Here is a 57,671-nt window from a genome sequence, read left to right as displayed (position 1 = left end):
CGATGAAAACGATCCGCATTGTCCCGAAAATCAGGCTGAGTCCGATGGCTGCGATGCCATACATTGCACCGAAGAGAATACCGTTGATTAAAAGTTGCAAAAGAATATCAATAGGCATAATTGTTCCTCACTGGAGAGAACCCATATAAGCTTTATGGATTTCCGGATCGCCCAGAAGTTCCTGTCCCGTTCCTATCATTGTAATCCTTCCTGTCTTAATTACACAGGCATGATCTGCAATTCTCAACGCCTGATGTATGTTCTGCTCGACAAGCAGAATAGTTGCGCCTTGTGCCTTTAAAACCTCAATGATCTCGAACATGCCCTTTAAAACAATCGGCGCTAAGCCCAGGGAAGGTTCGTCGAGCATGAGAAGCTTGGGCTTAGACATAAGCGCCCTTGCTATAGCCACCATTTGCTGTTCGCCTCCGCTCATTTTTCCGGCAAGCTGTTTGGGCCGCTGCCTGATAATGGGGAAAATATCTGCCATCTGTTCCATGGTTTCTTCCATCAGAGGCCGGGCACGCCTGGTGAAGGCTCCCAGTTCCAGGTTTTCCATGAGCGTAAGAGTAGAAAACAATCCCCTGCCTTCAGGAACCAGAGAGATACCGATATCCACCATTTCCATAGGGCTTTTTCCACCGATGCTTGATCCTAAGAACTCAATCTGTCCTGAAGAGGGACGTATCAAACCGGAGAGAGCCCTTAGAATAGTTGATTTTCCGGCGCCGTTGGATCCTATGATAGAGAAAACCTCGCCTTCATGAACCTGAAAGCTAACATCCCACAAAGCCTGGGCATCGCCATAAAAGGTGCTCAGATTAGTTACTTTAAGTAATGGGTTCGCCAAGGTATGCCTCCACCACTTTCTTGTTTGTTGCTATTTCTTTGGATGTGCCTTCTGCGATCTTCTTTCCGTAATCCAGTACAACAATACGGTCACAGAGATTGAAGACCGCGTCCATTTTATGTTCGATCCAGATGATGGATACTCCGCGGGTGTTCCGTATTTTCTGAATGACGTCCATGATCTTTTCCGTTTCAGTGGGATTCAAACCAGCAAGCGGTTCATCCAGGAGAGCAAGGCCTGGTCTCGGCGCGATGGCCCTGGCTATCTCAATGAGTTTGCGGTCCGAGTATGTCAGATGTGCTGTTATGGTATTCTTTACTTCCGATAGGTTGAGGAGTTCCAGACACTCAAGGGCCTCATCCAGCGCCTTTTTCTTACCACTGCTTCTCCCGTATATTGCGCCTACAAGCACGTTTTCTAAAACTGTCATGGTATGGCAGATTCTGACAAGCTGGAATGTCCGGGCAACGCCTCTCCTGCATACCCGGTGGGGTTTAAGACCTAAAAGGCTCTTTCCTTGAAATATGATGGTTCCTCCGTCTGGCTTGTATACGCCGGTAATCACATTAAACATAGTGCTTTTGCCAGCCCCGTTAGGACCGATGAGTCCCAAGATTTCTCCTTCATGCAACTGAAAGGAAACGTCCTGAAGGACCCGGAGACCTCCAAAATGTTTATTCAGGTTTGATACCTCAAGAAGCATGACCCTGTAACCCCCTTATCATACCAATTTGCCTTCAATCATATAACTTCGTTACCTCCTCCTCCCTCTCCACTATTTCTTGGGCTCACGTCGCCCCCTCCACAAGCAAAGCTCGCGGAGCCTCCCCTTCTCGCTCACTGTGTGAGCTAAATGAACCCTCTTACGCCTGCGTCGGCTCGTCGTCGCCCGGGTACCCTCTGGGTGCTATAAATGAATCCGAATTGGTATCAGTCCTTCAAAACACGGGAAGAATGATCCCCATTTTACATTAATATCTTTAATAAAGCGACAGGCCGCCATCATGTACTATCATCTGGCCTGTAATAAAAGCGCTGTCATCAGTTGCGAGAAAGAGCGCAAGTCCTACTAAGTCTTTCGGGACACCAGGTCTTTTGAGACACCGACCCTGTAGTTGCAGTTCATCAAGAGGAGGCAGGGGCAATGCCTTGTTGTGATCGAACTTATCTCCTCCTTCCGAGTGGGTAAAGCCGGGAGCAATTGTATTTACGTTTATATTGAAATCGCCAAGTTCACGTGCCATACATCTGGTCAAGGCCATCACGGCTCCTTTCGATGCGACATAGTGGGGCATACCCGGCACGCCTTCCAGGATGGATGCAGAAGATAAGTTAATAATTTTGCCTCCCTTCTTCTTCATGTAGGGAAAGACCGATTTAATGCAGTGGAACACTCCACTGGTATTGACTTCTACTATATGTTTAAACTCCTCACTGCTCAATTCTGTAAAAGGTTTTAGTACGATATTAGCAAACATTGCTGCGTTATTAATGAGAATATCAATATGCCCGAAACTATCGAAAGCAGCTTTAGCCATGGCCAAGCATTCCTGTTCTTTACTTACATCCGTTTTAACAAAAAGCGCCTCACTTCCAGCTTTCAGCACACTTTTCGCGGTTTTGCTTCCATCTGAAATGTCTGCAATGACGATCTTTGCACCTTCTTTTGCGAAACCGACTGCGAATGCCGCTCCAATTCCCTGGGAAGCCCCTGTTATAATTGCTACTTTACCCTTTAGTCTCATATGTCCTCCTTTTAATATAAAAAGCCTCCTTACGCCCTTCATCAGGCAAAGGAGGCTTCGTTACCTCTTGGTCATTTGGAGAATTTCTCCATTAAAATATTTCTGATTATATATGCAAAATGAAATTCATGTCAAGTTTTTTTGACACCCGGAAAATTAAACTTGACAATTTATATTAAGAAATTGTACTACTATTTTTAAGGTAATGACGCCTCTTTTGCCCGATGAAGGGTAAAAGAGGTTTTTTTGTTTCTTCACTTAAGCGATGAACAAGAGGCATTACGTATCAAAATGTAGACTTACTTATATCGATAGCAGAAGTGCTGTCCTGTTGGAGGTAATGAAGCCTCTTTTGCCTGATGAAGGTCAAGAGAGGCTTTTCTATTTTAATGAGAGGTTTGACAAGCAACGAAGATCAAAACATCAAATGCTCAAGTAAGGGAGGTGCATGGCATAAAAATAAAGCTTAACCAGTGTTAATTCTCAAAAAAATCTATTAAGGAGGAATCGGGATGCCAAGAGAATACAAAATGTATATTAACGGTGAGTGGGTAGATGCCCTTAACGGAGAGGTCTATGATGATCTCAACCCTTACACGGGCGAGGTTTTTGCAAAAGTGCCGGCGGGAAAGAAAGCTGACGCAAAGCGGGCTATTGATGCAGCAGTAGCGGCATTTCCATCATGGTCGCATACGCTTCCGGCTGAACGCCAGGCTTTGTTCCTGAAGGCTGCCGACATTCTCGAAAAGAAACAAATGGAGATTGTTGAGATTCTTGCTGAGGAAACGGGCTGTACATTTGGCTTTGCCATGTTCCAGACCATGTTTACCCCAGGTTTACTACGCGAAGCTGCGGCACAGGCGCACCAGGCAACCGGTGAAATAATCCCTGCTGATCTGCCCGGTGCATTTTATATGGCAATACGCCAACCCGTGGGTGTGGTTGCAGGCATAGGGCCGTGGAATGCGCCGCTGATCCTGTCGCTGCGTTCTATCTGCATGCCTATTGCCTATGGAAACACAGCGGTTCTAAAGCCCTCTACGGAGGCGGCTGCAGCAGGCGGCGTAGTGCTTGCAGAGGTCTTTCATGAAGCAGGTTTTCCAAAAGGTGTTCTGAATCTTGTTACCAATGGACCTGGTGGGAGCAACGAGATAGGAGACGAATTCATCGAACATCCGAAGGTGCGTCGTATCAACCTGACCGGTTCAACTGCAGTGGGACGCCAACTGGCTGAAAAGGCGGGACGCCATTTAAAACGTGTTGCTCTGGAACTGGGTGGACAGAATCCCATGATCATTCTGCGCGATGCTGATATTAATGCTGCTGTGAACGCCGCAGCTTTCGGGGGATTCCTCCATCAGGGACAGATCTGTATGTCAACACGCCGAATCATTGTGGAAAAACCCGTTGCAAAAGAATTTACTGAAAAATTTGTGGCAAAGGTTTCAACTTACAAGGTTGGCAATCCGAAAGAAATGGATACGATCATTGGCCCCCTTATCAACCAGTATCAACTCGATCAGGTCAAAAACAGTGTGGACGCTGCTGTGCGCGATGGCGCCAGGATCCTCTACGGCGGTAAGTCCGAGGGGCCATGTTACTATCCTACAATACTGGTTAATGCTAAACTCAGTACCCCATTTTCCTGTGAAGAGACCTTCGGCCCCGTAGTGTCAGTAATTGAGGTTGAAAATGTTGAGGAGGCAATAGCTGTAGCTAACGATACCATGTACGGACTTTCTGCTGCTGTTTTCACCAATGATTTAGCCAAAGGTCTGGCCATCGCTGAACGTATCGAATCCGGAATGGTTCATATAAACGATCAGACGGTTCATGATGAACCCCAGGTGCCCTTCGGAGGTGTGAAGGATAGCGGTTGGGGACGCTTCGGCGGCAAGGCCGCTCTGGAGGAATTTACCGAACTGCGTTGGATCAGTATGCAGCTCACTCCACGCCAATATCCCTTTTAATGTGTTTGCTGTGACTGGTGCCGTAAAAAGGATATATTCGAGGTTTATTGGTTGGATTGCTCTCCCCGTTCTGTTTATGACCTTTTTTTTGGCTGCCATGCAGGGAAAAAAGATTGCTATCAAAAGGCTATCTCCCTGCATGGCTTTATACCAAATTGGACTGCATGATGATCTGATTATCTATAACGGCACAGCTCAGTCTGTATGATTGGTTGACATATATGAAAATAATAGAGTATGAATTTGTATAAGATTTCCCATCAAGACATAACGGGGCTACAGCCGAAGAATATGGGTGCATATATTGAGACGGGTGTTGGAAAGGCACATACAGGCAAGGATGCTGATATGGGCCGGAAGGCTGCGGTCGAAGCCCTTACACGGCTTAATCGTTTTAAACCTACGTTAACGATAGTCTTTGCCTCCTCAGAACTTAATATTGAAGAGGTTAGCAGAGGGGTTACCGAAATTGTCGGAGATTGTCCAATCATAGGCACGAGCACCGCAGGGGAAATAGCTGATGGATATCTTTCGAGAAGCGTAGTCGTTGCCGTTATCGCCTCGCCGCATTTGCGGATAAGGACAGGTATCGGCAGGCATGTTTCTTTTGATTACAAAAAGGCTGTCAGACAGGCATTGGCCGAAGCAGGGGTTTCAGGATATTTCAGCCCTGACCACCCTTTGCACCAGATGTTGAACATGACAACGTCGAGGGGGGCAGGGGTTTCACCTGTGTTCCTTATTGTTTTCTCTCCGGGTGCAACAAAAAAACAGGCTTCATTTAGTCATGATATACATACAGAGCTCAGGAAAGCCTCGGTGAACCGTATCCCCATATTCGGAGGGAGTTCTTCCGACAATTATCATTTCGAATCAAACTATCAGATTATGAATGATGTGGTTTACAACGATGCTATAGCCCTGGCCTTTATAGAAACAGATATCCTTTTCGGTCTCGGAACAGCACATGGATTTTCCCCTACCACACAACGTGCATTAGTCACAAGGGCATCAGGGCACATTGTTCACGAACTTGACGGGAGACCGGCAGTTGATGTCTGTGCCGATTTACTGGGTATACCTATTGAACATCTGGGCGACGGGGTAATCTGGTTCAGCCAGTTTCCCTTTGGTACCAGCGATTTATACGGCAACTGGCTCCTCAATGTCCCTGAATGTGTGCTGCCTGATGGTTCAATACAATTCGGACCCCTGATGAGGAATGACCAGGTGCTCACATTGATGCGAGCAAATAGAGAAGACATTGTTCGGGCAGGACTCGCTGCCTATAACAAGGCCATCCGCCAGGGAGGGTTAAAAAAGCCGGCTTTTGCAATGATGTTCTCCTGTGCTTTAAGAAAGAGGTTGATGGGGTCTGACGAGTCAAAAGAAATGGACCTTCTTCGCAAAAAAGCCAGGATCCCTTTATGCGGATTTTATACCTTTGGTGAGCAGGGTCTTTCTGATGACGGACTGCCGGTTTTCCAGAACCAATCAGTTTCAACGCTTGTCTTTTCAGATGAGCTGAACCCTGTTACTGCATTGATACACAAAGGAAAACGCATCTATTACGAATTTACGTCACGGTTGAACAAAAAAGAAACCCAGATGAAGGTAATGAGTAAAATCAACCGGATTATTCAGGAAGAAACCGATATGATGCGTCTGATTGCTCGGCTATCAGACAGGCTTAACAACCTTTTCCCCTGGGCAGACTGGAAGTTCTACCTGCCCGCGGATATCCGGCATACCTTTTCGATAGCTACAACTCACGACAATAATGGATTTCCCACTCAAATATACACGAAAAACATACCCTCCGGTTTTATCTTCATCCCTCTTGACAGCCAGAGCAAACGGTTCGGGGTGTTGCTGCTGAAAGGAAAGACCGGTATCGTTTCGCCCGACGAAGAAGATATGACCCTTGCAAAAACCATAGCAAGACTTACCGCCAAGGGCTTGCAAAGAATAGAGGTAGACAAGAGGCTAACGAATAAACTGGTGCAGTTGGAGATTTTAAACCATTTGAGCAATGAAATTTCAAGGTCTATTACAACAAACACAAAATTGAAAAATATTACAAGGCACATCAGGCGTATCCTTAAGCTTTCAACGGTAAGCCTCTGGCTTATAGACCCTGCCGGCAAGTTCCTTGTAAAGGATGCATCCGATGCGGACAGGACATCAAAGGAGATATATGATGAAAACGATGAAGGTCTTGCACGATGGCAGATTGAACATCGCAGACCTGTCTCCATAGCAGATCTACCGAAAGACGACTTTCCGGTGAAGATGTCTGCCCTTTCTGACAGAGGCTTTATTTCCCTGCCCATTTCATACAAGGGACAGATCATGGGTATTCTGAACCTTTTCTGGAAGAAGGATCATGAACTTTTTTTCCAGTATGACCATATACAGGAAAATATGGAGTTTCTTTCAGGCGTTACCAATCAGCTTGCCATTTTTATAGAAAACAGGTATCTTCAGAAGCATACAACATTCTTGAAGGAGATCCATCATCGGGTGAAGAACAACCTTCAGAATGTCGCCAGCATTCTACGGATGCAGATCAGGCGGCTTGATGGAAGCTCTGCAGAGCAGGCATTGAATGACAGTATATCCCGCATAATGAGCATTGCCGTAGTGCATGAAACACTCTGTCAGGGAGAAATCGGCATGGTGGATTTGCGGAAACTCATGGATAATGTAAGCAGACTGTCTCTTGCAGGTCAGTTTGAACCGAAGATGGCAGTTGACATATCGGGGCCATCAATGATGATTCCCTCCAAAGAGGCTACATCACTTGCCCTGATTTTAAACGAACTGATTCAGAACGCTGCCCGTCATGCCTATAAAGGACAGAGCGAAGGAAAACTGTCAATAATCCTTGAAGAGGCGGCAAACAATGTCTCAGTGACTATCAAGGATGAAGGCTCGGGTTTGCCCGAAGGCTTCAACCCTGATAAGGATGGCAATCTGGGACTTACAATTGTGCGCACGTTAGTTAAGGACGACCTGCGAGGCAGGTTTACATTGGGAGGAGAGGGAAGGACAACTGCATGTGTCACATTTCCTTTAATGAAAAATTACTATGATCTGAAGTTATGAGCTTTCGAATATTAATTGCAGATGATGAGCCCCTAATCCGGGTAGACCTGAAAGAGTTGTTGGAGGGGATCGGCCATGAAGTGATTGCCGAGGCAAGGGACGGCAGAGAGGCCCTTGATCTGATAAAGCAGAAAAAGCCTGATGTTGTCATACTGGACATAAAGATGCCCCATATGAGCGGCATAGACCTGGCAAGGAAGATAGCAGACAGCTATCCGGTGATAATACTCACTGCCTATTCCGACCGCCATCTCATCGATCAGGCCCGGGATGCCGGTGTTATGGCATATCTCACAAAGCCCTTCAGGGAGGAAAGTCTTTCCCCTGCACTCGAGTTATCGGTAAGACATTTTCTGGAAAAATCTTCTCTTACAGAACGTATATTACGGCTCAAGGACGAACTTGAAAAGCGCAAGCTGGTAGACAGGGCAAAAGGTCTCCTGATGGATAAGGAACACCTTACAGAGTCACAGGCATACCGTAGGATTCAGAAGATCAGCATGGACAAAAATAAGTCGCTCAAAGAAGTTTCAGAGGCTATTATCACCATGCTTGGATAAAGCACATTGCACCAATTTTCAATCAGGTCATCGCAGGCGAAGCCGACAGTGCATCTTTGAATAGTGGATTGTAAAATCGGATCATGCTTTTCAACATGTAGTCTTTTTGTCAACCCTTGATAAAACTTTAAAAATGTTTATAATAGTAGCAATATACAAATAAACAGGGGGCTTTACATGAACCAGATGAAGACTTTCTTCCTGATGGTTGTTTTAACGATAATTTTTGTTGCCCTGGGAGGCATGATAGGCGGAAGTACCGGCGCTGCTGTCATGTTTCTCATTGCCCTTGTCATGAACTTTGTCAGTTACTGGTTTTGTGACAGGATTGTTCTATCTATGTATAGCGCAAAAGAAGCATCCCAGAGCGAATTTCCACAATTGTACAGCATTGTTAATAATCTCTCCCAAAAGGCGTCTATCCCCATGCCCAGGATTTATATTATCGATAATGAAAGCCCCAACGCCTTTGCAACCGGCAGGGATCCATCGAAAGGTGTGGTGGCCGTCACAAGAGGGATCATGCGGATATTAAGCCGGGACGAGCTTGAAGGTGTTATTGCCCACGAGATGTCCCATATTAAACACAGAGATATACTTATACAGACGGTTGCAGCGACACTGGCAGGCGCAATCACCATGATTGCCAACTGGGCACGCTTTGCAGCCTTTTTCGGCGGAAGCAGCAGTGATGATGAAGGAGGCGGTAATATATTCAGCGTAATCATCTTTTCTATAATCGCTGCCTTTGCCGCCATGCTTATTCAGCTTGCCATTTCAAGGTCAAGGGAATATCTTGCCGATGACGGCGGAGCAAAACTTACAGGGAATCCACTCTTTCTATCAGAAGCTTTGAAGAAGCTCCATACAGGCATAGCACGTAGCCCGATGAACGATGCGAACCCGTCCACTGCTCCGCTTTTTATAATGAACCCCTTTACTGCAAAGGGGGTGCTTTCCCTTTTCAGCACCCATCCTCCAATAGAAGAAAGAATCAAGAGATTGGAGGATTTGGCATATAGAAGATAGTTTCGGTAGCACCTTAAGAACAATATGTGTTCAGGCAATTAAGAGGGTAGAGGACGGCAGTTTCCTTGATGAGACTTTAGACCGTTCATTCTCAAGGTATAAACTTACAGAAGCCCAAAAGGGCCTGATCTACGAAATAGTGTCCGGTGTAGTGAGGTGGAAAGGCTATCTCGACTGGATACTTTCTCAATACGCCAGAAAAACGGTTAAAAATGAGCTAAAACACCTCTTGAGGGTTAGTCTTTATCAGATTTCGTTTATGAAAAAGGGTGCATACCATATTGTAAATGAATCAGTCGAGTATGCAAAGAATGAGCATGGTCCATTTGTTGCTAACTTTGTAAATGCAGTGCTGAGAAACTTTATAAGAGAAACAGATGTTGTTCATCACAGACCTGTCCCTGCCGGCATACATACAATTGAAAATTTGCAAGATTCAATCCCGCTGGAGGCTGGTCGATCCCAAATTTCAAATTTATCAATTATTTATTCTTTTCCTGAATGGCTTATCGGCAGATGGTTAAAAAGATTCGGATATGATGAAACGATAAAGCTCCTTACTAACTTAAACAAGCCACCAGAATTCAGTATCAGGGTAAACCTTAACAAAATTTCGAGAGACGAAGTGATGCACCGCCTTGAAGATAAAGGTATCGGAACAAAGAAGGGGCGTTTTCTGGAATCGGCCCTGTATGTTGAGAGGATAGGCCCGGTATTGAAAGATGAGCTTTTTAAAAAAGGTCTTATCCATGTTCAGGATGAAGCTTCCCAGCTTGCCGGCTTGTCAATCCGGTCCGAAAAGGGTGGTCTCATACTGGATGCATGCGCGGGTCAGGGAACAAAAACGGAACAAATGAAAGAACAGTTTGACGTACAGACAATCATTGCAATGGACAGCGAAATAAAGCGGTTAAAATTCATAGCTCCCACAATAATGCGTGTAATAGGCGATGCTGCCTGTAGTCCTTTCAAAGACGGAGCTTTTGATGCAATCCTCCTTGATGCCCCGTGCTCCTCTTTCGGGATTATCAGAAAACACCCTGAAATAAAATGGCGGAGAGCTGGAAAGGACATTGCCGCATTTGGCGACTATCAGTTCAACCTGTTAAAGTCTTTGTGGACAAAACTGAAACCGGGTGGCCATCTTGTCTACAGTGTCTGTTCTTTTGAGCCCGAAGAGACCGTCTTTGTTGTAGATAGGTTTAAAAAAGAAGAAATGTTTATACTTGAAAATCCTCTACCGTTACTGTTTAATAAAAATATGGAATATTATTTATCTTTACCTCATGAAACTGCTATGGATGGATTTTTTATAGCAAGGCTCAGGAAAATATGAACTGGTTCAGGGCTTTTTTATATTTCTGGGTAGCCATAGCAGTTTTTGTATTATCGGGGTATCTTACTGTGAGTGTTTTACTCAAAGCCGGAGGAACCGTTATATGTCCGGACGTGCGGGGAAAGAATGTTGACGATGCAAAACAATTGGTTCAGAGTAAGGGATTGTCCCTTGCTGTTGTGAAATATGAAAGGAGAAATGATGTTCCCTATAATCATATTACGGTACAAAAGCCCGAGGCAAACATATCTACAAGGAAGGGAAGGATTGTGCTGGTAATTGTGTCTGAAGGACCGGAGCTTATCCGCGTTCCGGTGTTGACAGGGCAAATGGTCGACAATGTGGGAGAAATATTGAAAGGAATAAACTTAAAAATCGAGAAGACAATTTATGTACCCAGCCCAAAGGTCGGCAAAATAATTGCCCAGACACCAAAGGGTGGGGAAGATATGCTTGAAGGAAAAGGGATAACGCTTTTTGTCGGCACAGAACAAAAAATGCTCTATGTAATGCCGGATGTAAAAGCGCTGGATCTGTCCGAGCTTTCAGACGAAATGGATAAAAAAGGTATAAAGTACAAAATAACATACGAGAAAAGCGAATATAACATGCGTTTAAAACCGGCCATAGAAGCATCCATCCCTTTAAGAACTATATTCAAAGCAGATGATGAGATAGAAATAAAAGCAATTCCCGGAGGATAAGATGAATAAAATCCAGATAGCCCCATCAATCCTGTCATGTAATTTTTTAACACTTGAAAAGGAAATAGAATCGGTCGAAAAAGCCGGAGCAGATCTTATACATATAGACGTAATGGATGGCCATTTTGTTCCTAACATAACAATCGGCCCGATATTCGTAGAGGCCATAAGGAAAATTACAAAAAAAACTCTTGATGTTCACTTGATGATCGAGCATCCTGAAAAGTTTATAAATGCCTTTGTTGATGCAGGAGCCGATATTATAACGGTGCATATTGAGACTGACCCTCACATTTTGAAAACGATAGATGTGATTAAATCAAGGGGCGTAAAGGCAGGCATAACGCTGAATCCATCTACACCGCTTGAAATGCTCGATTATGTCCTTCCTGAGGCGGATCTGTTGCTCATTATGACGGTTAACCCAGGATTCAGCGGGCAGTCATACATAACTTCCATGGATAGAAAAATTGTAAAGGCCCGAGAGATGATAAAAAAAACCGGGAAAGCAATCGATCTTCAGGTAGATGGTGGCTTAAAGGCTTCAAATGCGAGAAAGGTTGTTAATGCAGGTGCAAATATATTAGTTATGGGTACAGAGATATTTCACAGCAAAAATTATAAGCAAAAAATAGATGAAATCAGGAAAAACGTCGAAGAGGTGAAGCCTGGATCTAAAAAAACAAAAAATATATAAAAAGGTTTTTGAGATTGCCTGCAGAACCCTTTTGAACTCAAATTGCGAAGCCCGATTTATCAATGCCGGAGTTACCTATGAGAGCATACAGGATCAATATAGCGTTGATGTACCGTATTTTGATGAGATGATTACGCTGGAGATACCTGAATTTTTGTTCAAAAGTTCAAAAGGTTCAAATGTTACCCTTGTTACAAAGATCATTATTCTTCACTACATTAATGCTGCCGGCGGTTCCTTACCCGGGGTTGATAAAATATCCTATGGAGATATACCCGGATTAGCGGGATATTTGCCTGTTTTTGAACAGAGGGTTGCCCGCCCTCTTATAACAGCCTTTGGATTTGATAAGTATGTTTTTCTTGAGACCGGTGAATCCCTGGGAGGAATAAAAGAAGATTATGGTGATGCATCTTTTACTCTCTATGCCCTTCCGCGAATACCGATTACCTTTATTCTATGGGAAGGTGATGAAGAATTCCAGCCTTCTTTAAAAATGCTTTTTGATCCTTCCATTACCGGATACCTTCCACTTGAAGATATAACGGTCATATCAAAGCTCGCATCAACAAGGATAATAAAAGAAGCCAGATTAAGGCATTGCAGGGTTTAAAAAAAGCAGAAGAAGCATGTACATAGGTGGTGGTGCCGACCGCGCATTTATGGTTATTGACTTTCTTAGACTTTTTATGTTTAAGTAATAACTTCAATAAGTAATAACTTCAGAGAGAATTGAGGTGAAAGCATGAAAAGAACGTACCAGCCTCACAATAAAAGCATGAGAAGAACACATGGTTTTCTTGTGAGAATGAGGACAGCTTCCGGAAGGGAAGTTATTAGAAGAAGACGGGCTAAAGGAAGAAAACAACTGACTGTATAATATCCTTGCGTGATGGATAGCGGGTAATCAGTAAATTAGGGCAATTATTCATAAGCTCCTGAAATATCACATGATAGCCGATGCAAATGGAATACTGTCTTACAAAAAAAGAACGATTGAATAAAAAGGATTTTCGGGGTATAAAATGGGTAAAGGATGCGGAAACACACCATTTTATACTTTTATTATATAAAGATCAAAACAGTATAAAAAAGCTTGGGGTAACGATAAGGAAAAAGGTAGGGGGGGCAGTTTTCAGAAATCGGATGAGGAGACTGATAAAGGAATATTTCAGACTGAATAAGTCACTTTTTAAAGATTGTTATAACCACCTTATTAAGGTAAAGAAACCACCCCAAAAGCTGACATGGAGTGATATAAATAGTGAATTGCAAGAATTATTAAGTGGAAATACCCGATAATGAAAAAATATGTTATACGCTTAATAGATATATACAGTATTTTCCTATCTCCTTTTATCCCCACTGAATGTCGGTTTTATCCTACCTGCTCATGTTACATGAAAGAAGCGATAGAGAAAAAGGGCCTTGGTTCAGGCATACTGCAGGGATTAAAAAGAATTTTAAAGTGTAACCCCTTGTATCCCGGCGGATATGATCCGGTTAAATAGCGGAGGCATTGAATGGAAAAACGTACAATAATAGCTCTGATTCTGACAGTTGTCATACTTTTTGTGTTTCAGACATATTTTGCTCCAAAACCACAGCAGCCGGTTGAGCAGCCACAAAAAAAAGAGCAGGTAAAAGAAGATAAAAAAGATCAGACACAGGCGAAAGCCAAAGAAGAGATACAAAAAGGGGAGGCTAAACAAAAAATAAAGGGCATTATAGCTAAACCTAAAACTGAAGCAAAACCCCCAAAAGATGTACTTGTCGAGACGCCTTTCCTTAAAGTCACATTGACGGACTTCGGGGGAGGGATAAAAAACGTAAAATTAAAAAAATATAAAGAGACCGTAAAAGATGACAAGGATAAAGAGATTATTGAAGATATATCCCCTTATATATATCTTCCCACGATCGCAAGAGTTGTTAACAATGAAACGATAGACGATAGAACAAACTTCAAGCCGGACAGGGAGAATGTGACAATAAAAGATAAACTGGAGAAAGTTGTATTTACCGGCATGCTTAGTGACGGCAAAAAAGTTAAAAAAACATATACATTTTATCCTGATACTTATACAATCGATATGAACATCGAAGTGCAGGACGCCGATAAAAACAAGACTCGCCTTGATTTCGCGGTTATCAATCACAAAAAAACGTCAGACTATACCTTTAAGGGACCATTTGTTTTTAATGGTAAAAAATTTGAGCAGATAGAAAAGATTGAAAAGAACATAGAGATTGACAAAAATTTTGTATATGCCGGTCTCGACGAAGGATTTTTTGCCTTTATTTATATACCCCAGGATAATTCCAGGGTGCCTCTTACGATCTTAAAAACCGAAGCCGGCGACCCTGTTCTCAGGTTGCACATGGATAAAGAGAATATTTCTGCAAAATTATACTTTGGTCCAAAACAGAGCGATATATTGAAAAATCTCAATATAAAAGCTGAAAAAATAATAGATTTCGGATGGTTTGACGTTATCGCAAAACCGCTTATTCTTGGCATGAACTATAGCAACAAAGTAACACATAACTATGGGATAGACATTATTCTTCTGACAATATTAATAAAGATCATTTTTTATCCTTTGAGCCTTAAGAGCTACCAGTCAATGAATAAGATGAAGAAGTTGCAGCCGCAGATTCAAAAATTGAGGGAGAAATTTAAGGATGACAAGCAGAAGTTAAACCAGGAGATGATGGGCATGTACAAAACACAGGGTGTAAATCCTATGGGGGGATGCCTTCCGATGATTATCCAGATTCCTGTATTTTTTGCTTTATATAAAGCATTGTCCAGCGCAATAGAGCTTCGTCACGCACCATTTATGTTTTGGATTAATGATCTTTCTGCGCCGGAAGATTTATTTTCTTTCAGTGTTCTTGGATATTCGTTACCGATAAGAATTCTGCCTTTAGTTATGGGTGTTACTCAGGTCATTCAGCAGAAAATGACCCCAACTACTGCCGACCCGATGCAGGAAAAGATGATGCTCTTCATGCCTGTGCTCTTTACCTTCCTGTTCTGGGGTTTCCCTGCGGGACTCGTCCTGTACTGGCTGGTGAATAACGTAATATCCATAGGACAACAATACTACATTAATAAAAAAGTCTCGTGAGGGGGCAACATGGATTTTATAGAAGTAGAAGGCAAAACTTACGAAGATGCGATCAGAAAGGCTTTGCTTGAATTAAATGCCGAAGAAAGAGACCTTGAAATAGACGTTAAGGAAATCGATACAAAGGGTATCCTTGGTTTTCTCGGCAGCAAAAAAGTAAGAATTACGGCAAGGATTAAAAAGACAGGCTCTCTTAGGGCAGACACACCAAAGACAGATGTCCCTGATTTAGACGCCCCCAAGACGGACACCCCTGAAGAATATGGCAAGTTTTTTTTGGAGGAGTTAAGCAAATTCGTCGATCTGGATTTCAATGTAAAAGTCACAAATACACCCGAGAGACTAATGTTTCTTGTACAATGTGACCACGGGGACATTCTGATAGGCAAAGACGGTGAGACGCTTGAAGCGCTCCAGCATATCCTCAGACTTGCCATTGCAAAGCGATATAAGCAGGGATTGAAACTTCTCGTCGATATTAACGGCTACAGAGAAAAACGGAAAAAAGGCCTGACAATCATGGTAAAAAGGCTGGCAGATAAAGTTAAAAGGACCGGCAGAATCCAAAAAACAGACCCGCTGAATCCGTACGAGAGAAGGGTAGTGCATACGCTTTTTAAAAACAACAGAAATGTGAACACCAAAAGCGAGGGTGAAGGACATACGAAAAGGGTAGTCATTTCCCTCAGAAAAAAGAATATGAATGGAAAAAGATGATACTATATGCGCCATTTCTACCCCTGTAGGCGAGGGAGGAATCGGCGTAGTTAGGATGAGCGGGCAGTTTGCCCACCCTATACTGAAAAAGATATTTAAGCCAAATCAAAAAAATAGCTTTTATCAACCACGCACCTTATACCTCGGGCACATTACAAATCCGGACAACAACAATATAGTTGATGAAGTATTTGTGGTATTCATGCATGCACCGAATACTTTCACAAAAGAGGATATTGCAGAGGTCTACTCTCATGGCGGGTATGCCACCCTGAAGAGCATTCTGGCCATCATGATCGCGCAAGGCGCAAGGCTTGCCGAACCGGGTGAATTTACAAAAAGGGCGTTTCTCAATGGCAGGATAGACCTGCTTCAGGCTGAATCTGTTCTTGATATCATTCAGAGCGAAACGGATGAAGAATTAAAAAACGCTATTGACCAACTGGAGGGGAAATTATCCCGGAAAGTTAATGTTTTGAAGGGGGATATTAAAGAAGCGCTGATCGAAATAGATGCATTTATAGAATTTCCTGAAGAAGATGTAGAGATAGATAAAAATGGAATTCTTTTAAGGCTGAGAAAGACAAAGCAGGAGATTGAAACACTGGTAAATTCTTATTATGAAGGCAAGGCAATCAAACATGGTCTGGAGGTCCTCATCGTGGGAAAGCCGAATGTCGGCAAATCGAGCCTTTTGAATGCCCTCCTACTCAAAGAGAAAGCGATTGTTACGCCAATCCCGGGAACCACGCGTGATCTGATAGAAGATACTTTTCATATAAAAGGCATAAAGGTAAAGATAATTGATACGGCGGGATTACGGAAACCCAGGGATGCAGTTGAAAGAGAAGGTGTAGAGAGGGTAAATCAGAAAATCCCTAAAACAGACCTCATCATTTGGGTACTCGACGGCTCCGAAACATATACTTCGGAAGACGAGGATATCTTAACTAAAATCAAGGGGATGCCAGTTGTACCCGTTATAAATAAAATTGACCTGACACAAAGGCTTGAGAAGACTATTTTGAAATCCGGAAACCTGCAATGGATTGAAATATCAGCATTAAAAGATATAGGATTCGAAGAGCTTAAAGATGAAATATATGTAAGGCTGATGAAGAAAGGTTTCAAAAGGGGCGATGTGCTTATCACGAACATGAGGCACAGGGATGCGCTCGAAAAGACGGCAGAAGCCATCAGTAGGGCAATTACATGTATAATAGAACAGGAGCCTTTAGAGTTTACGGCTTTTGAACTTCAGGAATCCCTATTGCGTCTTGGTGAAATTACAGGCGAGACATGTCCTGACGAGATTTTACAGGGCATTTTTACCAGATTTTGTATCGGCAAATGAATTGCCGCCCTGCCGCAAGCGGACTATAATATCAAAGACAAAAACTAAAAAAACTTTCGCAGAAGGTTGTAGGGAATCTATCCGGTGGAATGAATCACCCCGCGGCAAGCCACCGGGTATCAAAAACGAGAAAACAACCTGAAGCAATATCTAAGCAAGCTTCGGGGTATGAACCTGCGGCAATTAAAAATAGTATCAAGGTTTTAAACTATTATCTCTCTGATTGATGCCAGCGCTTCTTCAACTCTTGAGCCGGTCGCCAAAAAACGCACTTCCTCATCTTTAGAAAAATCCAACAAAACAGGACAAAGGATTGACTTTATATTTAAGTTTTTTCTTCCGGCAATAATAAAGTTATGGAATTTCATTCTGTCTTTATTTATATATATTTCACAATCATAATTATGTGCAATATCCGATAGGACGATTGTCTTTATTTGCTTTTCTTTTCCTGTTTTTATATGCATTTTGGTAAAACCGTTGGCCTCAAGGCTTTCTTTTTCTTCTCGCCATATATGGGCATACTTGCTTATCCATTCCTTGGAAGCTGTATCTTTGCCGATATCATAGCCTTCCTGTTCTGAACGAAGCCATTTGTATTGTAATATCTGATCTGCCTGTTCTTTGCAGTCCAAACATTGCTTTTCCCTCATCCAGTCGGCTTCGTAGTTATCCAGAAAATCTCTTAAAGCTTCTTCAAAGGATACCTCCTTCCCCTGCTGTTCAGAGAGGTACCACTTATGTTCTTCAATTGCCTTCAATTCAGAGGGGATAAGGTTAATTTCTTCTTTCATCTGTTTTATGTCAAGGGATCATAAATATTATACAGGATAATAAAAACCCTTTCATATATGCCGGGCGCTGATGACTCCCTCGGTCCTGCTACATTCAGGATCTCAGGCTGATTATCGGATAACCATGTTTGAATCGATTCAATTATCTCATTATCGGGCTTTTTTTCAAGGTCAATAAGGAGATATTGTTTCCTATGCTTTTTAGCGCATTCTATTGTCAATGCAGTGCCCCCTAAAGGGGCGCCTACAGTAAATATCAATGTTGCATCTGTGTCCACCACATTTTTTTCAGTACGGGATTCATAACGGTCTGTCTCAAGTTCCGTAAGTTTATCATATTTCTTGTCTATCGCCCCGTCTTCTGCCAGCCTTCCTCTGGGAACAGAACCCCCATAATCCAAGCCTATCTCTATTGCGACATCGATGGCCGCTCTGTCAACGCCTGTCTGGCAACCTGAGATGATCTTCATTAATATAACATAATGAATATAGGTGTCTTTAGCAACAGAAACTTTATTTATATGATAAGGCCTATGTTAAAAAATCATTGTCTATAGATGAAATCTTGCTATAATGAATATATATTTACATTACTTTCGGATTATACAGGAGGGCATTGATGGATCTCAGTGAATATTTTGAAAATGTAACCGGCTATGGAGTACTGGCAACGGCAGATTCAGAGGGAAAGGTAAATGTGGCTATTTATTCGAGGCCACATTTCATCGATGAGGAAACTATTGCATATATTATGACTGAACGTCTGACCCATGAAAATTTAAGGTCAAACCCTCATGCTGCATATATTTTCATAGAGGCTGGAGAAAAGTTCGTTGGAAAAAGATTGTATCTTTCCAGGATTAAAGAAGAAACCGATCCAGAAGCCATTGCAAAAATAAGATGGAGAAAATCTTACACAGTACCAGAAGACCAGCAGAAGGAAAAACGCTATCTCGTTTATTTCCGCATAGACAAGGTGCTGCCGTTGATTGGCGAGCAGGAGAAATAATAATACTCCTGAAGGTAGTAAGGATATAGTAACTGTATCCGGAGGGTTTATATGAAAAAATTAGTTGTTATTTTTACTTCAATTACATTTCTTATTTTAGCAATCGTCTTCCCCGTTGGATGCGCCGGTATGAATAAGGCTGCTATTGCCAATCCAGCTTCAGTCAACTGCGTAAACAAGGGCGGAACACTCTCTATCCAAAAAAGGGGTGATGGAGGAGAATACGGTATTTGCATATTTAAAGAGAACCGTCAGTGCGAGGAATGGGCTATGTTCAGAGGAGAATGCCCTGTAGGCGGTGTAAAGGTTACCGGTTATGTAACCCCTGCTGCAAGAATTTGTGTGATTACAGGGGGAATGTATACAGCTACAGGGAATAACAACATGGATAATGAACAGGGAAACTGTACCTTTAAAAATGGAAGTATGTGTAATGTGTGGGATTATTACGATGGAAAATGCATCGGAACGGACAAAACATCAAAGTAATTCTGTAATTGAATTCTAATAAATCTACTACAATCCCGGCAGGCGATAATGCTGATTTTCCCTTAAGATGCAGGGATATGAGTTGAAACGTATTGAAAATCTGCATGAAACAGTGTTATTGTTTTTTATGCTCGGATTATATTGGGGGTCGATATGAAATCACCTATTACACGTGAAGGCTATGAAAATCTGAAGAAAGAACGCGAGTTGCTGCTTACCGTCAAAAGGCCGAAAATTATACTTGCGATAGAAGAGGCAAGGGCTCATGGTGATATTTCGGAAAATGCCGAATTGGATGCTGCAAAAGAGGAATACCAGTTCCTCCAGAAAAAGATTGCCGAAGTAGAAGTGATGATCACGAATTCAGAAGTTGTAGACGTGAAAAAGGCTGGAGGTGAAAACGTTGAATTCGGATGCAATATTACCCTGATGAATCTTGATACCGACGAAGAGGTGGTTTATCAATTGGTAGGTCCCTACGAATCCGATATCCAAAATGGTAAAATTTCCATGAGTTCGCCTCTCGGCAGGGCATTAATGGGCAAATCTGTAGGAGATGAAGTGAATTTTTCTGCCCCTGGAGGTAAACGGACTTATGAAATCATCAAAATTATGTAAGTTTTGTATTGATCCTGCCTTTATGTTTTCTTCTTTATAACATCAGCTATCTTATCAAGTCTCATCTTGACGGCAATATCGAGGACAGTTTGATTTTTGTCGTTGGCAGCCGACAGGTCGGCGTTGTTTTCTATGAGAAAAGCGGCTATTCCCGTGTGTGAACTCAGGCAGGCATGCATCAGAGAGGTATTGCCGTGCCTGTCCCTGGCGTTTAAATCCGCTTTATAGGCAGCAAGCAGTTTCACAACTTCTATGTAGCCTCTTTTGCTTGCAATGATGATACAGGTATCGTCAAACTTGTCTTTTAGATTTGCATCGGTATTTCTGGACAGCAGTAACTTAACAACGTTTGCGTGACCTGATGTGCATGCATACATGAGGGGTGTATTGCCGAGATTATTCTTTGCGTTAATATCTGCGTTATGATCGATAAGTACCCTTGCCGTATCGGCAAAACCATACATAGAAGCATAGAAGATCGGAGTCGATCCATTATTGTCCGCCACATTTATGTCGGCGCCCCTGCCCAACATAATCCTTACAGTTGCCGAATCGCCTTTCTCACAAGCTTTCAATAAATCAGGTAATCGATTGTCCATGTTAAATATACCTCACTGTTCCTGAAAAAACCCATGCAATCATTTCCAGAAAAAAGTTGTTTTTATCCCTTTTCCATTTACAGATTCCCACTGGTAAACCTGTGGTACTATTAATATATACCACCTTGCTCCTTCCGTAAGCATAAATCTATAATAAACTATAGAAATATAACAATGACTGCCCTCAAAAGGAAGAAAATTATTTGCGCACCTTCTTTGAAAGAATACTTGACAAAATAAAACAATTGTTTTAAACATATAATTAAAACAAATGTTTATAAATGAGGTTTATGGAGAATAGTAAACAAATCAGCCTAAGTACACGTGAACGTATTCTTGAAGCATCCGGAGAAGCTTTTGCCGAAAACGGATTCAGAAATGCAACGGTGAGGGATATATGTAAGAAGGCCAATGTAAATATTGCTGCCGTAAATTATCATTTCGGTGACAAGGAGAGTCTTTACGTCTCAGTTTTGAAATATTGGCGGGAGGTGGCTTTTCAAAAATATCCCCTCGATCTCCGGATAGATGAACATAAAACCCCGGAAGAACATCTCAGGTTTTTTATAAGATCCTTTCTCTTTCGGACGCTTGAAGAAGGCCAGTATTCCTGGTTCGGGAAACTTGTTGCAAGGGAGTATATGGAACCTACGAAGGCGCTTGATATCCTGATTGAAGAAACGATACAGCCTACTTTTGTATTTCTTTCTTCTGTTGCACAGAAAATACTTCAAAAACCGTCGAGCGAAGAGACAATTCGTTTTTGTTGTTTAAGCATAGTCAGCCAGTGTCTTTTTTTTGTTTATGCAAAGCATGTAATCAAGAAACTTTTTCACCAGGACAACTTCAGGACAGAGGAGATAGAATCTATAGCAGACCATATAACCGTATTTTCAGTAGAGGCAATCAAATCTCTCGGCGGGCATGTTGAAGGAGAAGGCAAATGAAAGGGCAAATGAAAGGGCAAATGAAAGGGCAAATGAAAGGGAATGGTACTGAAATGTTGATCAAAAAAAGAATAAATATGGTTAAATGCATTGCTGTTATTATTATTGTCCTGATCTGTACGGCGCATCATGCCCCTTCTTATGCACAGGAAACGGGGCAGCATTACCTGTCGGCCAACACGGCAGGGTTGTCAGGAGATAAATCCCTGACCGGAGAGGATTGCAATAAATATACGCTTTCAATGTTAATCAGATATGCCATGAAAAACAATCCGAGGATCAGGATAGCTGCAAAGGATATAGAAGCGGAAACGTACGGGATAGACTCGGCAAAGGCTGACAGAATGCCGAAGATCGATGCAGGCGGCGGCATTACCCGGTATCGTTATGATACCCCTCTCACGCCCATTGTAATAGTGCCGCCTATAGGTCCGGGAACTGATTTTCCTTTATTCAGAAGTACCTTATGGGATGCCGGTGTTTCCTTCAAGCTACCTATATTCAAGGGTGGAAGACTCTTCAGGGGTGTAAATGTAGCTGAAATGAAAAAGACGGTTGCCGAGGACAATTACAGGATGAGTAAGCAGGAGCTTGTTTATAACATCTCAAGCATATATTACAAGATTGCACAGCTTGAAAAACTACTTCTTGCCAATGATGCATCGGTGAAACAGCTTGAGGTGCATAAAGGAAACGTGGAGGTCTATCTTAAAACAGGTGTTGCGCCGAGGCTCGATCTGCTTAAGACAGAAGTTGAGCTTGCCCATGCGATGGAAAACAGACTTCTTGTAAAGAACAGCCTTGCAAGCGCCTACGAGCTTTTAAAGACCCTCATGGGTATGGACGATATGAACGTCAGGATTTCCATTGTTCATGAAAAGACTGCGGATGTATCCCGTCCTGCCCTTGCAGAAAGCGCGGACATGGCATTATCTAGGAGACCGGATTATAAAGCCGCTGCCAAAAAGAGGCTTATCAGTGAAGAACGAATAAAGATAGCTGAAGGCAGGAGACTCCCTGATATTTTTGTAGCCGGCCAGTATGGCGGTGCTGCCGGCAGTGACACCGGATTCAGAGAGAACTGGTATTACGGCGTGAAATTGACGATGCCCATTATGGACGGCGGGTCTATAAAATCGGAGATAAACAGGGAAAAGGTGCAACTGGAAAAGGCAAAAGAGGAAGAACGCTCGTTAAAGCACGCCATAACCCGTGAGGTGAGAGATGCCCATCTGAGCATTGCAAATGTACAGGAGAGGTTAGAAGTTACCCGAAAGGCCATTGAGAGCGCACGCGAAAACCTCAGAATAGAATTACTCAAATATGATACAGGTACCGGTATGAGCCAGGATGTAATTGATGCGCAGACAACCCTCTTAAGGGCGGAAACGGATTATTATCAGGCAATTTTTGATGGAGAGACTGCCATTGCTTATTTGAGGAAGGCTATTGGCGAAGACAGGGATGACGGGGAGGCAGGGAAATGAAGAAAAAGAGAATTTTGATAGTTTTAGCTGTGATTGTCATAGGGATAACTTTCCTGGTCGTGTATAACCTCAAAGAGCAAAAAGACAACGGGGCAATGATCCTTTCCGGCAATGTTGAGGTAACAGAGACAAACGTGGGCTTTAAAGCACCCGGCAGGGTTACGGAACGCCTTGTGGATGAAGGCGATAAGGTAAAAGCCGGTGATCTGCTGGCCAGACTCGACAGTGCAGAGATCGCTTCAGTAGTGGCCCAGGGCAGGGCATCCCTGGATGAGGCAACTACAAAACTTGCAGAGCTGTCAGCCGGTTCCCGTTCTCAGGAGATAGAGCAGGCTAAAGCGCAGATGAATGCCCAGGAAGCAGAGCTGCAAAAGGTAAAAAAAGATTATGAAAGGGCAGAGATACTTTACAAAAATGGTGCCATATCTGCATCCCAGTTTGATGTTGCAAGAAGCGCCTACGATGCCCGTACAGCCCTCCACAGGAATGCCCTTGAGGTGTTGAGCCTCGTCAGGGAAGGGCCGAGAAAAGAAGAAATCAACATCGCGGGACACCGTGTTAAACAAGCCCGGGCAGCGCTTACCGCATCAGAGGAAAGGTTAAAGGATACGATGATCTATGCCCCTGTGAACGGTGTTGTACTGAGGAAGCATGTCGAAGCCGGTGAGACTATTGCTTCAGGCACGCCTGTTGTAACGATAGGCGATCTTGAGCAGCCGTGGATCAAGGTATATGTGAAAGAGGACAAGCTTGGCCGGATAAAACTGGGGCAAAAGACAAGAATAACAGTCGATACATTTAAAGGGAAGGTATATGAAGGCACTGTTACGTTTATATCGTCCGAGGCGGAATTTACCCCGAAAAATGTTCAGACGCAGGAAGAGCGGGTTAAGTTCGTATTCGGTGTGAAAGTAAGGGTAAAAAATGTAAATGATGAATTGAAGCCCGGCATGCCAGCAGATGTGAGGATTGAATTAAAGCCGTAATGATTTTTGAATCCCCCTCCATGTTGACCGGGTATTATATGTTACGAGGTTTATATTGAACGACATTGCCATAAAAACTGAAAATCTGACAAAGACCTTTGCCGGCAATGTAGTTGTTGATAACCTCAACCTTGAAGTCAGAAAAGGTGAACTTTTTGGTCTTGTCGGCCCGGACGGAGCAGGGAAAACAACGGTTATGAGACTCTTTGCCGCTATTATGGAGCCTACATCCGGTGATGCATGGGTTGGGTCCCGCTCCATTATTACAGAGGGCGAGCAGATAAAGGAGAACATCGGTTATATGTCTCAGCGGTTCGGCCTCTACGAAGACCTTACCGTTATGGAAAATATTCTTTTTTACGCAGACCTTTATGATGTCCCTGAAAGCAAGCGGCCTTCAAGGATCGAGCAGCTCCTTGGCTTCAGCAATCTCACACCCTTTACGGACAGGCTTGCAGGAAAGCTATCCGGAGGGATGAAGCAGAAGCTCGGACTTGCCTGTGCCCTTATCCATACGCCTGAGATTCTTTTCCTCGATGAGCCGACAAACGGTGTTGATCCGGTATCGCGGAGGGATTTCTGGAAAATACTCTACGGTCTGTTGAAAGAGCATGTAACAATCTTTGTCTCTACTGCGTATCTGGATGAGGCTGAGCGGTGTACGGAGATCGGGCTTTTATACAACGGAAAGCTGCTCGTAAAGGACAAACCTGCTGAAATTAAAAAAGCTATCAAACTTCCCATGTTAGAGCTGTGGAGTGATGATGCCCATGCTGCAAGGGAGGTTGTTGTTCGCATGAAAGGTGTTCAGGGTGTGAGCATCTACGGCGACAGGCTCCATATTACCCTTGTGGAAAAGAGCATGGTTTTTGAAATTATTGAGAAGTTGAAGGTTGAAGGCATGGAGATAAAGGATTACCGGGAGATATTGCCTTCTATAGAGGATGTATTTATTTCAATGGTGAAGCAATGAAGCAGAAACAGTTAATAGGGTCTACAGCAGTTAATAGGTACTATAATTCCTATTGGACCTATTAAACTGAAACAATTCCTTAGAGCAGGAGTAGAGACAGGAATCTAATGAATCAGGACAAATCTGTTGAAGATATTGCGGTAAATGTTGAAGGTTTGACCCGGAAATTCGGGGATTTCGTTGCAGTAGACGATGTAAGTCTCAGTATTATGAAGGGTGAGATATACGGGTTCCTCGGACCGAACGGTGCAGGCAAGTCAACGACTATCAGGATGCTTTGCGGGCTTCTGGCTCCCACTGAGGGGAATGGAACCTTAGGGGGGTATGATGTCGTACGCCAGTCAGAGCAGATAAAACAACATATCGGTTATATGTCCCAGAGGTTTTCCCTCTATGACGATCTCACGATAGCTGAAAATATAGATTTTTTCAGCGGCATTTACGGTGTCCCCAAGGAAAAGAAAATGGCAAGGAAGGAATGGGTTCTTGATATGGCAGGGCTCATGGACCGGCGGGACGCCATTACAAAAGAACTCCCGGGAGGTTTCAAGCAGAGACTTGCCCTGGGCTGCGCAATACTCCATGAACCTACGATACTTTTCCTTGATGAGCCTACATCGGGCGTTGATCCTTTATCAAGACGCCGTTTCTGGGAACTTATCAACGAAATGTCAAAGGCAGGGACTACTGTATTTGTGACGACCCACTATATGGATGAAGCGGAATATTGCCACAGACTCGGTCTGATCTACAGAGGAAAACTCATAGCTCAGGGCAAACCCTCTGAGCTGAAAGGTAGATACATGACAAGAGATGTCCTTGAGATAGAGGTTGACAGGGTTGTGGAAGCAATGGAGGCGCTGGAGGGGCATAATGTTCAGGCAGCTATTTTTGGCAGCACACTCCATATAATTGTGGAAAACGCCGGAACGGCGCTCCCTCAAATTGAAGAGATACTTAAAACATCCGGTATTACAGTGGGCAGCATAAAAAAGATCGTACCTTCTTTAGAAGACGTATTCGTCACCCTGATAGAGGTTGCATGATATGAAACTGTTGCGCATAAAGGCAATCGCTAAAAAGGAGTTGATCCAGATACGGCGCGACCCTTTAAGCCTTGCCATGGCATTTTTAATGCCCGTTATACTTCTTTTTATCTTTGGATATGCCATTACTCTCGATGTTGACAACCTCTCAACCGTGGTTTACGACCGTGACAAAAGCAGTCTGAGCAGGGAATTTATCAGGGAATTTAAAGAATCAGGTTATTTTTCTATAGTCGGCTATATGGACAGACATGATGAAATAAACAGATATCTTGATTCAGGGAAGGCGAAAGCAGCAATATCCATCCCGGAAGACTTTTCAAAAAACATAAGGACAGGCAGGAACGCACAGATTCAGATAGTCGTTGACGGGAGCAATTCAAACACGGCAACTATTGCGCTTGGTTATATAACAGGCATATCGGACATCTATGCCAACAGACTTACAGGCAGCCGAATAACGCCGCTCATTGATGCCCGTACAAGGGTCTGGTACAACCCTGAGCTGAAATCGAGGAATTTTATCATACCGGGACTGATCGCCGTTATAATGTCAATTATCGCAGCGCTTCTTACATCACTCACCATAGCAAGAGAATGGGAGAGGGGCACCATGGAACAGCTCATATCCACACCTGTGAAAACGCCGGAGCTGATCCTGGGCAAGTTGATACCGTATTTTCTCATCGGCTTAATTGATATGGTCATGTCAATTCTGATAGTTATATACCTCTTTGGCGTTCCCCTTAAAGGCAACATCTTTTTACTCATAACCTTGTCCAGTATATTCCTTTTTGGCGGTTTAAGCATGGGTATACTTATCTCGGTTGTTACAAAATCACAGATCGTAGCATGTCAGGCATCTTTGATTGTGTCATATCTGCCTGCGCTGCTTTTGTCAGGTTTTATGTTTTCCATATTCAACATGCCCAGGCCCCTTCAGATCATAACTTATATTTTTCCGGCCCGGTATTTTGTTGCCATACTCAAGGGGATATTCTTGAAAGGAAACACCCTGTCTTTTCTGCTGCCGGAGACATTGCTTCTGTCTGTCTTTGGCATTTTGGTGTTTGTGCTGGCTTTGAAGAAATTCAAAAAAAGGATAGAATGAACCATGTTTGAGCGGATAAAAAGGATGGTAATAAAGGAGTTTATCCAGATTTTCAGGGACAGGCGCATGAAGGCAGTCATCTTTGGTACGCCGATTATGCAATTGATTGTTTTCGGCTATGCGGTTACAACGGATGTTAACAGTATACGGACGGCATTATATGACCTTGACAAATCCTATGAAAGCCGCGAGCTTGCAAGAAGGTTCAGCGCCTCGAAATATTTCAGCATGGATTACGATATTTCTTCAAATGATGCTATTCAGGATTTGTTCGACAGGGGGAAGATCACAGCGGCTATTCAGATAAACCGCGGCTTTTCCTCAGACCTGAAAAAGGGGAAACAGGCAGAAATACAGGTCCTTGTTGACGGGACAGACTCAAACACGGCTCTTGTGGCCATGGGATACGCAAACAGAATCATTATGAAATACGCAGGTGATTTGAGCGTTCAGAAGGTTCGGGCAAATACGGTCAAATTCGAAGTGCGTCCAAGGGCATGGTACAACCCTGATCTCACAAGCAGAAACTATAATGTGCCGGGTATTATCGCTATTATGGTAATGCTCATATGCCTTCTCCTGACCGCAATGGCAATTGTGCGGGAAAGGGAGATGGGCACCATGGAACAGCTTATGGTGACGCCTCTTAAACCTGTTGAACTCATACTGGGCAAGACCATCCCCTTTGCCATGATAGGATTCTTCGATATGTTCCTTGTGACTACGGTAGGTGTATTCTGGTTTTCCATTCCTATTGCAGGCTCGCTTACGCTCCTGTTTTTCTGCACTGCCATCTATCTCCTGTCGGTTCTCGGCATAGGATTGTTTATTTCCACAATATCGAGAACTCAGCAACAGGCCATGATGGCAACGTTCCTCTTCTTTGCACCTGCCGTACTCTTATCAGGGCTTATGTTCCCGATTGAGAATATGCCGCCGGCTGTACAGTACGGCACATACCTTAACCCGCTGAGGTATTTTCTTGTAATCATCAGAGGGATTTTTCTCAAAGGAAACGGGATTGATATCCTCTGGCCTCAGATGCTTGAGCTATTCATACTTGGAATGTTTGTAATGATGCTGAGTTCCCTGAGGTTTAAAAAGAGGCTGGGATAATAATTAAAAAAGTGAAATATATGCCTGCCCGGATAATATTTTTGTCAAAATGAACTGAATGTATTTGCCGTCAGTTGTCAGTCCAATGCGGTCGTGAAAGAGGGTATGGGGGTTATCCAGAAAATTATTTTGCGAAATAAGGATACCCCGTTCCCGGTAGACAATCTTTTTGTTTCTGAAATTTCTACAAAACCTTTTTCACAGCTTCAATAATAGACATAGGTGTGACTATATGCCATCCCCTTGAGAGTGCAACTTCCCTGAGACCTTCTGTAGCATTTATGCAAAAAGCGTTTGCAACCTTATTGAGCATAGCTATATCCCCCTCTGAATCACCGAAAGCCAGGGAGTCCTTGTATGGATATACACAAAAGAGGTCTTCAACGGCATCTCTTTTTCCTTCCTTCTTTGCCAAGGACTTGCTAATGTTTCCGGTGAACACGACATTTTCAACCTCCATCTCTGTTGAAATATATCCGTGTACGGAAAAATAATCTGCAACCGCTTTGCCGACAAATTGCATTTCTCCGGTGATAAGATAGATATCGTACGTTTTCTCCAATAATTCTATGAGCGGTTCTGCAAAGGGAAAGAAATTGCTGCCCTCCTCAGTCTCAAGAAAAGTAGCTGTTGCGCTGAGGATTGAACCGAAAGAATGATCTTTCAAACCGTAAGCCATGTGCATATTGAAATGCTCAACACTTGTTTCGTAATCAACATGTTTTGACCGATACAAATGCAGATCCTGATACAGGTTATCGACAATATCCTTGCTGATGATATGCTCTTTCAAAAAATATTCAGCCAGGGGAAAAATCAGATAGCCGTTGTAGATGGTTTTGTCTATATCAAATAACGCGATCTTTCTTTGGTCCATAGGTATTGTACATAATAGTCTGTGTGATTTTTGATGTCAATTCTAAATATTTTATACCAATTCGCCTTCAATCATATAACTTCGTTACCTCGTCGTCACGCTCCTCGACGTACCGGAAAGCACGCCTGCGTCGGTTCCTCCTCGTTGCCTCGTTCTATCTATGAATGCGAATTGGTATTACATTAGGGTTACAGCACAACAATAATTGATGATCAACGTTTGTAATAAAGAAAAAGGCAGAACCATTTCTGATCCTGCCTTCCATATTTCAATAAGATCTTCTATCTCTTATGCAGTATCACGGTATGACTTCCCGCCCCGGTACACTGCATTTGGTAATGAGGAGAAGTTTTCTCATCGTTAAATTACTTTTTACCTTCCTTCATCTTCTTACTGTATTTATCACGAACTGCCTTGAGCTCATCCGGAGTACGGCATATCTGTTCTGCCTGTATAGCTTCCATGTTTTTCAGAATGGAAAACCCGTATTTTTCGCTGTATATTGTCTCGCCCCATACAACGTCCTCAACAACGGAATGGTCTTCTTTCCTCATTATCTTCCAACCTTCCGGGGTCTCCCATGCCAACGGTTCCTTTTCAACAGCATTAATGATTTTATCAGCATTTAATGAGCCTGCACGCTCTACAGCAGCCTTTATAAAATAAACACCGGCATATGTCTCGTTTGCCATATAATCCGGGTATTCTTTAAACCTCTCGTAATAGGCTTTAACAAACATTCGGTTCATGTCCGAATCAGGTGTAAGAAAAAAGTAACGTGCTGCCACATATGTACCTTCCGGCAAATCCTTCCCAAGAGGTATAAGTGTCTCAAGCGCCGCCCCATCAGGAAAGGCAAACTTTATAGTATTAAACAGACCGGAGGGCAATGCCTGTTTAATAAAGTTATTTGCATCATTGCCCCATAAAGGCGACCAAACTGCATCCGGCTTGAGTTCAGCAATCTTTTTAATAAAAGGCGTATAATCAGCTTCCATAAGCTTAGGCCATAACTCGCCAACAAACTCTACATCCGGTCTAAGTTCCTTTAGCTTGTTCTTGAATGCCGCCCATGATTCATGACCGTAGTTGTAATTCGGTCCGATGCACATCCAGCGTTTCAATGGCTTTGAAGACATATAATATGCCCCGGAGCGCGAATGCATCATGGCATTGCTCAGTATGCTGAACTGGTAAGGGCTAAACAGATCATCTGTCATTGAATTTGCTGCCGCTTGCGTTAAAATCAATATTTTCTTATTTTGGCTTGCAATCTTCGACACAGCCACTGCGACGGCGCTGGAAGTGGGCCCTATGATAAAGTCCACTTTATCTTTAGTAATAAACTTTTTTGCAATCTCTTCGCCTATATCTACCTTGAGCTTGGTGTCTTCAAAAATAGCCTCTACTTTCCTGTTTAAAATCCCGCCATTTGAGTTTATCTCGTCCATAGCCATCTGCACTGCCTGCTTACCATGCTTGCCATAACCGCCCATAGGTCCTGACATAATAAACATTACACCAAGTTTTATGGGTTTTTCTGCCGCAAAGGATAAACCGGCAAAACAGCAATAAACAAACAATAAAATAATAGAGATATAGATTGGTTTTTTCATATAACCCCCTTTTTTATTTGAAAAGCTTATTCAGAATGTTAAATCATTTCATTTTTCATGTCAAGCATGAGATTTTATAGTCGCTTAAAGTATTGCATGTAATTGTGTGAAGCAGCATCCGCGTTGACTTTCCGGAGATTCCAGAAATTGCTATCACAGTGTTAGCAATTTCTTCCGGCAAGTCTTCAGACCTTCGATTGTAACTTACCAGCTCACTCATAACCCCACCAGTATCATACTTTATCAGGATGTCTTGCCTGAATATATGCCAATATGCCATATCCTGCTCTTAGCCGGGGACCCGCGTCTTGTGGGAGAGGGCAGGGTGAGGGAGAACCTCGCTGCTCTGCTGCGGGGAGTTTCATTTTTTACCGAAAATTTACTTTGCCGTTCCTGCTGCGGTGCCACTGAAGGTTTTCATTTCGGCGTTGACTTTGCCTGCGCCTGCGCCCTTGAAACTCGTAGAACCGTTGAAACCTCCTGTGCCGGCTATTGCCGCGCGCCAGGTGGATCCATCAAATTGTTTCACAGTAAAAGTGGCAGCAAGTCCGCTGCCGCCGTTTAAAACTGCGGTTGTGCCTGATGGAGGGGCGCCCCACCCGTTATAACTGCCCTGTACCCCTTGTGATTCCCCTGTTCCACCGGTTGCCCATATCCTTGCAGGGCCTCCGGTTGTAGCGGCAAAAAATTTAGTATTATACATGTTTACCGTAAGGGTTAAACCGTCACCATAAGCCCCGCTCCCGGTAAGATCGGCGCTGCCTACCTGTATGCAGGGGATATTGAGCTTCTGGAGCATTGCTCTTCCGGCGTCAGTATCTGCCATTGCGAGAAATTTATTTGTCTCGATGTAGGCGCCTGTGGAGATGGCCTGAAAGGTAGGGCTGGGCGTAGCAGCGGGGTTAAAGGTGCCGACTGTTTCCCCCGCGCTTACCCATGTGCTTGGCGTTGATGATTCACCGTCCCGCACAGACCCCGTGCCGTATCCGTATGTCATACCCTGTATCTTTTTTTGGTCAGACGATGCGCTGGACCATTTTGTGCCCCATGTTTGAGTCCCCATGATTTCAGATGTTGTATCCCCGATAAAATCAAAGGATGCCTGCCATGAATCGGATATTGTTCCCGAATATGTGCCGCCGATTTTATGCAGCCAGATACCCCAATCTCTCTGTTCACCGGCATCTTTGATCCATCCGCGAGTATGCATTCCCGTTACGGGCACGATGGTTCCGCCGCCGGTGAAAGAGCCTGAAGGATCCCAGATAAGTTCGCTTTTTGAATCACTTACCGAATCATAATAAATTCCAAGGCCGGCAAAGTCTTTTGCTTCAAAACCGATGCCAGACGAAACCATTTCAACAGGCTCGTTCATTGTGCCTGTCATCATGAACATGCCGATGCCGGGATAGGCATTCCCGGACAGGCTCCCCAATATAATCCCCGCGCTTTGGGCAGTGTCTTTTACATAAAGGCTTGCAATCCTTGCATCCATTGTATTATCTGATGCGCGGGCGCCCACAAGAAAACCCCTTATGGCGCCGGGGGGTGAATCGAAGGTTATCCTGCGATCCTCTGAATAATTGTTGGCATAAACATTATCGGAGTGCCATATGGCCGAATAGTCACCGGGCGTGTATTTCCCTATGAGTGTTAGTGATGTCGGATAGGAGCCGCCCCATAGGGATTGTGTACCTCCGCCGCCGAAATCTGTAATCTCCCCGCTTGTGCACCACCCTTCCGATGTATAATAGTACATATCAGAAGAATAATAGGTATAAATGTAATGTTTGAGGTCGCTTTCGCTGTACTTACCTGTGCCGTTTACTGTGGCCTGCCAGTTGCCGCCGGAAGCCGAACCCGTAAAGGTCCCTTTTGCGCCAATGCCGAGGGTTGTCCAGCTTAGAAAGGTAAGGTCCGATATTCCCGTAAGGTTTGTACCGTTTGATGTGCCTGTTGAGGTTTCGATCCAACGTTTCCATCCGCTGCTGCCGCCGGTCTGGATTGACCATGAATCTCCTGATGCGATATCGGCGATAAAAGAAAGGTTTGTTTTCCAGCCGCCCCAGTTTGCATTTTGCACGCCTGTTGCTTCCAAAGTTGCTGTTGTTGCACTTGAATCCATTCCCCCTATCCCGCCTACCTTGCCTGACAGGGAATCCCGGTTTAGTGTGAAGGATAGAGAGTTCTGTGATGATGTATTCCCGGCCTGATCAACGCCCTTATAATAGAGCACATGAGCTCCCGAGGAAAGGCCTGAGATGGTTAACAGAGAAGCTGCATCAATCCATGCACCGGAATTGAGTTTATACGAATAAGTGGACGTCTTGCTGCTTGAAAAGGTAACATTCACATCGGTTTTGCTGTCAACAGCAGGTGATGCCTGTTGGGTTATTGTCACTGTCGGTGCCACAGTATCCACTGTCCAGGTATATGATTTTGTTGAGATATTCCCGGCCTGGTCAGTAGCCTTTACTTCAACAATATGTCTTCCGTCTGCGAGCCCGGTCAAGTTAAATGAGCCTGTTGTGGTTGTTACCCCGCCGCTGTCGAGACTATAGGTATATGTTCCGGTCTTGCTGCTTGTAAAGGCAAAGGAAGCGCTGCCGGAGTTTGTCAATGCCGCCGGTGATGTGGTTATTGTCACTGCCGGGGCAACAGTATCCACTGTCCAGGCATATGATGTTGTCGTCGATTCATTACCTGCCTGATTCACTGCCTTTACATAAATTGTATGATTTCCATCTGACACCCCTGACAGGGTAACTGTTTTATGGTTTGATCCGCTCACTGTTACCCAGGGGTTGGCATCAAGGCTATACTTGAAGTTTGCATCTTCATTAGATTGAAAATCAAAAGTTGCCATACTCTGGTTTGTTAATGCCGCCGGTTTTGAGGTTATTTGTATGGTTGGCAGTGTTGTATCTGTTGTGATAACCGGCGGTGGCAATGGTGGAGTAGAAGATTTAGCTTGAAAGACCGACTCAAGAAACTGAATCACCTTTTCAGCGAGAGATGCCGTTCCGGTTGTTGGGGCTGATGCAATAAAAACGGTTTCCCCGGTACCCCCGGTAGTTCCGCCTGGTCCTCCGGTGCTTCCACCCCCTGATCCTGTTGACGGGACAACCGTCTTCACCTGTACGGTGATTTCGCTCTCCGTTGCCTGCCTTGCAGGGGTTGGGGAAGATGTGACCGTCAAAACGAAAGAGATGGATCCCTTAGTTAAGGTAATTGTTGCCTTGTTTGGATCACCGGGGTTGTATTGGTAGCCTATCCCACTGAGTAAGAGAGTCCCCGTTATACCCTGGAGGAAAGAGACGATCATATTGGAACCCCTGACACCTGCTATAGCATTTGGAGTATGTACTTCAAACTTGTTGCCCTCTGCAAAGGCAGCCGTTTTTTTGATAAACTCTTCACTGGTGATGGCCTGAACCCTCCCGCGGTAGAGCTTAACTATATTGCTGCTCTTATTTCCTTCAAACATGGCTTCTTTTATCTCGGCCCTGGTGTTGGATGCAATCTTTAATATGTTGTTGTTAAGGAAGGTAATCTCTGCCTTTCCATCGCTCTTTGCACGGTAGATATCGCCCACATCTACAGAGTCTCCCGCCTTTACCGGCGAGGTTGTATTCTTCCCGGGCTTCAATACATCTACTCTGCCTTCAAGCATGCTGATCTTACCTGCCAGGATAGCATGGGACAGGCTCGCAAAGAATAAGAAGGCGATTGAAACAATTATAAGAGATATAATAAGATGTCTTTTCATAATAATTGTGTTCATTGTTATGGAGTTATTATTAATTATGTTGGTATTTATATATTATTATTTAAACATAATATGTCAATGATAAATATCACATTTGATTTTGTTACTGGATTTTCCTGACTGTTTTTATTAAATATGATCGGAACATTGTTTTATTTATTACTCCATAGTCAAGCCCGGAAGATGATACCAATTCTGATTCAAAGATAGCACCCAGAGGGTACCCGGACGAGGAGGAGGCAACGGAGGCGTACATTTTGGTACGTCGAGGGACACCCGCAAGCGGGTACCAGGAAGAAGTCAATGAAGTTATATGAATGAAGACGAAGTCCGGCGCGGCTGACGACAATGAAGGTAGCGCAGAACCCTAAAAAAATGATATCCCTGAGAGCAAACTTGTTGAATAAATGCCTATCCCATTGTTTCATATCTTATCCTTTTTTCTTTTTGATTTTTCTATTGTTCTCCACTCATTTTCTTCCTTCAGCACTGTAAGTACAGGTTCTCCGTTTTGCAGCACCGGACGTATCCAATTCATTGTATTTATGGTCTCGTCTTTACCCAGTGCTTTGCCTGTAAGTGTTATTACCCTCACTATGGAGGTCTTTCTGTATATCTCGCCTACGGTGACTGTGCCCTTGATGTCCCGTATGCCGTCCATACCGATAAACTTGCCGTCATCGCCGGTGCTTCGAAGACCGATTCCACCCATAGCCCCGATAACGCCCTGGCCTGTATCCCCGTACCACCAGACCGGAATGTTGAGTTGATTTGCCAATTTCCGCGCATCCTCAATGGCAACAACCTCTGTCTGTGCCCGGCGGCCAAGCTGAACAAGCTCTTTTGGCACACGTTCACGGTCCAGCACGCACAATCCTGGGTTTGCGCCTTCATTGAAATGGGCAAGGATGAAATCCCGGGAAAAGTGAAAGATCTTATCCGTGTTTTCAGCGTCAGCGTCAGCTTCAATACAGGCGCAACTGTTATGGGAGGTATAAGGGATATCAGGATGGATAAGAAACTGGTGCCTTGTTATGCCTTTTTGTTTTATAAGTCCGCTATCAGTCAGGTCCTGTGCAAGCATGCGGGCAAGCCTGCCTGTGCCTATGCTTTCCTTGTTGTCCGTATCATCAAGGGCGATAAGTAAATTCATCTTCATGCTCTCCTTTTTCTTAAAATTCAAAGTATTTTCTGTAAAGCGCATAGTCCCCTGTTTTAAACCTTGCGGATTATGAAACCTCTTGCCTCTGCCGACAGGGCAAACTTAATGACAAAAGAACGGTCAACCCGATTTGCATCGGGAACTGTGTTTTCATGTTTTTATTGCGAATCTACAAGGCCTGTGGTGGTTTAGTTGCCGGATAAACCTACAGGTCTTACCGCAACTGCTATCTTCGTGATACTGCTCTTGCGTACGGCGTCCATGGCCTCAATAACCCTGCCGTGCTCGACGGCCTTGTCAGCATTGATTATTATCGATACTTCCCCGGCTCGTTTCCCCATGGAGGCCAGATGTGATTGAATCTCCGCAGGAGAGCCTATTTCATCCTTGTCGAAATAGAGCTTGCCTTCTTTCGTGAGTGTCAAAGTGACGACCTGTTTAATATCGTCTCTGGCGGTTGCCGCATGGGGCAGATTAACCTGTATCCCCCGTTGCATGGTCATGGTGAGGGTTGCTACCATAAAGAAGACTAAGAGAAAAAACATGGTGTCGATCATGGGGATGATCTCTATGCGAACCTTCTTTCTTGTTTTGCGGGGGAGCCTCATTGTACCTGCTCTTTCGGCGCCGCGTTGAGGGCAAGCTCCAACCTTGTGGCGTAGGTTTCTATAACATCGGCTTCCCGTTCGACCCTGGCAAGAAAGTAGTTGTAGGGTACGAGGGTGATGACGGCGACGGTGATGCCCGATGCCGTGGCGATGAGCGCCTCTGCGATTCCCCCTGTTACCGCGTGGGGTTGTCCCAGACCTGTTGTTGCCATGATATTGAAAGAGCTGATCATTCCGATGATGGTGCCCAAGAGACCCAGAAGCGGTGAGAGGGTAATAATAGTATCGAGAGCCACCAATCCCCGCCTCATCATGGAGAGCTCGGCAATTCCTGCCGCCTCCATGGCACCGGCCGGTTCGGATCGGTGCGTAATACCCGCTGAAAATACCTTCATGAGCGGCAGCACCAAGACTCCTGAGACGCCGGCCGTCTCGTCGACGATGCTGAGTGCTTCGTCTGTGCGTCCTTTCCGAACGAGGCCGATTACCTCTTCAGCCCTGTGAGCCACGCTGATGCGTTTGAAAAACATGAAACGATCGATGATGATGGTGACGGCCACGAGTGAACAGACAGCCAGCGGGATCATCATCCACCCGCCTTTGACAAGCATATACCACATTATAGTTCTCCTTCCCTGGCCCCGTGAGGAGCCTGTTGAGCATTACTTTGTTAAGTACCGCAGCCGGATAGACTCCGGCCAGGCACACCACCGTGTTTTGAAAATACTTTCTGCAATTGATATTCCGGCCACGTCACGAATGATCGCCGAGACTGAAAGTGACAGGCCAAGTGGCCCAAGCGGCAAAAGGCACGCCGTTTCTCCGCGCAGGGCGGAACTTTGATCTTCGAGCTGCATCAAGAACGGCGGAGACGAAGATCTGATCCGTGGCTTCCATCACTTCAGTTTTAGTAAGGTTTCCTTTCTCGTCTATAGTGAGTTTTAGAACGACTCTTCCTTTCTTTCCCAACCTTTGAGCAGCGTAAGGATAGACAGGTTTCTCCTGATAGGCCCATTGAGGTCCGTCTCCGGTGCCGAATTGCGACTCCACGGGGCCTGTTCCACCCCCGCCGCCTCCTACACCGCGTCGGCCCAGTCCTGAGCCTGATCCTCCCGGTTCTCCGGCAGACCCGGAGAGGGTTGCACCTGTTCCTGTTCCGCCGACAATGGCCACACCGCCCGAACCCGGTCCCACCTGAACCATTTCTCTTGATGGAACCAGATCAGGGGAAACGATTTTCTGCGGCTCTTCGGCGGTTTTTTTTCCTTCGGGACGGCTTGGCGGTGGGTTCTTAATTTTTTCTATCTTCAATGGCTGAACAGGCCGAGAGATCGGTTTTACCGGCGGGACCGTCGCTACAGGGGTGGGTTCCGGTATGACGGAAACCTCAATCTCCCTACTATCCCTACCGTAGTAGCCGCCGAGTTTTGATATGGGAATGGACAGAATTGCCAGATGTAGTGCCACCGCAACGAGGAAACACTTCCTCCACTGAGGATGGTGTGCCAGAGAAGGCGTCCGAATATCCAGTCCTGATAAGGCCAGGTCAGACATGGATTACACTCCGATATTGTTCAATACATTCGGTCTCGTAGAGATTGAAATGGAACCCTCTGTTCACTACTTCTATTTCCCCTTTTCTTTTTTTATACTGTCCATAGAAATTATCTCTATTTTATTCACTGCTTTTACATCTCTGTCTGCTGCCAGGTCATCAGGAGGAAGAAGGAGAAATCTGCCGCCGTCCTTCAAAGGTTTCTGGCCGATTTTATCTGCAACGATGATTCTCTCACCTCCGGGCGCAAGAAATACCTCTCCATAGGAAAAGGTTGCCTGATAACCGTCAGGAGAGGAAACAAGAAAGACAGTGTCCGTCTCTGAACCAACGCCTGCTTTCTTGAGCAGGTCACGGAGGGATACGCCGGTGAACTGCTTCAATCCATGGTAGCCTCTGCCGTCGCCCACTTCTTTTGTGAATGTTTCGATCTGTGGGTAGCCGCTCAAATCTGTAATTTCCAGGGACTTGCCTTTAGAGTCAACAATAGTGAAATTGGGCGAAAAGAGCATCTCCATTTTTTTCTTCGGTTTGTCCTTTTTCAGATCAACAATCTCAATATGTGAGATATCCTCGATACTCCGGTCGGTGAAGAAGTCGTTTGCTACGACCAGCTTCGGAAAACCTATCTTTCGTTTGAGCTTGTTAAGCGCGGATTCATAGAAGCTTGCCTGATGACATTCTCCGCAGTTAGTGTGATGAGGCGTGACAGGAGTTGCCGAGATCGCGATAATTATATCGGAAGGATTTTTGTAGAAAACCTCACCCCAGGAAAGGGTAGCAGTCTTTCCTGATCTGTCCCGGACTACAATGGCAAGATCTAAAGGTTTTTTGAAAAGTGCCCCTGTCTTTTCGATATATGCCATTTCAAGAAGGGTTTTTAAAGGAACACCTTGGTACGTAAATACACCATTGTAATTCCTGTCACGAGAAATCTCGGCAAGCCTTACCGTAACAGATTGAAATTTTGCGAGGTCATCGGCACTGAGGCTAAGCGGTTGTTTGACCGCGCCGCCAATGGTCAGCACTACAGAAGGAGAAGCTCCGACAACTATGGCACATAGAACACAGAAACAGACAACCATAAGGAACATTTTTTTCATCATACCGTATTCTCCTTACTATATTTCGTTATGTCCCAAGGGATGCTCTGGAGATATTATGGCAGCAACAGCAATAATACAGGTAATTAAATACCAGTAATAACCAATAGCACACTTGAATAACAATTGGGACTCATTAATTACTATTATACTCAATATTGCAGTGTTTATGCAAGTCTATCTTTACCCAAATTGTGCCACGATGCCCTTAGAGTAGACCGCGATTTACGAGCCTTGCAATCCAATGATGTATGCGCTTGACTTTTGTATGTAATAAAATGTATCAATAAGTCATTATTAAACCCTATCGTGTAGTAGTAATCCTAATTAGTTTTATCTGTCCGCTTTCAGATGCTATGTACTAAAAGGAGGAAAGGAATATGCGCTGCAACTATTGTGAATGGCGCTGCGAGCTTGGGAACGGCAGGCTGGGCCTATGCAAGATGTATGTTGAGGATAATAACGGCATAAAGGAGCGTTTCCCGGACAAATGGTGTAACTGCGGAATATCCAGGATAGAGTCTATCCCCTTCTATCATGCCTATCCGGGGAGCCGCAGCCTCACCGTAGGGACGAGCGGCTGCAATTTCAACTGCAAGTATTGCTCCAACGCATTTATTGCAAAGGAGGATCCCGCGCTCGTGCAGGACAGGATGCTGGATTATTCCCCGCAGGAGATTGTTGGGATGGCTAAGAAACTGGGCTGCCACAACATCGTTTTCAACGTCAATGAACCTACAGTCTCCCTCCCGACACTGATAGAGGTTGGAAAAGAGGCGAAGGCACAGGGTATTCCCATGGGCTGTCTAACCAACGGATACACGACGGAAGAATCCACTGAGTTGCTCGCCTCCGTTTTCTCATTTTTTAATATCGGTCTCAAGGGGATTTCGGCCCGGTTCAACAAGGACTATATAGGCATCCCTTCAGTAGAACCTGTGCTTCGTACCATCAAAAGGCTTGCCGAAACAGCCCACGTGGAGATTGTAACACCGGTGATCCAATCGGCCAACGATGATGAGCTTGACGCTATATCGGATTTCATTGCCGGGATAGACCCCGAGATCCCCTGGCATGTTTTTCGGCTTCTACCGGAACACGATATGAAAGATGCCGAATATCCCAATATTGAGGCCATCAATGATGCACTGGAGACTGCACGGACCGAACTTGCCCATGTCTATTTCCATAACTTTGTCGGCTCCGATTGGGTCAACACTATCTGCCCCAATTGCGGGTTTGTGGTTATTGAACGCTTCAGCCTCGGATGTGGTGGGGACAAACTCCATCGCTTCCTCTGTGACGGTAAGTATTGTCCGGAGTGTCATCGTGAGATCAGGCTACTAGGAAAAAAGACGGAATGGAACAGTCTGGAGGTGCAATCATGAGTGTGGCAATTATCGATGCACGAGAATGGCAGAACATTTTTGACCTCCGGACCGGAGCTAAAGTGGAAGCTGACGGCCCTGTTGTGAAGATGATGCGAGGCGTACTGGGGGCACATCCTTATCCGGGAGATACGGACACCAGGAGTAATAGATGGGTAAGCAATGTTGCCCTTGATCTCATAGAGCAATATTGTCCTCAGCTTGTATTCCTGGCCTATGCCGGGCAGTACTTTACGAACCGCTATACGCCAATGACCGGTGACGAACGGGCAAAAATGTTCGCTGCCGTTTTTTCCGAGACGAACCGGTTCATAGCAGAATCGGGTTTTACACCGGTTATTATCGGGACGGGCGGCATGACGGATTTTACAGATTTTATCGACGTAAGCAGGCTTGACGGCCTGGCTGTTTCTACCCATTGGTCGGCCAGATACGCCGGTCTGCACAACCCCAGTGTCTCCGATCTTATATTTTTGGAGAAACATCCTAATATTGAAAGAATTGTGGGCAAAAATGAGCTGCTGAGTCTTTTTAATGCATCTCCAAGCGAGGCATTACGTGTGCCGGAGTATCTCTTGCTTGCGAAGGAAGGCTGTACTTTCAAGACGTCAAGCGGGACACTCCGTAAGGCGCTTATGGTGCCTGCCAACAGTTTTCATATTCCCTTGTCGTGCCCTTCAGGAGACCCAAAGGGAATAACAGATATTCGAGGCATTGTTGACTCGGCACTGAAGAAAGATAAAGTGGCTGTTATCGTCCTTGAGGGTATAGGAATGGAGGATTTCCCCTGGCCGCACACGAGTTGCATAAATGGACGGGACTGGTACTATTACGAACCTGGCGAGGCTCAGTATCTTACTATCATGACGGGCGAACACAGGGTCTTTGACTATCCCACAGGGTACAAATACTATGAGGAAGATCAGGAGACTAAGGAATACCCCTTCTCAGGGTACTTCACCTCAATCCCGACAGGCACGCTGGCGAGCCAATTCTCCGGGAAGAGCGTTGCTGTGGGGAACAAGAGTATGTTTATGCATATGGTTGTCGGCGCAGATCTTTCTGTGGAGTGTTTTGCACGGAATCTCTATAACCAGGGAACCATGGGGGTTGTACACCGACAGAACAAAATGTAGCCGTAAATATTGTGCAGACAGGGTCTGCAGTCCATGAGACCCCTGGCAGGTCTCTGTAGGGCAATTCTACTGCAAATTTATGTCGAAACTGAATTTATAAAGGATCTTTTCAAGTTTATTCAAGGATTTGCGATATTCCCGGATATTTGCAGAGTTGTAGCATTCCTTGAGAGCGTCACGCTTTTGTTCCATTTCCTGGGAGCGATTTTTTACCTTAACCACTTGTCCATCTTTCAGGGTTATATCCAAAACCGTTCTGAAAGCAAGGGCTTTCTGATAACCCATGTTAATATATGGCTCCTTGATAAATCCCCTGGCGAGCCTTATTTTACCGTTGAATGGTATTGCCTCATTCCGATCATGGGAGTTAGCTTGACAGGAACTCTTAGCAGACACGGTTCCTCCGATTGATTTGTAATTTTCATTTTCTCCTATAGGGATTATGCCTCTGAAATATAGTGTTTCAGGAGTAAGTTCATATATGGCACATAAATTCCGATGGTAAGAAACATGCAGATCAGGCTGCCGCACTCCTAATTGCTCAGAAGACACAAGATCGTCTCCAGTCTTGCCAATGAGAACATACCGATCATCGTTAATCAGGAATACGTAAAATATCTGTGCTGCCATGGGTTCTCCTGTTGATTATGTCATTTCATTAAAATATGAATAAATCACTCTCCTGCTTTCTGAAATTACGCTCCCATAGAATCAAATATTTGTTTTCGCACATAACAATAAGAGCTCTAACTTTCAGATATATCCATTTTGGTAAATTACAAATTGTTATAATAAATATTATAAAGTTTGTTTAAGTTATTATAAGTTATTATTAGTTACTATTAGTAATTATCATGTCATTTTTAAAAATACAAGATAAAATTTCCTGTTCAGAATTGTTGACACAGTGTCGGCAGACTTTTTTAGAAACTGTTTCTAAAAAAGTCAGACTCCCCGTGTAATCAATACTGACGGGGATTTTAGCCTCGAATATTTATTTTCTAACACTGTGTTAGAAACTTATTTTCATCAAGATTATGAAATTTGTCGGGATGGAGAATTTTCGCAAGCCACATGGCGAGAAGAAAGACCTTGCTGCTTCCGTGTCCCCAGAGGAATACCCCCTTCGGGACAGGTGTAGACCCTTTTTTCTTTTACCGCCTTAATAACCTGCCAGCGGGGATAAGCAGCGCTGTTACCCTTTGAAAAAGAGAAAAGGGTAAGGAAAATATGATTTTTTACAGCGTGTATTCAATGTGAATATAAAATAACTCTTTGTTCCAAAGCAAAACCGGCATTGGGTTTACAGAGTATTCACTCTTTGCTCCAACATTTGGAGCAAACGCTACAGACGTAGTGTCATTAGTTCATTCAATCGCTAAATGTAACCTTATTGCCTTTTCAGTTTCTTCAATCCTCTCTTCCGGGAGTGTGATTATATATCTCTTCAGTCGTCCCTTATCTACCGCCCTCATTTGGGGTATCTTGAGTTTCGAATCAGTATCAAGTCCGCTTTCCTCTTTGCTTACAAAAACATCGAAGGGATATATCCTGTCTACTTTTGAAGAAAATGGGATAACCGTTATTGTTTTTAAATATTTATTTGCCTCATCACAGGAAATGATGACGGCAGGCCTTATTTTTCTTATTTCTGCGCCAACAGAAGGCTCAAAATCTACAAGATAAATGTCCCCGCGCTTCACTACTCTAACCCATCCTTGAGGGTGTCTTCCCACTCCTTATAAACTTCGTAATCCTCTTCTGCTGCTTCTTTATATGCAGCTTCAAGTTGTTTTCTGAACTTCTTTTTTTCTTCAGCCGATTGCTTCTCTCTTATAGCTTCAGCAATGAAGGCGGATTTATTCTTAATTTTGCGAAGGCTTTCCCCGATCTCTATCGGCAATGTTATGTTCAATCTTACTGTATCCATATACACCTCCTATCTGTATAATGATACATCATCGTAAAAAGATGTTCAATACACAATGCAAATCTTATGTTTTTAATACAATCCTGGGGGTGACCATCCCTATGAGAAAAAGTCCCTCATGTCGATATCGATATAGTTTTAGTGCATCTTCTCCGGTGGAATGGGTTCTGGTGAGTCCTTTTACCATTGGGTCTTATGCGTATTGCCAATGCGTTACATCCCGGATTTTTTTAAGTTCGAAACGTTTAGTCCCTATTCCCCCACGTTTTAGCATCTGATAAGGTAAAATTTAATCTCTTTTACATTCATTGGACGGGAGCTTGATCATTTGCGTCCACTGTGGACGCAAAAAAGGTTCATCGGCCCAAACCAAAGCCTGTATTGGGTTTACAGGGATTTTATGTTTTGCACCAACAGTTGGTGCAAAAGTTTAGGATATGCTCCTTGAGCAACAGATAAAGAGCAAATCATATCCCTCCTATATAGATGAGCCCCAGAAAATTTTCCCCCTCTCTGGCAACCGCCGATACAAGGTCGGCCAATCTGGTTTTTATGAGACGCTTTTCGTGGGATATCCCTGCCTTGTAGACAATAGTCACTACAGTCGTCGGCGGATAGTATTTCCCGAGTAGAGACGCGAGGTCTTTAACTTCCTTGAGTCCCATAAAGATTACCATCGTGTCGCCTGTTTCTGACACTGTCTTAAGCGTGCCTTCATTTCCTTTGAGAGCCCAGGGGGTGGTAAGCACTATTGACTTCTTATCGGAGGCGATGTTTTTCCCCATCATTGCGTTGGCGGCGCTGAAGGAGTTAATTCCCGTCACCACCTCAATTTTCCCTGTAAATTCCGGGAGGAGCCAGTTCTCCCAACCGCCATAGATTGTAGGGTCGCCAGGTTCCAGGATGGCAACACTTTCCCCTGCCTTCAGAGTGTCCCATATGCTTTTTATTTCAGCAGCACGCAACTCGGTGGTCCTTTTCTTAACCTCTTCGTCGGAGAGGCCGGGATGCGCCTTCTTGTACACAGGCTCAAAACTGGTAAAGGGATCAAAGAGAATGGGTTTCCCGCCCATGTACTTGGAAAACCGTTCGGTGATAAACTTACCGCCTACAAATGCCCCTGCTTTGCCCATCTGCGAAATTGCTTCAAGGGTAATGAGGCTTGTATCTCCGCATCCAACCCCTATTACCAAAACTTTAGGGGTTGCCTTGAGACTTATAATCTCTATGGTTTTAACGGTCTGCACCATTCTGTCGGCCAGGAAGTCGTCAGGAACAACAAGCGAGAAACCTTTACCTTTAACGGTTGATGAGCTTTCATTTTTATTGCACATTATTATCCGGTCACTTTTAGCCCCCATAAAAATCTCTCCGAAGGACAGAAGGGACCTGTAGCCATCAACGGAGGTGAACAAAAATACTGTTTCAGGATCATTGTCTGCGTCGACCTTCCGGAGAATTTCCCGTATGGGCACTCCTTCGAAATTTTTGAGCCCATGATAGCCCCTGCCTGACCCGACCTGTTTCAACGAAATCCTGGCGGTGCGATATCCTGACAGATCACCTATTTCTAACGTTTTGCCGGAATTGTCTTTTATCGTAAAAGTGGGTGATGCTGTTTTGCTGTCCGGTTTCCATTGTGCCTTACCCTTCAGATCAACGACTTCAATATGGGCAATGTCCTCAAGACAGCGTTCAGTATATAGGTCGTCTGCAATGACAAGCTTAGGAAATACGATTTTACGGCTGAGTTGATCCATGGCGGGTTTGTATATAGACGACGGATGACACTCGCTGCAGCTTTTAGGTGCACCCGGCATGACAGGGCTTGCTGAAAGAGCGACAATTATGTCGGACGGTTTTCCGTAGAAGACTTCGCCCCAGGAGAGAACTGCTCTTTTGCCGTTTTTATCAGTAACTACTATTGCAAGGTCAATAGGTTTCGAATAACCTTCTACTTCTTTCTGTATTGTCGCCATCTGGAGCAGGTTTCGAAGGGGAACGCCTCGAAAGACAAAGACCCCCTTGAATTTACCGTCCCGTGTAACCTCGCTGAGCCGGGCTTCAGCCTGCCCGGCGTTTAAAAGATCCTCGTTGGTCAGGTTAAGGGGTTGCCGTACAGCGCCGCCGATGCTAAGCGCCAGAGCAGGCGAAGCAAGTGCGGCCATTATGGCAGCAAAAAAAACAATCAACAAATAAAGGTATTTATTATCTTTCATCTTCTTCTCCTGTATTCACAAATAAATTATAAATCCTGTATTCTCACCGGCTGCCGGAACAAATAAAAAATGGCGCAAAGGGGAAAGCCGTACTTTTTGTACCGTGCAAACTACCGGAGAAACACAATGCTTTTATGATCCTTCTGTAATTCATGGCAAGGTGTAGGAAAAAGAGTCGAGAACGCGCCATGTGTTTCTCTTCTCCTGCGGGACAAGGGCTTTCCAGACCACTGTTGCACGTGGTCCATCGACAGTAACGAGGATATATCCGTGATATCCGGAATTGCTATACTCTCCTTTAACTCGTGGACCCTCTCCGTAAGCGCCTGACCACTGTACGAGGCGTCCCCCTCCGGTACCGACAACAATCTGGCGTATTTCATTTCCTGCTGAATCTGCAATAACGGCACGGTTGTACAGGTGATCATGGCCGCAAAAGTAGACCCTGCTGCCGGCATTACCCAGACTGTCCCAGAAGATGTCCCGGTCCTCCTTGTAGAATGCAAGACAGTCACGGTGTCTCACCTGAAAGGCAGGCTCGTGGGCATAGACAAAGACATGGGGGTTCCTGTTTCCAGCCAGTTGCCCGTTGAGCCAGCCCTGATTCACCTTGTGCTGGCAATTTCCGCAGACATCGAGACCTATAATGAAGGCATTTTTATGGCGGAAACTGAAGGTAAACCCATCCTCTCCATCAGGGCCATTCTTTGGAATATAGGGCTCTCTGAAGGCCTCTTTAAAAGCCTGTTCAAGCAAGACCAACGCTCCTGGCGCAGGTTCCAGGCGGGTTGGAAGCGGAGGCAGCGCTACCCGTTCCGGACCGACGTCGTGATTGCCCCGTATGGGAAAAACAGGGATACTCGCGCTGTAAACAGGTTCCATGGCTGATCTCCAGTTGGCGTACTGGACACTGAAGCTTGTATTATTGTTCCATATCCAGCCATTGATCAGGTCTCCTGCAATAAGTACAAAATCGGGCTGCTCAGCAGCAATATCCCGGGCGATTGCCCGGACTATCGGTTCGTTGATGCAGGGATAGCCGGCCACCTCACTCTTTTCTCCCTGGGTATCGCTGATTACTGCAAATTTCCACGGAGCAGGGTGACGCTGAACTTTAGAATCATGGGCGTAGCCATTGCCAGGAACCAGAACAAATAATAATAGCAGTACAAAGAAATATTTTCGCATCAGTTGCTTTATACTGAACAAAGCATAAGACTTTGTTGTGTCTTTCCTCATTCTGCCAGTCTCCGGATAACATCATCATAATCCTTGATCATGCTCGCAAAACGGATGCCGCCATTTTTCTTAACTTGCATAAAACCTGCTCCCTCGCTTATTGATCTCAGCACCACGTCTTTTTCTATTACTATGCTTCCTGAAAGCATATCGATGCCGTACTCAAAGAGTACTTCCGTCAGAGGCGTAGTAGGTCCGAGAAGCATTTTGACGCTCCCCTTCCTGCAAAGCTCAAGAATGCCCTCGACGGTATGGTTAATAAGAGTAGTGCTTGAAATTACGACTATGTCCGACTGCGGGAGAAACTCACTTCCCCTCTCTTCAGGATAGTCCCCCGGTCTCGGCTGCCTTTCTATTATCCAGAGGTTCTTTGCTTCCTTCGCCACATTTGCCAGAAAAGGGAAGTGACCGATAACGGAGATGTTCTTCCCTTTGCCCATATCTTTGACCATCTGTAGCCCGTCGATATCAGTGTATTTGTCCGGGTTAACATCAAGGAGTGAATTGATGGCTGCGAGCCCGAGAGATGTTTTTGTCGGGTCGTTGAAACAATAGCGTGCAAGCTCAAGGGCGGTCATCCCGGTGAAAGAACCTTCCATCCCCCCCGCCATGTCCTCATTGCAGCAACTCCCCTGAGCCATGGTCGATGCAAGGCCGCAGTGTCTGCTTACTACAGCAGTCCAGTTGAGCCCTCTCCTCACCTCCTGCACCTGGGCGTCTTCTTTGATGCTCTTAAGTATGCTTTTTAGAATTTCCATATAGTCTCCTTTTGTTTTAACGCAATTTACTGCCGATATAAATCAGACCGAGAAAATTCTCTTTATTAGCGCTGATATCCTTAACAACCTTTTCGAGGGTAGTTTTTATTTTTATCTTGTTACCTGTTATTCCGGCATAAAAAACGAGATGAACAGGAGTGTCTTTGGCATAATATTTTGCAAAAACAGGGGCAAGATCATTCATTCTGGATATTCCCATAAATATAACCATTGTTGATTCGGTCTCGGCTGCTGACTTTATCAATGATTCATCGTATTTCAAAGTTTCAGGCTCAGTAATGATAACGGAAGTTTCCGTTATGTCATACTTGCCGAGCATGGCGTTAGCAGCAGCAAAAGAGCTTATCCCGGGGATAATCTCAACCTTATCGTTCGGGAAATTCGGCGATAGCCAGTTTCGCCATCCGCCGTAAATCGTGGGGTCGCCAGGTTCAAGAAGCGCTACTATCTTGCCTGAGTTCAATGCATCCCTGATCATCTGCATATCCCTGTTATAAATGTCTTTGGCCATTTTCTCAGCTTCTTCCGCGGATAGTTCGGGATGGTTTTTCCTGTAAAATGTTGCAAGCTGAAGAAAAGGATCAAAGAGAACTGGCTTGCCAGACATATATCCGGCAAAGCTATGTTTGTATTTTTCCATGCATATAAAAACATCTGCCTTGCCCATATAGCTAATAGCCTCATTCGTGAGCAGGCTAATATCACCACAACCCATTCCTATAACGTAGATCATAGGCTTTTGTTTCAGCTTTACCTGCTTTATCTGACTGATGTTTTTTACCCACCTGGCTTTACTGCTATCACCTGTTACAACAAGGTCGTAACTGTATTGGCTGTTGTTTCTGTTTTGTATAATAATAACAGGAGAATTTGAGTTTTCAAGCTCGGTAAATGAAAAAGAAGCAGAATATCCATCATCTGAGATGGCAGTGAAAATATCCGTATATTCCGCTTTGACTGACAGTTTACTTAAGGCCTCATACAAGCTGCATCCTGTGTATAAATTTGTTGATGTCTTTGCGGATAATGCTTTTATATTTTTTGAAGGTACTTTAATCGTTTCGCATTTTGCAAGTGCTTCGAGCAAAGAAATCTTAGCCTTATTTTCAACATATGTTATATACTGCAATTTATCATCTTTATTTTCGTCTTGTTTCACGAAGAATTGCATGACTTCGATGGAGATTATATCTTTCGATGAAAAGATATCTTTGCTGCCGGTTTTCATCACCAATTCAGGCAGCCTGTTAGTTTTGTTATTAACAAGAATAATCTCGTTTTCAGAGCCTTGTAATATATAATCCAGGGAAAATATTATCTGTTTCCCGTCTTTGTTTTTAATTGAAACAGCAATATCTGAATTGTTTTTTATATTTGTCTCTTTTTCAGCGTTGTCATAATTCCCGGGCTTTTTATTTTTACTGGCCAGTTTATCTTTTTCGTTTTTTTGTATTTTAACTATCTCAAGCAGTGTTCGGATTGGAGTGCCTGTATATTGATCTGGTTTTCTTGTTTTACCTTTCATGGTTTTAAAAACGGTTACCTGTTTAAATTGAGACAGATTTTTTGTCGTAAGCCATATTGGATTCTGAACTATGCCGGTTATGCTAAATGTTGTGTTGGATTCACCTTGAACACCCCGGCTGCCTATTACCGGCAGTCGTTCTGCAACCTCCTGTTTATGATGTCTCAGATCAGCTTTTACCTTGTTGTCTGGACTGCTGACTGTTCCGGGTGCTAAAGTGTTTTCTGCCTGCACTCCGAAACTTACAAAAGATAAAATAAAAAAAACCGGTATTGTAATCAACAAACTCTTCTTTATTTTGTAATATTTCATGCCGACCTCCTTTTTTGTTATAATTTATTGCTTGTGTTGTTTTCTGAACATTTGATTTTAAAAATGTTTCTCTTGGGACGTTCAGCTACATGTTCTGTAGAGGTTTCATTGCGAGTGCATTGTCGAGCAAAAATGTTAATCTGCGGCGGTCTGCTACGCCTTGCGTAAAGATAAAATGGTATGCCGGATAGTGCGATTGCAACACCAAGAGCAGACCTTACAGGGCTTGACAGGAAAATTTGTACTGCAATATATAAATAGGTAATAATAAAAAGCATAGGAATAAAGGGGTGGCACGGGGTTCTATAAGGTCTTTCAAGAAGCGGCTTCTTCCTGCGCAAAATCAGATGCGCCAGAGCAGATCCTATGGAGGAAAGGAGCATAATGAAAACAACAGCACCAAGTAGATTTTCAAATGTATCTGCAACAATATAAAGGCATGCCAGCACTGCCTGGATAAACAAAGCTACATGAGGCGTACCGTACCGTTTATGAAGTTTCTCGAAATGTGACCAGAAAAATCCGTCCTTTGCTATTGCGTATGAGAGACGTGCGCCGGCAAGAACGGTAGCGTTTATACTCGCGGCGATAGCTAATATGATCGCCAGGCTGATTGCCTGAACAAAGCGGCTGCTCATAAGTCGTTCCCCGGCCGCCTGCCCGACATTGACAACCCCCTTGAGGCTCTCAATGGGTATGGCATAGAGGTAAGCCACATTGATAGCTACATAGAGTACCATAACAATGGTGGTCCCAAGGATAAGAGACAGAGGAAGGTTGCGTTCCGGTTTTTTTACTTCGTCACCTAAATACGCCGAGACAAACCAGCCGCTGTAGGAAAAGATTACAGCTATCATGGCAGGGCCAAGAAATTTAGATATAGAGAAGGTGTTCGCCTCACTTCCGGTAAAATGCCTCCAATCACCCTTTCCCGATGTCAGTCCGCCTATTAAGAAAAAGATAAGTATTGCAAGACTTCCGATTGTCCAGAGATTGTGAGTGGTCCCTGTTAAACGAACTCCCCTGTAGTTGACAAAAGAAAAGAAGACAACAACGGTTAAAGCAATTATTTTTTCACTCATAACTCCGGAATAACTAAAAAAACCGGTCAGGTATTTTACAAGCGCAATAGAAAGAACTGCAATAGACCCCGGATTTATTATCCAGAAGCATATCCAGTTGAGGAGAAAACCTGCCCATGGGCCGTAAGCTGCCTTTAGATAAAGATAATCGCCACCTGACCGGGGAAACATACCTGCCATTTCCGCATAGGTAAGCGCCCCACAGAGTGTGAGAAGCCCTCCGAAAATCCATATACCTGCGAAAAACCACGGGTTGTTAAGTTCACCGGCCAGAAAACCCGCGGTAGTAAAGATGCCGGCGCCTACCACATTGCCTACAACAATCATCGTGGCATCAAAAAGGTTCAGTTTTCTTTTAAACGACATAATACTCCTGCACGTTATTTCCACAATTCATTATCAGCATCATTTTATATTTGCTGCCTTATCCCACCAGATCACAGCCCATCTGACGGTCCTGTCGTAATCCATCGTCCACCGTCCTTTATTGAAAATAAGATGTCTGTCAAAATAGTCTTCAAGTTTTTTCTCCTCTTCAAATGTTATTTTACCCAACATCCACCTTATCGAATCAATCGCTTCTCCATGGTTCCCGTAGGTCTTGTGATTATCCTCCACGATAAAATTCACATTGGCATAAATGCCCATCTGATAGAGAAGATTGTAATTGTATATGTAGTCGGGTCCCGCATTAAACTCTCTGCCGACAGCTTCAAATATGTGCCTGTCATGGGGACCGTCATCTACAATTGTGGAGATATACACCCGTTTTCGTGCGATGTTATTCAATTTTGTAATACCATGCCGGAGATCATGCACTACAAGTGAACGCGAAGCTATGGCAACGTCATGAAGCCCTATACCGGCTTTGCTCCAGTTATCTTCCCAGCTTGCCTTGACTGTCCTGACATTGGCGATCCCGACCTGAATACATTGTTCCTGGAGAATCTCCAGCATTTTCTCCGAAAAATCGACTGCTGTAACGGATTTAACATGTCTTGCAAAAGGAATGGCAAGCGTGCCGGCGCCACAGGCCATATCAAAAATGCTCCAATTTTTTTTTGGATTCATGATTTTCAGAAATGCCTCGGCATATCCTGTTTTCATTGAAATTTCAGCAAAATCCGGTGCCCTTTTGTTCCAGAAAGCGCTGTCCCGCTCCTGGAAGTTACATTTAGCCCTCGCCTCTTTCCATGCGTCATTCCAGTCAATTGTTTTAAAATTCATAACACTGTTACCTCAAAATATAAATTCTTAAGGATATTTTATTGTTTCACTGACCTTGGTTAATTAATGTATAGTAACGTTTATCCTCTGCACAGGGTCTGCATAAAATACTGCCGTCTCTGTATACTTCCCTCTTGTCCATAATACGCTCTCCGCAGGAGGAACAGGTCACAATCTGGAGAGGTTTGCCCGGCATATCCTCCGGTTTCAGATCTACAGATACTTGAACGATGTTAAAAAGATCTTCTTCCGGCATCGTTACGTAGGCATTTGGATCAGACGATTTTTCAAGCTCTTCGCGTGTAACCTTCCTATTGCCGTCTTTATTTTTCAAGAAAACCCGAACCGCTTTGCCTGTCTTCAGATTTACAAATGTAGCAGCCATCTTGCCGTAATCAAATATCTTCATAGTCCGTTTGCCCGGATGGCAGCCGGTTGTCGCCAGGATTGCATCCGTCACACACCTGTCTGTTTCGGCAAACACAATAATATCCTTTCTGTCTTTCCCTTTTGGGTCGTCTATACCTATTGCTTTGAGCCCGAGAATTGACATTCTTGTACCGATTGCAATCCCTGCGCAAAAATCGCCATGAAACGCCTTTGCCTCTTCAAGGCATATTTCCAAATCAAGATTGTCTGTATCCATAGAGTATGTCTCCTTTTTATATATGGTTGCTCCATCTTCAGTTACACCCTGTCAAATATGTTTATCTTCTTCACACATTTTTTAAAGAGGTGGTATGCGCCTACACCCTCTGAAAGCATGTCAAGGGCTTCCTCAGGCCTTGTTACCAATACACCGCTCACAACGTTAACGTTTCTTTTGAAAAAGGCATCAGGCAGAAAACTTGCCGTAGGTCCTGTAACTATCACCTGTGCATCTGATCTTACATAACTCAGAAGCTCATCTATGGTTCCATTAGCGATAGAGGCCCCTGTAATGATTACCGTATCACAAAGAGGGATTACTGACTGCGTATCTTCTGCTGGTATAAAATACTTTGCATTGTCACCTATCAGGCTCTCTCTTCTTCTTTCAATTACGTTGAGTTGAATATTACCAACCTTTTTTAGGCGCTCGAGAAAAGGGGGGAATGCCCCTACCATACCGATCCTTTTTGTAACGTCCAGATTTATGCTGTCCATAACATCGCTGTCTTCGATGATAAAATATCTTTCACTGGTAAGGAAAAAGCTGGATAGTGCGTTCAATACAACAATTTTTATTGTTTTGTGCATCGGGGTATCACTCAAATTATTCAGGACTTCGTAAGCAGACATGCCCTTAAGCATAACAGGTCTGTCTTTCGTGAATATCGGGCTTGCATGGCATAGATCATCATGAATCTCGGAGACGGGCGTATAAGAAACCCCTCCGCATCCATTGGACAGTTTAACGCCGGAAAAAAATATCCCCATTACGATTCTCTCAATAGTTATACGTTTTAAGCTCTCTCCGTATAGTCCTTCAATAATGCTTATCGTTTCCGTTATTATCATATTGTGCCTTTTAAAATTTGCATGTCACATTCGTGAACCAGACTTTTCCCTGTTCAAGGTTAACTGCCCGCATACATATAGAGCCGGTCAAGGTTATAGAAAGAAAAGAAGAGGCTGCCGAATGGCAGCCTCTTCTTTTGTCAGGGTCAGACGTACCCACCCATCTGTTCTTCCTTGTAGTCTTTTACTTAGTAGCTTGCCTTTAAACCAATGAAGAGGTTCCTTCCGGGGGCCGGAAAACCTATCTGCTGGTCGTAGTTCCTGTCGAATATGTTTTTTGCTACAAAATAGGCTTCAAGATTTTTATAGATATTTCTGGAAAGCCGGATGTCTGCGATAAAGTAGTCACCTGTTCCATCTGCTGATGTCAACGGACTGGAGGCTGTCGGTAACTGCCCCCACATATAGCCCACATATGTGCCTGTTAAATCTATATTGGTTGCTATGACGGGAATGAGGTATTTAACTGACAAATCAGCTTTGTGTGTCGGGACGTATGTTACCCTGTCGGTTACAGTTCCCGTACTTTTGTCTGTTGCGTTATTGTAAGTATAGGATGCCTTAATGGTGAGGTCTTTAACTGGGAATACCTCGGCAGAGAGTTCTGCACCATACATGAATATTTTTCCATAGTTCCGATATATCGCGATTGTGCTTGGGCCATCACGGGATATGTAGTCTTCGATGTCGTGCACAAAGAAGGAAGCTTCTCCACGGGCATATTTGGTAATACCTCGCGAGGCTCCGACAACATAGTTCATACTTTTTTCCGGCCTCAGATCAGGGTTGCCTGCGGTTGAAGAATATAGGGTAGACAGGGTGGGGAAACGAACCTTTCGGGCCCAGGAGGCAAAGATCTTGGTGCCTTCATCGAAGGTGTAGGTAGCCCCGAGCATAGGATTGAGCATGTCGTCATCAGGTCTTTTAAGGCTCTTAACGCTTGTTAGGACTCCTTGTGTTGCCGCCACTGTGCTTGTCACATTCTGGGTGGATTTTGAGACATTAAACCAATCATAACTGGCTCCGCCGACAAGGGAGAGGTTTTTTATAGGTTTTAGTTCATTCTCGATACCAAATGAGCCTGTATATGAAACGGCTTCCTGAAAAGGAAGATAGGTATCAGAACGTTCTTCATGTGTGTCCCGGCGATAGTTGAAGGCTAACTTCAGGGTATCTATCTCTGCCAGTTTGATATCGGATGCAAGAGATCCGCCAATCATATTGTCCTTATAGCGGCTTGTGGAAAGGTAACCTGTATAGTCTGGAGTCTTAAGTGATACAAGGTCATCAACATGGCTGTGATAGAAGAGTTTCCCCTTGAGAGTGACTCTGTCACCAAGTTTTTGTTGTCCACTGAGGTCAACGCCCCAATTGTCGTACTTGGGCATCTGCCACAACTGCGAGAACGCGGGACGTGGCAGAGTAATCCTGTTCTGATCATCGAGAAGAGAGGCGGGCGCTTCCCGGTCTCTCTGGATATAGTGAAAATTGATATAGTACTCTGATCCGGGTGTAGGTTCAACGCCTACCTTAGCCCATAAACCGTCCATTTTGGAATATGAATTATTTCTCTTGCCGCCACTTTCGAGGACGTAGGATGGAGTCGAGTTGGGGGTTCTGTAAACAAGCCTGGTCAAACGCGGATCGAAATCACGTGATAGCAACCACCCTCTAGATTCCTGATGATCATAGCTTAGCCAGTAATTGACTTTTTTTACCTTCATCCCGTGCCAGAAGGTAAAACGGCGAGACTCGTAGTCTCCCGCCTCTAACAGAGCGCCGACAGCAGGGCGTTCCGTGGCTTTCTTGGTGATAATATTGATAACTCCAGCAAGCCCGTTGGGTCCGTTGAGAACCGAGGATACACCCTTTTGTATCTCAATTTTGGCAATGTTGTCTGCGGGGATGCTGTTGAGGTCAAGGCTTCCGTAGGACGTCTCGTAGTAAGGTACGCCGTCGATAAGCACCAGCGTTTTACTCTGGTCGATCCCATGAATGTTTACATAAGGAGAGTTTTTACGGCCCGTAGTGACTGAAATTCCAGGTGCATGAGATAGTGCCTCAGCAACGGTCTTGCTGTTTGTTGCCGTAATATCCTCGGCCGTAATCTCAGTTGTCTGAGTAACCTCCTGTGCTACTGGAAGCTTGTCTCCCGTCACATAGAGTTCGCCAAGACTGAAGGGTTGATAATCCTTTTGTGGGGTTTTGGCCGGAACGGCCTGTTGAGCCTTTGCCTGGTCCGGCGCTTTAGGCTCTTCGGCATAAGCGGAGGGCATGCCCAGGGCGAAAATCAGCAGGGCCACCAATATCATGCAGATACGTTTCATAAATCCTCCCAGAAATAATTGAATGTCCGAACTTGATAAGATCGGCAATTTCCAAATAATATTTTTATACCGAATTATATGTCATAATCAAGCAAAATAGTAACAATAGTATATTAATATAACTAATGAAGATATAAAATAACCAATACTACCTTCTACCACCCATAGGACGAAAGAGACGCTTGGCGATGGCCACAAGTTCAGGCGAGCAGTTTGCTGCCTGATAAACGTTACCCTTGGTCATGTCCTGCCAAAAAGGAGGTAAGCCGGAGATTCTTTGCGCCATACCACCTGTCTCATCAGGCGCTGCATGGAGGACTTTTTTCAGGCCGGTATTGATAATGCGGGTTAGACACATGGGGCAGGGTTCGACAGAGGTGTAAAGGACAAGTCCTGCCATTTTCCGTGTTTCTGCAGTGGATGGGTTTCCCCTACCTCCTGGTCTTATGGCTTTGATCCTGTCTTCATAGCGGGTTAGCAGATCCATTTCAGCATGTAGGTCGCTACGGTAATATGGTTCAAATTGGCGGTTGTGGCCCCGTTCCACAATCTCGCCGGTGGCCTCCCGGACAAGACACGCGCCTATACCGCCGTTCTCTTCCCTGCTGCCCTCAATTGCTTCTTTCAGGGTAACCAAAATAAAAGGATCATCGGGATGAGCCGGATCAGGTACAAAGGTATTCACCTGTTTTTCAATCTCACCGAGTTCGGCAAGCCACGCCTTCCGTCTGTTGTCCTGGGCGAAGCCGCAAGCAACGGAGGCAAGTGAGATGACAACGACAAGAAATACTATCAGGGGCCTGGAAGAAGGTATAGTTGGCCGAAAATGATTCATTATTGACGCTCCTTATGTGATTTACTTAGGATATTTTGTGTATTTGGCTCTCGATCTGTTGAGGGTTGCAGGCCTGAACGGTGAGAAGGAAAACATGCCTTGCGGTCAACACCCTCTCCGACGTAGAGAACCTTTACGTCGACACCGTAAGTGTCGCACATATTATCGTCGGTGATAACTTCTTCCGGTGATCCCTGTTGCACGATGCGGCCATAATTAAGAATAGCCACTTGACTTGCCAGTAAAAAGGCGTGATCCGGGAAATGAGAGGCCATGATGATGGCCAATCCTCTTTCTGCCAGCCCCTGAACAACACGAAGAATCTTCATTTGATTGCCCATATCGAGATGAGATGTAGGTTCGTCGAGGACCATAATGCGCGGTTCCTGTGCGAGGGCTCGGGCGATGAGAGTGAGCTGCCATTCCCCTCCACTCAGGTTTGTGCAGGGTCTTTTGGCGAGAGAGACAATGCCGACGGTCTCCATGGAGTCGTAGGCGATCTGTACGTCGCGGGGTTTGGGCGATGCGAACACATTGAGGTGGGGTGCCCGGCCCATGACGACGATGTCTTCAACAAGAAAAGGAAAGGCGGATACCTGACTCTGGGGCACATAACCAAGCTCCCGAGCTACATCCGCAGCCCGGAGCAAAGAAATATCTCTGCCGTGCACCAGGACCCTTCCTTTTCCGGGGTAGAGCAGTCCGCTGATGCATTTGAGGAGGGTAGACTTTCCTGTTCCGTTTGGGCCGAGGAGGCAAAAGACACTCCCTGGTTCGACGAATAAATTTACCTCCCGGAATACTGCATCGGCCAGATTACCACTGTATGAGAAAGAAAGCCCTTCAATACGAAGACTATCTTGCATATGTTACCACCCTGACCTGTTCTTACGCAGCAGATAGGCAAAGATAGGCGCTCCTACCATGGCGGTAAGGATGCCTATGGGAATCTCCGATTCTATTGCGGTGCGGGCGATAGTGTCCACCACGACAAGGTAGATGGCGCCGATGAGGGTCGCCACAGGGAGGAGCCTTTTGTTATCGGGGCCGACGAGTATTCTTCCGATGTGGGGGATGACAAGCCCGATCCAGCCTATGATGCC

At 44.5% G+C, this 57,671-nt stretch carries 56 protein-coding genes (2 of these 56 cut by a window edge); 26 read left to right on the top strand and 30 right to left on the bottom strand.

Going from position 1 to position 57,671, the window contains the following annotated elements:
- The 4 genes from NT178_10645 to NT178_10630 form a co-directional block, all read right to left on the bottom strand.
- Window positions 1–118: the start of a branched-chain amino acid ABC transporter permease gene (locus NT178_10645; GenBank protein MCX5812987.1), read on the bottom strand. 764 nt of this gene lie to the left of the window's left edge; the window shows 118 of its 882 coding nt (coding positions 1–118); its start codon is at window positions 116–118; its stop codon lies beyond the left edge, outside the window.
- A 9-nt stretch (window positions 119–127) separates the two neighbouring features.
- Window positions 128–850: an ABC transporter ATP-binding protein gene (locus tag NT178_10640; GenBank protein ID MCX5812986.1), complete on the bottom strand. Its 723-nt coding sequence runs from the start codon at window positions 848–850 to the stop codon at window positions 128–130.
- Window positions 831–1,553, bottom strand: a complete 723-nt coding sequence (locus NT178_10635; protein MCX5812985.1) for an ABC transporter ATP-binding protein — start codon at window positions 1,551–1,553, stop codon at window positions 831–833. Before NT178_10635 ends, NT178_10640 begins: the two co-directional genes overlap by 20 nt.
- A 277-nt stretch (window positions 1,554–1,830) precedes the next feature.
- Window positions 1,831–2,595, bottom strand: coding sequence for an SDR family oxidoreductase (locus tag NT178_10630; GenBank protein MCX5812984.1), 765 nt, complete (start codon window positions 2,593–2,595; stop codon window positions 1,831–1,833).
- A gap of 512 nt (window positions 2,596–3,107) precedes the next feature.
- Here NT178_10630 and NT178_10625 point away from each other — a divergent pair.
- The 14 genes from NT178_10625 (at window position 3,108) to mnmE (ending at window position 17,204) form a co-directional block, all read left to right on the top strand.
- On the top strand, window positions 3,108–4,565 hold the full coding sequence (locus NT178_10625) for an aldehyde dehydrogenase family protein (GenBank protein MCX5812983.1): 1,458 nt from the start codon (window positions 3,108–3,110) through the stop codon (window positions 4,563–4,565).
- A gap of 237 nt (window positions 4,566–4,802) precedes the next feature.
- On the top strand, window positions 4,803–7,673 hold the full coding sequence (locus NT178_10620; protein ID MCX5812982.1) for an FIST C-terminal domain-containing protein: 2,871 nt from the start codon (window positions 4,803–4,805) through the stop codon (window positions 7,671–7,673).
- On the top strand, window positions 7,670–8,233 hold the full coding sequence (locus NT178_10615; protein ID MCX5812981.1) for a response regulator: 564 nt from the start codon (window positions 7,670–7,672) through the stop codon (window positions 8,231–8,233). Before NT178_10620 ends, NT178_10615 begins: the two co-directional genes overlap by 4 nt.
- A gap of 177 nt (window positions 8,234–8,410) precedes the next feature.
- Window positions 8,411–9,262 (top strand): zinc metalloprotease HtpX, encoded by an 852-nt coding sequence (gene htpX, locus NT178_10610; protein ID MCX5812980.1) that lies wholly within the window; start codon window positions 8,411–8,413, stop codon window positions 9,260–9,262.
- A gap of 22 nt (window positions 9,263–9,284) precedes the next feature.
- Window positions 9,285–10,598, top strand: a complete 1,314-nt coding sequence (gene rsmB, locus NT178_10605) for a 16S rRNA (cytosine(967)-C(5))-methyltransferase RsmB (protein ID MCX5812979.1) — start codon at window positions 9,285–9,287, stop codon at window positions 10,596–10,598.
- Window positions 10,595–11,302 carry a PASTA domain-containing protein gene (locus tag NT178_10600; GenBank protein ID MCX5812978.1) on the top strand — a complete coding sequence of 236 codons (708 nt, stop codon included), beginning with the start codon at window positions 10,595–10,597 and terminating at the stop codon, window positions 11,300–11,302. Before rsmB ends, NT178_10600 begins: the two co-directional genes overlap by 4 nt.
- Before the next feature lies 1 nt (window position 11,303).
- The gene (gene rpe / locus NT178_10595) at window positions 11,304–11,999 is read left to right on the top strand and encodes a ribulose-phosphate 3-epimerase (GenBank protein MCX5812977.1); all 696 of its coding nucleotides are present in this window, start codon (window positions 11,304–11,306) and stop codon (window positions 11,997–11,999) included.
- Between the two features lie 31 nt (window positions 12,000–12,030).
- Window positions 12,031–12,612 carry a DUF3786 domain-containing protein gene (locus NT178_10590; protein MCX5812976.1) on the top strand — a complete coding sequence of 194 codons (582 nt, stop codon included), beginning with the start codon at window positions 12,031–12,033 and terminating at the stop codon, window positions 12,610–12,612.
- Window positions 12,613–12,744: 132 nt separating this feature from the next.
- Window positions 12,745–12,879, top strand: a complete 135-nt coding sequence (gene rpmH / locus NT178_10585) for a 50S ribosomal protein L34 (protein ID MCX5812975.1) — start codon at window positions 12,745–12,747, stop codon at window positions 12,877–12,879.
- 116 nt (window positions 12,880–12,995) lie between these two features.
- The gene (rnpA, locus tag NT178_10580) at window positions 12,996–13,301 is read left to right on the top strand and encodes a ribonuclease P protein component (protein ID MCX5812974.1); all 306 of its coding nucleotides are present in this window, start codon (window positions 12,996–12,998) and stop codon (window positions 13,299–13,301) included.
- Complete coding sequence (gene yidD / locus NT178_10575; GenBank protein ID MCX5812973.1) at window positions 13,301–13,510, top strand: membrane protein insertion efficiency factor YidD; 210 nt, start codon at window positions 13,301–13,303, stop codon at window positions 13,508–13,510. The genes rnpA and yidD overlap by 1 nt, the downstream gene beginning before the upstream one ends.
- A 12-nt stretch (window positions 13,511–13,522) precedes the next feature.
- Window positions 13,523–15,133: a membrane protein insertase YidC gene (gene yidC / locus NT178_10570; protein ID MCX5812972.1), complete on the top strand. Its 1,611-nt coding sequence runs from the start codon at window positions 13,523–13,525 to the stop codon at window positions 15,131–15,133.
- Between the two features lie 9 nt (window positions 15,134–15,142).
- Window positions 15,143–15,850, top strand: coding sequence for a Jag N-terminal domain-containing protein (locus tag NT178_10565; protein ID MCX5812971.1), 708 nt, complete (start codon window positions 15,143–15,145; stop codon window positions 15,848–15,850).
- Window positions 15,837–17,204, top strand: a complete 1,368-nt coding sequence (mnmE, locus tag NT178_10560) for a tRNA uridine-5-carboxymethylaminomethyl(34) synthesis GTPase MnmE (GenBank protein MCX5812970.1) — start codon at window positions 15,837–15,839, stop codon at window positions 17,202–17,204. The genes NT178_10565 and mnmE overlap by 14 nt, the downstream gene beginning before the upstream one ends.
- Window positions 17,205–17,407: 203 nt before the next feature.
- On the opposite strand, the gene NT178_10555 is transcribed toward mnmE, so the two are convergent.
- Entirely contained in the window at window positions 17,408–17,998 is a 591-nt protein-coding gene (locus NT178_10555) for an HPr family phosphocarrier protein (protein MCX5812969.1), read from the bottom strand.
- Window positions 17,999–18,003: 5 nt separating this feature from the next.
- Window positions 18,004–18,468 (bottom strand): putative molybdenum carrier protein, encoded by a 465-nt coding sequence (locus NT178_10550; GenBank protein ID MCX5812968.1) that lies wholly within the window; start codon window positions 18,466–18,468, stop codon window positions 18,004–18,006.
- 149 nt (window positions 18,469–18,617) lie between these two features.
- On the opposite strand from NT178_10550, the gene NT178_10545 reads away from it, so the two are divergent.
- From NT178_10545 to greA, 3 genes are all read left to right on the top strand, one after another.
- Window positions 18,618–19,007, top strand: a complete 390-nt coding sequence (locus tag NT178_10545; protein ID MCX5812967.1) for a pyridoxamine 5'-phosphate oxidase family protein — start codon at window positions 18,618–18,620, stop codon at window positions 19,005–19,007.
- A 51-nt stretch (window positions 19,008–19,058) separates the two neighbouring features.
- Window positions 19,059–19,496, top strand: coding sequence for a DUF333 domain-containing protein (locus NT178_10540; protein MCX5812966.1), 438 nt, complete (start codon window positions 19,059–19,061; stop codon window positions 19,494–19,496).
- A 153-nt stretch (window positions 19,497–19,649) separates the two neighbouring features.
- Window positions 19,650–20,114, top strand: coding sequence for a transcription elongation factor GreA (greA, locus tag NT178_10535; protein MCX5812965.1), 465 nt, complete (start codon window positions 19,650–19,652; stop codon window positions 20,112–20,114).
- A 20-nt stretch (window positions 20,115–20,134) separates the two neighbouring features.
- On the opposite strand, the gene NT178_10530 is transcribed toward greA, so the two are convergent.
- Window positions 20,135–20,713 carry an ankyrin repeat domain-containing protein gene (locus tag NT178_10530; GenBank protein MCX5812964.1) on the bottom strand — a complete coding sequence of 193 codons (579 nt, stop codon included), beginning with the start codon at window positions 20,711–20,713 and terminating at the stop codon, window positions 20,135–20,137.
- Window positions 20,714–21,003: 290 nt separating this feature from the next.
- Between NT178_10530 and NT178_10525 the strand changes: the two genes are divergently transcribed.
- From NT178_10525 to NT178_10495, 7 genes are all read left to right on the top strand, one after another.
- Window positions 21,004–21,660: a CerR family C-terminal domain-containing protein gene (locus tag NT178_10525; protein MCX5812963.1), complete on the top strand. Its 657-nt coding sequence runs from the start codon at window positions 21,004–21,006 to the stop codon at window positions 21,658–21,660.
- Window positions 21,657–23,147 (top strand): TolC family protein, encoded by a 1,491-nt coding sequence (locus tag NT178_10520; GenBank protein ID MCX5812962.1) that lies wholly within the window; start codon window positions 21,657–21,659, stop codon window positions 23,145–23,147. Before NT178_10525 ends, NT178_10520 begins: the two co-directional genes overlap by 4 nt.
- Window positions 23,144–24,133 carry an efflux RND transporter periplasmic adaptor subunit gene (locus NT178_10515; GenBank protein ID MCX5812961.1) on the top strand — a complete coding sequence of 330 codons (990 nt, stop codon included), beginning with the start codon at window positions 23,144–23,146 and terminating at the stop codon, window positions 24,131–24,133. The genes NT178_10520 and NT178_10515 overlap by 4 nt, the downstream gene beginning before the upstream one ends.
- A 55-nt stretch (window positions 24,134–24,188) precedes the next feature.
- Window positions 24,189–25,106, top strand: coding sequence for an ABC transporter ATP-binding protein (locus NT178_10510; protein MCX5812960.1), 918 nt, complete (start codon window positions 24,189–24,191; stop codon window positions 25,104–25,106).
- A 107-nt stretch (window positions 25,107–25,213) separates the two neighbouring features.
- Entirely contained in the window at window positions 25,214–26,152 is a 939-nt protein-coding gene (locus NT178_10505) for an ABC transporter ATP-binding protein (protein ID MCX5812959.1), read from the top strand.
- A 1-nt stretch (window position 26,153) separates the two neighbouring features.
- Complete coding sequence (locus tag NT178_10500; protein MCX5812958.1) at window positions 26,154–27,263, top strand: ABC transporter permease; 1,110 nt, start codon at window positions 26,154–26,156, stop codon at window positions 27,261–27,263.
- Between the two features lie 3 nt (window positions 27,264–27,266).
- Entirely contained in the window at window positions 27,267–28,379 is a 1,113-nt protein-coding gene (locus NT178_10495; GenBank protein MCX5812957.1) for an ABC transporter permease, read from the top strand.
- 184 nt (window positions 28,380–28,563) lie between these two features.
- Here the strand turns inward: NT178_10495 and NT178_10490 are convergent, their stop codons facing one another.
- The 8 genes from NT178_10490 to NT178_10455 form a co-directional block, all read right to left on the bottom strand.
- Entirely contained in the window at window positions 28,564–29,256 is a 693-nt protein-coding gene (locus tag NT178_10490) for an HAD-IB family phosphatase (GenBank protein MCX5812956.1), read from the bottom strand.
- Between the two features lie 365 nt (window positions 29,257–29,621).
- Window positions 29,622–30,872 (bottom strand): ABC transporter substrate-binding protein, encoded by a 1,251-nt coding sequence (locus NT178_10485; protein ID MCX5812955.1) that lies wholly within the window; start codon window positions 30,870–30,872, stop codon window positions 29,622–29,624.
- A 379-nt stretch (window positions 30,873–31,251) separates the two neighbouring features.
- On the bottom strand, window positions 31,252–34,641 hold the full coding sequence (locus tag NT178_10480) for a FecR domain-containing protein (GenBank protein ID MCX5812954.1): 3,390 nt from the start codon (window positions 34,639–34,641) through the stop codon (window positions 31,252–31,254).
- A gap of 424 nt (window positions 34,642–35,065) precedes the next feature.
- Window positions 35,066–35,800 (bottom strand): hypothetical protein, encoded by a 735-nt coding sequence (locus NT178_10475; GenBank protein MCX5812953.1) that lies wholly within the window; start codon window positions 35,798–35,800, stop codon window positions 35,066–35,068.
- Window positions 35,801–35,991: 191 nt separating this feature from the next.
- On the bottom strand, window positions 35,992–36,411 hold the full coding sequence (locus tag NT178_10470; GenBank protein MCX5812952.1) for a biopolymer transporter ExbD: 420 nt from the start codon (window positions 36,409–36,411) through the stop codon (window positions 35,992–35,994).
- Window positions 36,408–37,031, bottom strand: a complete 624-nt coding sequence (locus tag NT178_10465) for a MotA/TolQ/ExbB proton channel family protein (GenBank protein ID MCX5812951.1) — start codon at window positions 37,029–37,031, stop codon at window positions 36,408–36,410. Before NT178_10465 ends, NT178_10470 begins: the two co-directional genes overlap by 4 nt.
- A 133-nt stretch (window positions 37,032–37,164) precedes the next feature.
- Window positions 37,165–37,965, bottom strand: a complete 801-nt coding sequence (locus NT178_10460; protein ID MCX5812950.1) for a TonB family protein — start codon at window positions 37,963–37,965, stop codon at window positions 37,165–37,167.
- A 72-nt stretch (window positions 37,966–38,037) separates the two neighbouring features.
- Window positions 38,038–39,072, bottom strand: coding sequence for a hypothetical protein (locus NT178_10455; GenBank protein ID MCX5812949.1), 1,035 nt, complete (start codon window positions 39,070–39,072; stop codon window positions 38,038–38,040).
- Between the two features lie 377 nt (window positions 39,073–39,449).
- Between NT178_10455 and NT178_10450 the strand changes: the two genes are divergently transcribed.
- Both NT178_10450 and NT178_10445 read left to right on the top strand, forming a co-directional pair.
- A complete protein-coding gene (locus NT178_10450; GenBank protein MCX5812948.1) occupies window positions 39,450–40,457 on the top strand; it encodes a radical SAM protein in 1,008 nt (335 codons plus the stop codon).
- Window positions 40,454–41,593 (top strand): hypothetical protein, encoded by a 1,140-nt coding sequence (locus NT178_10445; GenBank protein ID MCX5812947.1) that lies wholly within the window; start codon window positions 40,454–40,456, stop codon window positions 41,591–41,593. Before NT178_10450 ends, NT178_10445 begins: the two co-directional genes overlap by 4 nt.
- A gap of 66 nt (window positions 41,594–41,659) precedes the next feature.
- Here NT178_10445 and NT178_10440 read toward each other — a convergent pair whose 3' ends face one another.
- The 15 genes from NT178_10440 to NT178_10370 form a co-directional block, all read right to left on the bottom strand.
- Window positions 41,660–42,223: a hypothetical protein gene (locus tag NT178_10440; GenBank protein ID MCX5812946.1), complete on the bottom strand. Its 564-nt coding sequence runs from the start codon at window positions 42,221–42,223 to the stop codon at window positions 41,660–41,662.
- A gap of 737 nt (window positions 42,224–42,960) precedes the next feature.
- Window positions 42,961–43,296, bottom strand: a complete 336-nt coding sequence (locus NT178_10435; protein ID MCX5812945.1) for a type II toxin-antitoxin system PemK/MazF family toxin — start codon at window positions 43,294–43,296, stop codon at window positions 42,961–42,963.
- On the bottom strand, window positions 43,296–43,523 hold the full coding sequence (locus NT178_10430; GenBank protein ID MCX5812944.1) for a hypothetical protein: 228 nt from the start codon (window positions 43,521–43,523) through the stop codon (window positions 43,296–43,298). The genes NT178_10435 and NT178_10430 overlap by 1 nt, the downstream gene beginning before the upstream one ends.
- Before the next feature lie 467 nt (window positions 43,524–43,990).
- Window positions 43,991–45,742, bottom strand: a complete 1,752-nt coding sequence (locus tag NT178_10425) for an SAM-dependent methyltransferase (GenBank protein ID MCX5812943.1) — start codon at window positions 45,740–45,742, stop codon at window positions 43,991–43,993.
- 150 nt (window positions 45,743–45,892) lie between these two features.
- Window positions 45,893–46,981: a metallophosphoesterase gene (locus tag NT178_10420; GenBank protein MCX5812942.1), complete on the bottom strand. Its 1,089-nt coding sequence runs from the start codon at window positions 46,979–46,981 to the stop codon at window positions 45,893–45,895.
- Window positions 46,978–47,739, bottom strand: coding sequence for a DUF364 domain-containing protein (locus tag NT178_10415; GenBank protein MCX5812941.1), 762 nt, complete (start codon window positions 47,737–47,739; stop codon window positions 46,978–46,980). The genes NT178_10420 and NT178_10415 overlap by 4 nt, the downstream gene beginning before the upstream one ends.
- Before the next feature lie 16 nt (window positions 47,740–47,755).
- Window positions 47,756–49,597, bottom strand: coding sequence for an SAM-dependent methyltransferase (locus NT178_10410; GenBank protein MCX5812940.1), 1,842 nt, complete (start codon window positions 49,595–49,597; stop codon window positions 47,756–47,758).
- A gap of 17 nt (window positions 49,598–49,614) precedes the next feature.
- The gene (locus tag NT178_10405; GenBank protein MCX5812939.1) at window positions 49,615–51,045 is read right to left on the bottom strand and encodes an amino acid permease; all 1,431 of its coding nucleotides are present in this window, start codon (window positions 51,043–51,045) and stop codon (window positions 49,615–49,617) included.
- 39 nt (window positions 51,046–51,084) lie between these two features.
- Window positions 51,085–51,906 (bottom strand): methyltransferase domain-containing protein, encoded by an 822-nt coding sequence (locus NT178_10400; GenBank protein MCX5812938.1) that lies wholly within the window; start codon window positions 51,904–51,906, stop codon window positions 51,085–51,087.
- 46 nt (window positions 51,907–51,952) lie between these two features.
- Window positions 51,953–52,552, bottom strand: a complete 600-nt coding sequence (locus NT178_10395) for an FmdE family protein (GenBank protein MCX5812937.1) — start codon at window positions 52,550–52,552, stop codon at window positions 51,953–51,955.
- Between the two features lie 41 nt (window positions 52,553–52,593).
- A complete protein-coding gene (locus NT178_10390; protein MCX5812936.1) occupies window positions 52,594–53,406 on the bottom strand; it encodes a DUF364 domain-containing protein in 813 nt (270 codons plus the stop codon).
- Between the two features lie 188 nt (window positions 53,407–53,594).
- A complete protein-coding gene (locus NT178_10385) occupies window positions 53,595–55,733 on the bottom strand; it encodes a TonB-dependent receptor (protein ID MCX5812935.1) in 2,139 nt (712 codons plus the stop codon).
- A 148-nt stretch (window positions 55,734–55,881) separates the two neighbouring features.
- On the bottom strand, window positions 55,882–56,568 hold the full coding sequence (locus NT178_10380; GenBank protein MCX5812934.1) for a deaminase: 687 nt from the start codon (window positions 56,566–56,568) through the stop codon (window positions 55,882–55,884).
- Window positions 56,568–57,434, bottom strand: a complete 867-nt coding sequence (locus tag NT178_10375; GenBank protein ID MCX5812933.1) for an ABC transporter ATP-binding protein — start codon at window positions 57,432–57,434, stop codon at window positions 56,568–56,570. Before NT178_10375 ends, NT178_10380 begins: the two co-directional genes overlap by 1 nt.
- A gap of 3 nt (window positions 57,435–57,437) precedes the next feature.
- Window positions 57,438–57,671: the 3' portion of an iron ABC transporter permease gene (locus NT178_10370; GenBank protein MCX5812932.1), read on the bottom strand. The gene runs 798 nt beyond the window's last position; the window shows 234 of its 1,032 coding nt (coding positions 799–1,032); its start codon lies off the right edge, out of view; it ends in the stop codon at window positions 57,438–57,440.

The organism is Pseudomonadota bacterium, assembly GCA_026388255.1.
Lineage (GTDB): Bacteria > Desulfobacterota > Syntrophorhabdia > Syntrophorhabdales > Syntrophorhabdaceae > JAPLKB01.
The sequence above is the reverse complement of the archived record's forward strand: the minus strand, read 5'-3'. Positions and strand labels throughout refer to the sequence as shown.

Excerpts from the sequence above, each read along its gene's own strand:
- NT178_10635 (MCX5812985.1), bottom strand. The coding sequence starts at position 1,553 with ATGCTTCTTGAGGTATCAAACCTGAATAAACATTTTGGAGGTCTCCGG.
- NT178_10630 (MCX5812984.1), bottom strand. The coding sequence starts at position 2,595 with ATGAGACTAAAGGGTAAAGTAGCAATTATAACAGGGGCTTCCCAGGGA.
- NT178_10625 (MCX5812983.1), top strand. The coding sequence starts at position 3,108 with ATGCCAAGAGAATACAAAATGTATATTAACGGTGAGTGGGTAGATGCC.
- NT178_10620 (MCX5812982.1), top strand. The coding sequence starts at position 4,803 with ATGAATTTGTATAAGATTTCCCATCAAGACATAACGGGGCTACAGCCG.
- NT178_10615 (MCX5812981.1), top strand. The coding sequence starts at position 7,670 with ATGAGCTTTCGAATATTAATTGCAGATGATGAGCCCCTAATCCGGGTA.
- htpX (MCX5812980.1), top strand. The coding sequence starts at position 8,411 with ATGAACCAGATGAAGACTTTCTTCCTGATGGTTGTTTTAACGATAATT.
- NT178_10600 (MCX5812978.1), top strand. The coding sequence starts at position 10,595 with ATGAACTGGTTCAGGGCTTTTTTATATTTCTGGGTAGCCATAGCAGTT.
- rpe (MCX5812977.1), top strand. The coding sequence starts at position 11,304 with ATGAATAAAATCCAGATAGCCCCATCAATCCTGTCATGTAATTTTTTA.
- rpmH (MCX5812975.1), top strand. The coding sequence starts at position 12,745 with ATGAAAAGAACGTACCAGCCTCACAATAAAAGCATGAGAAGAACACAT.
- yidD (MCX5812973.1), top strand. The coding sequence starts at position 13,301 with ATGAAAAAATATGTTATACGCTTAATAGATATATACAGTATTTTCCTA.
- yidC (MCX5812972.1), top strand. The coding sequence starts at position 13,523 with ATGGAAAAACGTACAATAATAGCTCTGATTCTGACAGTTGTCATACTT.
- NT178_10565 (MCX5812971.1), top strand. The coding sequence starts at position 15,143 with ATGGATTTTATAGAAGTAGAAGGCAAAACTTACGAAGATGCGATCAGA.
- mnmE (MCX5812970.1), top strand. The coding sequence starts at position 15,837 with ATGGAAAAAGATGATACTATATGCGCCATTTCTACCCCTGTAGGCGAG.
- NT178_10555 (MCX5812969.1), bottom strand. The coding sequence starts at position 17,998 with ATGAAAGAAGAAATTAACCTTATCCCCTCTGAATTGAAGGCAATTGAA.
- NT178_10550 (MCX5812968.1), bottom strand. The coding sequence starts at position 18,468 with ATGAAGATCATCTCAGGTTGCCAGACAGGCGTTGACAGAGCGGCCATC.
- NT178_10545 (MCX5812967.1), top strand. The coding sequence starts at position 18,618 with ATGGATCTCAGTGAATATTTTGAAAATGTAACCGGCTATGGAGTACTG.
- NT178_10540 (MCX5812966.1), top strand. The coding sequence starts at position 19,059 with ATGAAAAAATTAGTTGTTATTTTTACTTCAATTACATTTCTTATTTTA.
- greA (MCX5812965.1), top strand. The coding sequence starts at position 19,650 with ATGAAATCACCTATTACACGTGAAGGCTATGAAAATCTGAAGAAAGAA.
- NT178_10530 (MCX5812964.1), bottom strand. The coding sequence starts at position 20,713 with ATGGACAATCGATTACCTGATTTATTGAAAGCTTGTGAGAAAGGCGAT.
- NT178_10525 (MCX5812963.1), top strand. The coding sequence starts at position 21,004 with ATGGAGAATAGTAAACAAATCAGCCTAAGTACACGTGAACGTATTCTT.
- NT178_10520 (MCX5812962.1), top strand. The coding sequence starts at position 21,657 with ATGAAAGGGCAAATGAAAGGGCAAATGAAAGGGCAAATGAAAGGGAAT.
- NT178_10515 (MCX5812961.1), top strand. The coding sequence starts at position 23,144 with ATGAAGAAAAAGAGAATTTTGATAGTTTTAGCTGTGATTGTCATAGGG.
- NT178_10505 (MCX5812959.1), top strand. The coding sequence starts at position 25,214 with ATGAATCAGGACAAATCTGTTGAAGATATTGCGGTAAATGTTGAAGGT.
- NT178_10500 (MCX5812958.1), top strand. The coding sequence starts at position 26,154 with ATGAAACTGTTGCGCATAAAGGCAATCGCTAAAAAGGAGTTGATCCAG.
- NT178_10495 (MCX5812957.1), top strand. The coding sequence starts at position 27,267 with ATGTTTGAGCGGATAAAAAGGATGGTAATAAAGGAGTTTATCCAGATT.
- NT178_10490 (MCX5812956.1), bottom strand. The coding sequence starts at position 29,256 with ATGGACCAAAGAAAGATCGCGTTATTTGATATAGACAAAACCATCTAC.
- NT178_10485 (MCX5812955.1), bottom strand. The coding sequence starts at position 30,872 with ATGAAAAAACCAATCTATATCTCTATTATTTTATTGTTTGTTTATTGC.
- NT178_10480 (MCX5812954.1), bottom strand. The coding sequence starts at position 34,641 with ATGAAAAGACATCTTATTATATCTCTTATAATTGTTTCAATCGCCTTC.
- NT178_10475 (MCX5812953.1), bottom strand. The coding sequence starts at position 35,800 with ATGAAGATGAATTTACTTATCGCCCTTGATGATACGGACAACAAGGAA.
- NT178_10470 (MCX5812952.1), bottom strand. The coding sequence starts at position 36,411 with ATGAGGCTCCCCCGCAAAACAAGAAAGAAGGTTCGCATAGAGATCATC.
- NT178_10465 (MCX5812951.1), bottom strand. The coding sequence starts at position 37,031 with ATGTGGTATATGCTTGTCAAAGGCGGGTGGATGATGATCCCGCTGGCT.
- NT178_10460 (MCX5812950.1), bottom strand. The coding sequence starts at position 37,965 with ATGTCTGACCTGGCCTTATCAGGACTGGATATTCGGACGCCTTCTCTG.
- NT178_10455 (MCX5812949.1), bottom strand. The coding sequence starts at position 39,072 with ATGATGAAAAAAATGTTCCTTATGGTTGTCTGTTTCTGTGTTCTATGT.
- NT178_10450 (MCX5812948.1), top strand. The coding sequence starts at position 39,450 with ATGCGCTGCAACTATTGTGAATGGCGCTGCGAGCTTGGGAACGGCAGG.
- NT178_10445 (MCX5812947.1), top strand. The coding sequence starts at position 40,454 with ATGAGTGTGGCAATTATCGATGCACGAGAATGGCAGAACATTTTTGAC.
- NT178_10440 (MCX5812946.1), bottom strand. The coding sequence starts at position 42,223 with ATGGCAGCACAGATATTTTACGTATTCCTGATTAACGATGATCGGTAT.
- NT178_10430 (MCX5812944.1), bottom strand. The coding sequence starts at position 43,523 with ATGGATACAGTAAGATTGAACATAACATTGCCGATAGAGATCGGGGAA.
- NT178_10425 (MCX5812943.1), bottom strand. The coding sequence starts at position 45,742 with ATGAAAGATAATAAATACCTTTATTTGTTGATTGTTTTTTTTGCTGCC.
- NT178_10420 (MCX5812942.1), bottom strand. The coding sequence starts at position 46,981 with ATGAGGAAAGACACAACAAAGTCTTATGCTTTGTTCAGTATAAAGCAA.
- NT178_10415 (MCX5812941.1), bottom strand. The coding sequence starts at position 47,739 with ATGGAAATTCTAAAAAGCATACTTAAGAGCATCAAAGAAGACGCCCAG.
- NT178_10410 (MCX5812940.1), bottom strand. The coding sequence starts at position 49,597 with ATGAAATATTACAAAATAAAGAAGAGTTTGTTGATTACAATACCGGTT.
- NT178_10405 (MCX5812939.1), bottom strand. The coding sequence starts at position 51,045 with ATGTCGTTTAAAAGAAAACTGAACCTTTTTGATGCCACGATGATTGTT.
- NT178_10400 (MCX5812938.1), bottom strand. The coding sequence starts at position 51,906 with ATGAATTTTAAAACAATTGACTGGAATGACGCATGGAAAGAGGCGAGG.
- NT178_10395 (MCX5812937.1), bottom strand. The coding sequence starts at position 52,552 with ATGGATACAGACAATCTTGATTTGGAAATATGCCTTGAAGAGGCAAAG.
- NT178_10390 (MCX5812936.1), bottom strand. The coding sequence starts at position 53,406 with ATGATAATAACGGAAACGATAAGCATTATTGAAGGACTATACGGAGAG.
- NT178_10385 (MCX5812935.1), bottom strand. The coding sequence starts at position 55,733 with ATGAAACGTATCTGCATGATATTGGTGGCCCTGCTGATTTTCGCCCTG.
- NT178_10380 (MCX5812934.1), bottom strand. The coding sequence starts at position 56,568 with ATGAATCATTTTCGGCCAACTATACCTTCTTCCAGGCCCCTGATAGTA.
- NT178_10375 (MCX5812933.1), bottom strand. The coding sequence starts at position 57,434 with ATGCAAGATAGTCTTCGTATTGAAGGGCTTTCTTTCTCATACAGTGGT.